This window comes from Vibrio sp. CB1-5, assembly GCF_059412285.1.
In genome coordinates, this window is the sequence record NZ_JBJHPB010000011.1 from 57,672 (window position 1) to 115,342 (window position 57,671).

Consider the following 57,671-nt stretch of genomic DNA (forward strand, 5'->3'; position numbering starts at 1 on the left):
TTGCGCCGCCAAGGTTGTCAAAGTTTAGACCTGCACCTTTTTTAGCGATGAATTTGTTCGGGATTTGAGCGTATTTGCCAGTGAAGTCAACTTTCTTCTTACGCTCTTCAGTGATAGACATCGCAGCAATGATTGCGTCGTATTTACGAGCAAGTAGTGACGGGATAATGCCGTCCCAATCTTGAGGAACGATAACACACTTAGCTTTTAGCTCTTCACACAGCGCATTAGCCATATCAACGTCGAAACCTTTTAGAGAACCATCGGCTTCAGTCCAGCTAAATGGAGGGTAAGCACCTTCGATACCAAAGCGCACAGTTTTCCATTCCTTAGCTTGTGCTACTCCAGTTGCAGCAGTTGCAGCCAGTGCTGCTACCATTAACCACTTTTTCATTTCCATACTCCTGTGATTGAAATTTTTGTTTTTGTGTTGTGTTTTTATCGAGTTTTCTGAGTCTTAGCCCAGAAGATCATCTTCTATATTAGTAGATAGATGAAATAAATTGTTGTAGACGTTCCGATTCTGGGTTGGTGAACAGTTTTGCTGGGTCACCCTGCTCTTCTACTCGGCCTTGATGCAAGAACATCACGTGGTTAGATACGTCACGAGCAAACGCCATTTCGTGTGTCACCACGAGCATGGTTCTACCTTCTTCAGCCAAATCTTGCATAACGCCCAATACTTCGCCAACCAACTCAGGATCAAGAGCCGATGTTGGTTCATCGAACAGCATAACTTCTGGCTCTACTGCCAATGCACGCGCAATGGCTGCACGTTGTTGCTGTCCGCCTGAAAGGTGCCCTGGATAGTAATCCCGGCGCTCATACAGACCCACTTTCTTTAGAAGTAGCTCGGCATTTTCGATAGCTTGCGCTTTCGGTACACCCAAAACGTGAATTGGCGCTTCAATGATGTTTTCAAGAACGGTCATGTGTGACCAAAGATTGAAACCCTGAAAAACCATCGCCAAGCGAGAACGGATTCGCTGAACTTGTTTTTCATTAGCAGGAAGTGACTCACCCTGACGGTTTTTCTTCATTTGGATCAATTCACCATTAACCCAAATCTCACCCTCTGTCGGCGTTTCCAGTAGGTTGATACAACGTAGAAAGGTGCTCTTCCCGGAGCCTGATGAGCCAATAATTGAGATGACATCACCTTTATGTGCAGCAAGGGAAATCCCTTTTAAAACTTCATTTTGACCAAAGGTCTTGTGCAGTTCTTTTATGTCCAGCGCGGGTACTTCATTCATGCGCTTGTGCTCCCTGTATATTATTGACTGCTAAGCCTATTTGATAGGCAAAGGTACTCCGACCTTTTATTTGTTCGATACAAGCTAGCACTAGAAAGCATAGGTTGCAACAAACTATTAACCTGTAATCTTTGACTACGCAGGCATTGTATCTGACAGATTATGCAAATTAAAGTATTTACCACTGCTTTTTGTGAATATTATTTGCTGAATGCTGAACTTTTAGTCAGCGGTCACTTTTTATACCGAACGTACCTTTATTGCAATTTTGTTACACAACAGCCTAGAGATTTGGGATCTATATCTAAAAATTAGTACTAATTTAGTGGATAAGATCTACTTATTGGCCATAAGGCAACATTATGGTCTAGTTGACAGATTTGATAGTCAGATCAAAAAAGCTCCATTCTTGGAGGAATAGAGCTTTTAAAATCAGAAGACGATTGCCTGAAGCGACATGGGCTACTTGCGAGTTTGAAGCAACGAAGTATCTGCTCCCATCATCGTCATGTACTGTGTTGCACTTACTGAATTAAGAGGGAGTACACCTACGTAGTCTAGATATTTATGGGTATCGTAATCATACAATTCTGTTAGATTTTGATAATCGGTATGCTGAGAAAGGAAGAAATAGCCAGATGCTGCCGTGTCATTGCTACTTGCAAATAATGACGTCTCCAAAACATCACGCGCAGGATCAAAGTCGATTTCTACGCCACTTCTTGAAGCTTGCATCAATGGCTGATTTCTATTTGGCTTGCCATAGATACTTTGACTTACTGAGCGATCATACGTCGTTCTGGTTCTCACGTTGTAGCGTACACCGTCAATCGTTGAGTCAAACGAACCTTGTGAGAAACAGTAGCCCGTACCCGTGTCGCTGCAGTTAGTTATAGAAATAGAACTGCTGTTTGATGTGCTTGGAACATTAATAGACTTTACACTTCCGTTGACGTTAAACAAACCCTGGTAGTCCCAACCACTAGTTGATTTACCTTCGATGTTCATTGCCCATTTAGCGAAAACTGAATCCGATGTGTAAGCATATGACATTGAATCGGAGAACAATGGCTGCCAGTGGTATACTTTGTTGTTATTCACCACAGTAACCACGCCCGCTTCCATAGAACTCAAACCAGATACATTGTAGTTAACTATAGGATCTTCGATTGCTTTTAGTTTAACTACATCCGTGCGACTGTTGTCTCCGTCGAAATAAACAGTATCTTTTGTAGCAAACGCATAGCCGTTTGGATTAGTAAGTTTCTCAGACTTTAAAGGATCTTCAGATGATGCGGTGCTGTTAGTGTACGCAGTTACCAAAATATCTCGATCATTTGGTTTTTTAGATAGGACAGCGATACCACTCGATGCTGACGTATGTGCCGTTTCTAACCCTAATGCTGCACTACTTGTCATGTAACCTTGAGTAGCGGCTACTGTCGCAGTATCAATCGCAGCCGTCTCATCCAATGTGGCAGTCTTGTCCACATCAGAACCTGAGCCAGATACACACTTGTTCGAAGAGGCTTGGAAAGTACGAACTGCGACTGTCATATTTTGTAGGTATTGCTTTTGAATTGACAGGGAGTGTATCTGGACATCTTGCGTAGTACTACCTTGCTCTTCTTCTATCGTCAAATAACCATTCGTTGGGATCTTCGACATATCTACACGTATTTGCCCGTTCGAGTTCGGAATGAAAGTGGTACCGTTAGCAAGCTTGCCTTTATCATCATGGACAACAACGTTAAATCCACGATCAGCCACTTGCCCGTATACGTACATTTTTTCTTGCGGTGCATTCATAGCATTGATTAGGTTGGATACGACCGCTGGTTGTTCATATTCGCCATAAATAGCACAACCACTTTTAAGTTCACTTTCTTTTGCTACTTCTAGTTTTACAAAAGAAATAGTGTAAACCGTAGGGGCAGGCGCTGAACTACCACCGCCACCACCGCCACCACAGCCAACCATGGCTCCTGAAATCGCTGCGACGAGTGGCAACATTACTGCTTTTTTCATAGTTACATTCCTAATTCATATCCTGGCGGCAAAGTGTTGCCACTCTCTCTCATATGCTGTCAGTGTCGCAAACTCTGTGCCAAGTTTTTCTAGCGGCGATAAAACGTGCAATTCACTTTATGAATGTAATTGGAATGTAGGGAAAGTTACTGAAAGTCAGTTACGGAGATTGTTAATAAAGTGCGCCAATTCAAACAACTGTTGTAGTTTTCTTTCACATTTTTTCTTAAAGTGATCAAGATCAATCAAGGCGTTAGTGTTGCTTGTTAGACTCGGCAGCATTGATATAGCACGAATTATTCACCCGACTTTTAGAATGTTGTCTATCCTTAGCACGTTAACCACGTGTACCTCCTAGCCGAGGCGAACGGTGAATTGAGTTCGCATATCAAGCCAAACGACTAACTTTATATATAAATGAGGAATCTATGTCAGACGCAGTTAACAAAGCGCATTCTGATTCGGATATCGAGACTAAGAGCTATCAAGAGCTTCACCGTCCAGCATCTGAGTTTGCCAGCCGCTCTGAATACCTAGACCACGAACTTCAAATCATGAAACCGCGCCGCTTTGGTCTTAACCTACCAGGCCGCGACTTCCGCTTTGAACTCGAAGATTTGGTACCTGCTCTAGCTGGTACTATCGGCATTATCGCAATGTACTCAGCGGTAATGATGTCATGGGCAGACGGTCTAACCGCCGCTTGGGATCACGTAAACCTTGGCAAAGAATTTGCCATCGAGGTAGCTCGTGTTGAAATGCTAATCCCAGCGTTATTGTTCTGTATTCTCGCATCAGGTTTCATCAACCCACGTGCCAACCTTGCAGGTAACCATGGCCCGATGATTCCGCTTATCGGTTCTATCGCGCTTGCCGGTGCTCACCCTCTTGCTCTTGCTATTCTTCTTGGTGTGTTCGGTCTGCTACTTAGCTACTTTAAAGGTGGTTCTAAGCTGGTTAACCTCACCTCTCAAGGTACTGCAGGTGGCCTCTTAATCTTCCTAGGCTTTACCGGTACTATGAGCCAAATCGGTTCAATCCAAGAGTGGGCGGTAAGTCTTCAGTCTGCGGACATTGAAGCTGGCAGCATGGGTTACATTGGTCTAATCGTATTAGGCATCAACATTGCTGTTTACGCATACCTTGCAAAAATCAACATGCGTTGGTTGGCAATTCCAGTATGTGCGGTAACGGGTCTACTTCTTGCGCTTGGTCTAGGTGCAGGCTTCGACTTAACGTTTGAAACGGAAATGGGCCTACCTAACCTTAACCCAGTTTACTGGTGGGGCAGCACAGAAGAGGGTTGGATGCTAGGTCTTCCTAACCTACAACACTTCATTGCCTCTCTACCGTTTGCGATTCTTGCTGTAGCGATGTGGTCTCCTGACTTCCTAGGTCACCGTATCTTCCAAGAGCTGAACTACCCACGTAAAACTGAAAAAGTTCTTATGGACGTTGATGACACTATGACTATGTGTTCTGTGCGTCAGATGGTTGGTACGGCAGTGGGTGGTGGTAACATCACGTCTTCTTGGGGTACTTACATGATCCCAGCTGCTATCGCTAAGCGTCCTATTCCAGGCGGTGCGATCCTTCTTGGTTCACTATGTATCATCGTGGCAATCCTTGGTTTCCCAATGGACGTTGCGGTATGGCCACCAGTAATGCGTATTGCTCTTCTGGTAGGTGTATTCCTTCCGCTACTAGAAGCGGGCATGCAGATGGTTAAAGAGACTAAAGATTCACAAGCTGCAGGTATCTGTATCTTTGCATCAGTAGTGGCAAACCCAGTACTAGCATGGGCTCTGACCATGTTCCTAGATAATAATGGCCTGATCGGTGACAAAGAGCGTGCTTCTCGTCTATCTTTTGTAGATAAGATTGTCATCCCAGTCGGTGTATTTGTAATCTGTCTAGTAGCAATGCTTGCTGTAGGTATGCTAGAAGGCCAGTACGGTATTCCAGCTTTCCTATAATATCTAGTTGATTATTTGGGCAGTGACATTCACTGCCCAAATTTTTATCACAGTTTTTTAAGATTTATTGATTTAGTTTAAGTTTTACAATTTATTTTTAGTGTAGGCTTGATTTTAGCGTCAGGAATGACAATATCTATAACCATACTAACCATAAGTGGTTATACGATATTTTTATTCAATGGTACTGGCTCTTCCTCTGAAGGGCATGCGTATAAAACGCACAGTACGTGTTTTTTCTACTAAAAAGGTAGGTATGTCATGGCAGAGCAATTTGCTAAAGCTTGGGAAGGTTTTGCTGCAGGTGACTGGCAAAACGAAGTAAACGTACGTGACTTCATTCAGAAGAACTACGCTCCTTATGAAGGCGACGAGTCTTTCCTAGTTTCTGAAGGTACTGAAGCGACTAACACGCTTTGGGCTAAAGTAATGGAAGGTATCAAGCAGGAAAACAGCACTCACGCTCCTGTTGATTTTGATACTTCTGTTATCTCTACCATCACTTCACATGATGCGGGCTACATCAGCAAAGACCTAGAAACAATCGTTGGTCTACAAACTGAAGCGCCTCTTAAGCGTGCAATCATGCCTAACGGCGGCGTGCGCATGATCGAAGGTTCTTGTAAAGCATACGGTCGTACGCTTGACCCACAAGTATCTAAAATCTACTCAGAGTACCGTAAAACACACAACCAAGGTGTTTTCGATGTTTACTCTCCTGACATCCTAAAATGTCGTAAGTCTGGTGTTTTGACTGGTCTTCCAGATGCATACGGCCGTGGTCGTATCATCGGTGACTACCGTCGTGTAGCACTGTACGGCGTAGACTTCCTAATGAAGGACAAAGTTGCTCAGTTCCACTCTACTCAAGAGAAACTAGAAGCTGGCGACGATCTACAAATGACTATGCAGTTGCGTGAAGAGCTTCAAGAGCAACACCGCGCGCTAGGTCAACTAAAAGAAATGGCAGCTTCTTACGGCTTCGACATTTCTGGTCCTGCGACGACTGCACAAGAAGCAATCCAGTGGACTTACTTCGGTTACCTAGCTGCTGTTAAATCTCAAAACGGCGCGGCAATGTCTTTAGGTCGTACTTCGACTTTCCTAGACGTTTACGTTGAGCGTGATATCGCTGCAGGTCTTATCACTGAAGAACAAGCTCAGGAAATGATCGACCACTTCGTAATGAAGCTACGTATGGTCCGCTTCCTGCGTACTCCTGAGTACGATGAGCTATTCTCTGGCGACCCAATCTGGGCAACAGAATCTATGGGTGGTATGGGTGTTGACGGTCGTACGCTTGTTACGCGTACAAACTTCCGTTTCCTAAACACGCTATACACTATGGGTCCTTCTCCAGAGCCAAACATCACTGTACTTTGGTCTGAGCAGCTGCCTGTTGGCTTCAAGAAGTTCTGTGCGAAGGTATCTATCGATACTTCTTCTATCCAGTACGAGAACGATGACCTAATGCGTCCAGATTTCGACAACGATGACTACGCTATCGCTTGTTGTGTATCGCCAATGGTTATCGGTAAGCACATGCAGTTCTTCGGCGCTCGTGCAAACCTAGCTAAAACTCTTCTATACGTTATCAACGGCGGTGTAGATGAGAAGCTTAAGATCCAAGTTGGTCCTAAGACTGAAGCAATGACTGACGAAGTTCTAGACTTCGACAAAGTTTGGGCTGGTCTAGACAACTTCATGGATTGGCTAGCAACACAATACGTGACTGCGCTGAACGCTATCCACTACTCACACGACAAGTACAGCTACGAAGCAGCTCTAATGGCACTTCATGACCGTGACGTACGTCGTACTATGGCATGTGGTATTGCTGGTCTATCTGTTGCAGCTGACTCTCTATCTGCTATCAAATACGGCCAAGTTAAGCCTATCCGTGACGAAGACGGTATCGCAATCGACTTCGACATCTCTGGCGACTACCCTAAATTTGGTAACAACGACGCACGTGTTGATGACATGGCTTGTGAGCTAGTAACTAGCTTCATGAACAAGATCCGTAAGCTTAAGACTTACCGTGACGCAGTACCTACACAGTCTATCCTTACTATCACTTCAAACGTGGTTTATGGTAAGAAAACTGGTACTACTCCAGACGGTCGTAAAGCAGGCGCTCCATTCGCTCCAGGTGCAAACCCAATGCACGGTCGCGACGAGAAAGGTGCTGTAGCTTCTCTTACTTCTGTAGGTAAACTACCGTTTGCTGACGCTAAAGATGGTATCTCGTACACCTTCTCTATCGTTCCAAACGCACTAGGTAAAGAAGAAGATTCACAACGTTCTAACCTTGCTGGTCTAATGGATGGTTACTTCCACCACGAAACTGGCGTTGAAGGTGGTCAACACCTAAACGTGAACGTTCTTAACCGTGAAACTCTAGAAGACGCAGTTAAGCACCCTGAGAAGTACCCTCAGCTAACAATCCGTGTATCTGGTTACGCTGTACGCTTTAACTCTCTAACTGCAGAGCAGCAAGCTGACGTAATCGCACGTACGTTCACTGAATCTCTATAATCTTCGATTATACTGGTTGAGATAAAAACCTCGCTTCGGCGAGGTTTTTTTATGCCCCTCGTATATCATTTACATCCATTCTTACCCACTAAGAATTAGTTACAAATAATCGACGTTGTTAGACCTTTATGACTCATAGATCACTGACGTCTCATTTCTAAACGTGTCACAATTACTTTACATAACTACATCTCTACTAGCCGTATTTGAAGAGAGTCGACACATCATGAAAATCTTAATCGCTTTGCCTGTGCTTCTCGCCAGCAGCTGTGTGCTTGCTTCTGAGCGCTCTACCCTTTCATTTTCTCTAGACAACGATGGAATTTGGGGTACCGACGAAGACTACACCAACGGAATTTTCCTATCGTATACCAGCGGAGCGATCACGCCTTGGGCAATTTTTAAACCACTGAGCCTTTCATATTGGGGAACATCGTCTCTTGATAAGGTTGAGTTCCAGCTTGGCCACAAAATGTGGACACCTTCCGATATTGAAGCCGATGTCCCAATTGCGAACGACCGCCCTTACGCCGGCTATTTTCATGGTGAGTTAAATTACATTAGTTTGCACCCACAACAGGCACAGCGCTTTAACGTAACTTTGGGCAGCACTGGCGAAGGTTCTTTTGCAGATAAAGCTCAGCAGTTGGTCCATTCCCTTGTTGGCTCGAAAGAGCCGAAAGGTTGGGCGTATCAAATTGAAGACAGAGTCGTTGGCAGTGTTGGCTATCTAACACACCTAAACTTAAAGCGAGAGCCCTTGTCCGGAAATAACGGCTGGGAAATCTCTAATGTGACAGAAGCTAACTTAGGCAATTTTAGAAGCGATGTTTCAACCGGGATGATGCTCCGATTTGGCTCAGAGCTAGGTGGCAACTTCGGGGCGGCCAACATAGGTACTGAGAATCCATTTAAAGCCGGTATGATTGGTGCGTCAAATCAGGGCTGGTTTACTTATTTCGGTGTGAAAGCCCGTTATCGATTTAACGATATTACCATCGAGGGCGAGCGCCCTGGAATACCAGAGCCAAGTGATGCTTATGATGTAACACTACAACCGATTCAAGGTGAGGCTGTATTGGGCGCGACTTGGTACAACGCCTACGTTGGCGTGAATATTTTTGCCGGAACCAAATCGGCAGAATACAAGGAGGCATCAAAGTCGATCTATGGCAATGGTGGAATTTCACTGTTTGCCTTCTTCTAGCTCCTGTAAGGTCTGTGATAGTCACTTCCATCAGCTGAAACAAAGCATTTACAATCACTGTATACAGTCATAATTAGTGTCAATATAACCCTACTTTTCCTGTCTAGATGGTGCGATTTGTAATAAAATAACGGGTAAAAATAAGTTAGTAGAGAAGAGCATATGTCAACAACAGGTCGCATTCACTCATTCGAATCTTGTGGTACCGTCGATGGACCAGGAATTCGTTTTATTGTCTTTATGCAAGGCTGTCTTATGCGCTGCAAGTATTGCCACAACCGCGATACTTGGGATACGCATGATGGCAAAGAAATCACTGTCGATGAACTAATTGCAGAGGCGAAATCTTACCGCCACTTCATGAATGCATCCGGTGGTGGTGTGACTTGCTCTGGTGGTGAGGCCATGCTTCAACCAGAATTTGTTCGTGACTTCTTTAGAGCAGCGCAAGCAGAAGGTATTCATACCTGTCTCGATACTAACGGCTATATCCGCAAACACACCGACGTCGTAGACGAAGTCCTTGAAGCGACCGATCTTGTGATGCTCGACCTAAAACACATGAAAGATGAAATCCACCAAGATTTTATTGGCGTATCAAACCGCCGCGTGTTGGACTTTGCTCGCTACCTTCACAAAATTGGACAAAAGACGTGGATTCGTTATGTGGTTGTTCCTGGCTACACCGATGACCCAGAAGCAGCACACATGCTAGGTGAGTTCATTAAAGACATGGACAACATCGAAAAAGTTGAGCTTTTGCCGTACCACAAACTGGGTGCGCACAAATGGGAAGCGCTTGGTTTTGACTACCCATTAGAAGGTGTTGAACCACCGAAAAAAGAAGTGATGGATGAAATTCAAAGCATCCTGCTTCAGTACACAGACACCGTCAAATACTAATCTGAGCCCAAACGCGCCATGCGTTTACCTTCAAATCTTTGACACGGAAAAAACGCGCTAGAAGGCGCGTTTTTTGTCATAAATATGTGTTGAGATCATGTTATAAGTCATACATATACTGTTAATCTGTCGATAATTCGTATTCATACATAAACTTATTAGAAAGTATTTAGTGAGGCTCTCAACATGGAAATGACAAACGCTCAACGTCTAATCCTATCTAACCAATACTACTTGATGGCGAAACTAACGCCGGAGAATGCGGCGAAGTACCAACGTCTTCAAACCATCGTCGAACGTGGCTACGAGCTGCAAATGCGCGAGATGAACAAAGAGTTCGGCTGCCTTGTAGAAGATGAGTGTCGCGAAGTTATCGACATCATGGAAATGTACCATGCGATGCAAGAATCAAACAAAATGCTGTCTGAAGAAGACCGTAAAGACGTCGATCAGCGTCGTCTGCAGTTCTTGGGCTTCGATATCGCTACAGAAGCACAGCTCGTAAACTATGCTCGCTTCTTAGTGGACTCTGAAGGTCTGTACCCACAATTCGACAAGGGTGACCACCACTTTAACAGTCATGTACCTATGCTGGACAAATATCGTCGCATGTTGGTTACGTGGAGAAACTGCCCACGCCAATACCACTTATCAAGTGCGGAGTTCCGTCAGATTTTTAACGCTTAAGACGTTTTTGAAGCAACTTAAGTCGTATTTTATGAAGAATACCCGCCATTATGAGCGGGTATTTTTTTGAGATTTTTTTTCTAATCACACGGTCATCTCCCATAGTTAGGACTTACGTACTATTAGTGAGACTAAGGTGATTTTTCCTGCGATCACAAAGGGATTTTGTAAATAAATGCATAATTGTTAAGCATTAATCTGAAAACCCTACTAGTCTTTAAATTGACATGGAGTCGCATTGTACATGTGTTGACAGTCAGCTTTGCAGGTTAAGGGGAATCAGCTATGAGTATTTTCGATCATTATCAAACGCGTTATGAAGCCGCAAAAGATGAAGAGTTATCAATTCAGGAATTCTTAGCTCTGTGTAAAGACGATAAAAGTGCTTATGCCAACGCTGCCGAACGTCTTCTACTCGCTATCGGCGAGCCTGAAGTCATCGACACGGCACAAGATCCACGCTTAAGTCGTATCTTCTCAAATCGTATTATCTCTCGTTACAAAACCTTTGAAGACTTTTATGGCATGGAAGACGCCATTGAGCAAATTGTGTCGTATCTAAAACACGCTGCGCAAGGTCTTGAAGAACGCAAACAAATTCTATACTTACTCGGCCCTGTAGGTGGTGGTAAATCATCACTTGCCGAGAAACTTAAAGCGTTAATGCAGAAAATGCCAATTTATGTGCTTTCTGCAAACGGCGAACGCAGTCCAGTCAGTGACCACCCATTCTGTCTCTTCGACGTCAATGAAGATGGTGACCTACTGAAAAGTGAATATGGCATCGAAAAGCGCTATTTGCGTTCTATCATGTCGCCGTGGGCAGCGAAACGTCTACACGAGTTCGGTGGTGACATCACTAAATTCAAAGTCGTCAAAGTACGACCATCTATCCTAGATCAAGTTGCTATCGCCAAAACTGAGCCGGGTGATGAAAACAACCAAGACATCTCAGCATTGGTTGGTAAAGTCGATATTCGCCAATTAGAGCATTACTCTCAAGACGATCCAGATGCCTACAGCTATTCAGGTGCACTTTGTCGTGCCAACCAAGGCTTGATGGAATTCGTTGAGATGTTCAAAGCACCAATCAAAGTGCTACACCCGCTGTTAACGGCGACTCAGGAAGGCAACTACAACGGTACTGAAGGTCTATCAGCGCTACCTTTCGATGGTATGATCCTTGCCCACTCAAATGAATCTGAGTGGCAAACCTTCCGCAACAATAAAAACAACGAGGCATTCTTAGACCGTGTCTACATCGTTAAAGTGCCTTACTGCTTGCGCGTGTCTGAAGAAGTTAAGATCTACCAAAAACTTCTTGAAAACAGTGAGCTATCAAAAGCGCCATGTTCACCAAGTACTCTTGAGTTACTTGGCCAGTTCAGTGTGCTTTCTCGCTTGAAAGAGCCAGAAAATTCATCACTGTTCTCGAAAATGCGCGTCTATGATGGTGAAACGCTCAAAGATACCGATCCAAAGGCGAAGAGCTACCAAGAGTACCGCGACTATGCCGGTGTTGATGAAGGTATGTCCGGTCTTTCTACCCGTTTCGCATTTAAGATCTTGTCTCGCGTATTCAACTTTGATCAAACCGAAGTTGCCGCAAACCCGGTTCATCTGTTTTACGTCATTGAACAACAGATCGAGCGCGAGCAGTTCCCACAAGAAGTCGGTGAGAAGTACCTTGAGTTCTTAAAAGGCTATCTAGTTCCTCGCTATGTAGAGTTCATTGGTAAAGAAATCCAGACCGCGTACTTAGAGTCTTACTCAGAATACGGCCAAAACATCTTTGACCGTTACGTCACCTACGCTGACTTCTGGATCCAAGACCAAGAGTATCGTGACCCAGAAACAGGCCAGCTATTTGATCGTGCTTCTCTTAACGAAGAACTAGAGAAGATCGAGAAAACAGCTGGGATCAGTAACCCGAAAGACTTCCGTAATGAGATTGTGAACTTCGTATTGCGTGCTCGTGCGAATAACAATGGCTCGAATCCGGTTTGGACTAGCTATGAGAAGCTACGCACCGTTATCGAGAAGAAAATGTTCTCGAACACCGAGGAGCTACTGCCTGTTATTTCATTCAACGCGAAAACGTCTTCAGAAGACCAGCGCAAGCATGATGATTTCGTTAATCGCATGATGGAAAAAGGCTACACCGAGAAACAAGTCAGATTGCTGTCTGAGTGGTACTTGAGAGTTCGTAAATCCTCATAGACCTACCTGACTGATTAGTTGCAGCCCCGAGCGAGCGCTCGGGTGCTGTATGGTGAGGGGAAGACAGGGAGTTACTCATGGCACAATTTATTGATAGACGCTTAAACGGCAAGAACAAAAGTGCCGTTAACAGACAGCGTTTTCTGCGCAGACATAAGCAGAAAATCAAAGAGTCCGTGACCGATGCAGTCAATCGCCGCTCGATCACGAACACGGAAACGGGTGAAGACGTTTCTATTCCAAGCAAAGACCTCAGCGAGCCTATCTTTCATCAAGGGCAAGGGGGCGTAAAAGAGCGCGTCCATCCAGGTAACGACCAGTTTATTACCGGTGATAAAATTGAACGTCCACCTAAAGGCGGTCAAGGCGGCGGTGCAGGTCAAGGCGAGGCCAGTCCTGATGGGGAAGGTGAAGACGAATTTGTATTCCAGATCTCGAAAGACGAATATCTCGACATCTTATTCGAAGATCTCGCTCTACCTAATTTAAAGAAAAACCAAATCAACAAAATCAAAGAGTGGAAAACTCATCGTGCTGGTTACCAAACGGCGGGTATGCCCTCTAATATTGCTATTGTGCGCTCACTTCAGCAGTCGCTTGCACGTCGCACCGCGATGACTGCCGGCAAACGTAAGATGCTCGATGAGCTTAATAAGCAGCTTGATGAGATTAAAATCAGCGAGCCTGCTCAACCTTTGGAAGAGAAGCGACTCAAAGAAGAGATCGCGTCGCTTCGCAAGAAAATCGACAGCGTGCCGTTTATAGACACCTTCGACCTTCGATTTAAAAACTACGAAAAACGTCCAGTCCCTTCCAGCCAAGCGGTTATGTTCTGCTTGATGGATGTCTCTGGCTCTATGGATCAAGCCACAAAAGACATTGCTAAACGCTTCTATGTCTTGTTGTACTTGTTCTTAACACGAACCTATGAAAACGTCGAAGTAGTATTTATTCGCCACCATACTCAGGCCAAAGAAGTCGACGAGCATGAGTTTTTCTATTCTCAAGAAACCGGTGGCACCATCGTATCTAGTGCATTGAAACTCATGAAAGAGATCGTAGAAGACCGCTACCCAACCGGAGAGTGGAATATCTATGCTGCGCAGGCATCCGATGGCGATAACTGGGCCGACGACTCACCGCGTTGTCGTGACTTACTGGTCAACAAATTGCTGCCAGCTTGTCAGTATTACTCATACATCGAGATCACTCGTCGAACTCATCAAACGTTATGGCATGAGTACGAGAAACTCGAAAATGACTTTGACAACTTTGCGATGAAGAATATTCGTTCGGTAGACGACATATTCCCTGTGTTTAGGGAGTTGTTTCAAAAAGAGACAGCATAGGGAGACGTGCTATGACCACAGAGACTAAGACAAATTCTAAGGTGCTGCCAGATGGCCCCGATTGGACCTTTGATATGCTTGAACGCTATCACGTTGAGATAAAGCGTGTTGCGAAGCACTATAGATTAGACACTTACCCAAACCAAATCGAGGTTATCACCTCGGAGCAGATGATGGATGCCTATTCGAGCATAGGCATGCCGATCAACTACAACCATTGGTCGTTTGGTAAGAAGTTTATTCAAACCGAACAAGGCTACAAACACGGACAAATGGGGTTGGCGTACGAAATCGTGATTAACTCCGACCCATGTATTGCCTACCTAATGGAAGAGAACTCGGTCACCATGCAAGCGCTCGTCATGGCGCATGCATGTTATGGCCATAACTCATTCTTTAAAGGCAATTACTTGTTCCAAACCTGGACAGATGCCAGCTCGATCATCGACTACTTGCTGTTTGCCAAAAAGTACATTGCAGATTGTGAGCAAAAGTATGGTGTTGAAGAGGTAGAGCAAACTCTCGATTCTTGTCACGCTCTGATGAACTACGGGGTAGATAGGTACAAACGACCTGAGAAAATATCGATTGCAGAAGAGAAAGCCCGTCAAGAAGAGCGCGAATCTTACTTGCAATCACAGGTCAATGAGCTTTGGAAAACCGTACCTAAAAATCGCACCAAAGAGGAAACGCAGAAGGTACGCTTCCCTTCAGAGCCACAAGAGAACATTCTCTATTTCATTGAGAAAAATGCACCGCTGCTGGAGCCTTGGCAACGAGAAATCGTACGCATTGTGCGTAAGGTAAGCCAATACTTCTATCCGCAAAAACAAACCCAGGTGATGAACGAAGGCTGGGCGACATTCTGGCATTACACCATTTTGAATCATCTCTACGATGAAGGTTTGGTGTCGGATAAGTTCATCCTAGAGTTTCTGCATAGCCACACAAGCGTTGTCGCGCAACCTGCGTACAACAGTCCATACTTTAGCGGTATCAACCCTTATGCGCTTGGCTTTGCCATGTTTCAGGACATTAAACGTATTTGTGAAGATCCCACTGACGAAGACAAAGAGTGGTTCCCTGAGCTCGCGGGAAGCGACTGGTTAGAGGCGGTGCACTTTGCCATGCACAACTTCAAAGACGAGAGTTTTATTAGCCAGTACTTGTCACCTCGCTTGATGCGAGAGTTCAAGTTCTTCTCGATACTCGATGATGACCGTAAAAACTTCGTTGAAGTGTCCGCGATTCATGACGAAATGGGTTATCGACAAATCCGAGAAAAACTCGCTGCACAATACAACTTAAGTAACTTAGAGCCGAACATCCAAGTTTACAACGTTGATGTTCGAGGCGACCGTTCTCTCACTCTACAGCACGTTCCACACAACCGCATTCCTCTTGATAAGGGGCACGAAGAGGTGTTGAAACATTTATACCGTTTGTGGGGCTTTGACGTGATTTTGGAAGAAGTGAAAGAGTCAGGCCGACGAGAAATACTGGGGACATGCCCTAAACGGGAGCCATATAACGCCAGTATTTAACGAATCAGGTAACCCCTTATTCCCCTTAGGACGTGACCTGAGCCTAAGCGGATTACTGCTTTGCAGTAATCCGCTTAATTTTTTCGGCCTGACCTTCAGTATACGTGATATAAAGGCGAAGGTAACAACTAGGTTCACTCATTTACGATTAGTATGAAGAAAATATTATTATCTGTGACAGCGCTACTCGCTGCTCTTATCGCCCTACTCGCCTGGGTTTTCATTCCCAACCATGAGCGTCTTGGTCCTCAAACCAATATCGTAACACTCAATGATGAGTTTACGGTCCAGGCATACCGTGTGTTATCCACCGATCCTGATGCCAACAGCAAGTTCGCCTACTTCATTGTCGCCGGAGAGCACCCTTTAGATGAGAAAGCGCCATTCTTAGTCACGTCAGATCAATTTGCTAAAGTCACAGTCACTGGCTATCAAACCGTTCAGGTATCACTGCGTGGTCGTGTTTATCAGTTTCATAACGATGTTTGGGCAGATAAAGGTACCGGACAGATTGCTCGCTGGTTTATCAGCTTAGAAGCCAATTACACGCGATAACCGCGCTAAACTGAATAGCTTTAGAAAACAAACAAAAACAGCGACGTCATCGTCGCTGTTTTTCATTCTCGCTTTCATTGAGCAGCCAAGATAACCTTGGTTAAGCATTCACCTTGGTTAAGCATTCACCTTGATTAAACAATCGGACGTTGGCCTCGGTTGATAAGCTTCATCAGTACGTTATCAGCCGCATCACCCGCGACGCCAGACAGCTTATCGGTCAGCTTTTTCTTTTGAACATAAGAAATCGCCAATACCGTTTTGTCTTTGCACGCTTCGATAACGATATCATCAGAGGCTTTGATCTCATCAACCAAGCCAAGCTCTTTAGCTTGAGTCCCGAACCAATGTTCGCCTGTCGCTACTTTATCAAGATCGAGTTCAGGTCTGTGCTCACGAATGAAATCTTTAAACAGACCGTGAGTCTCTTCCAGCTCTTGCTTAAACTTATCGCGCGCCTTATCGGTGTTTTCACCAAACATGGTTAGTGTACGTTTGTACTCACCTGCGGTTAGCTGCTCAAATTCAATATCATTCTTTTTCAAAAGCTTATTAAAGTTTGGCAGTTGAGCAATCACACCAATCGAACCAACAACCGCAAACGGTGCTGAGACAATTTTATCGGCGATGCAAGCCATCATATAGCCGCCACTCGCCGCCACTTTATCTACCGCAATAGTCAGTGGCAGGTTCGCCGCTTTGATGCGATCGAGCTGAGAAGATGCTAAACCGTAGGCATGAACCATGCCGCCACCAGACTCAAGGCGTACCAGTACTTCATCACCTTCTTTCGCGACCGCCAAAATAGCACTCACTTCTTCACGTAGCGAGGCTACTTCTTTGGCATCAATGCTGCCAACAAAGTCCAGTACAAACAGGTGCGGTTCGCGTTGGCTTTCAAGCGCACCATCTTTAGCCGCTTTCTTCACCTCTTTCTCACGCTGCTTGTCTTTCTCTTTTTGCGCTTTCTTTTCCGCTTTGTTGCGTGCTTTAAGGAACGCGTCATCGTGAAGGTGATGCTCTAGATGCTCAACGGTGTGTTTGCGCTGCTCAGTAAGGTTAGTGACCTCAAGCTCGCCCTTCGCGCCGCCTGAACGTCCACCCACTGATTTGGCAACAATGATTAACGCCACAATCGCGACGACCACTGTCACGATCTTGGCTAAAAATAATCCGTAGTCTAATAAAAATTCCAATGTCTTATCCCCTGTACGACGAATTAGTGTATTGTAACTAACTTGTCACGATTACCAACAAGAATTATACCCAAGGAAGTGTCACGTGGAATATTCAACCGCTCCTAACGCTTTGCAAGGCAAAGTGATTTTGGTTACCGGCGCGGGTGCCGGTATTGGTCGCCAGGCCGCATTAAGCTATGCAGAACATGGCGCCACGGTAATTTTGCTAGGCCGTAATGTTAACAACCTAGAGTTGGTTTACGATGAGATCGAGAAGCGTGGTTATCCTCAACCGGCTATCATCCCGCTCGATTTAAAAGGCGCAACCAAACAAAACTATGTCGATATGGCAGAAACGATTGAAAGTCAATTTGGTCAACTCGATGGCGTTTTGCACAATGCTGGCGTACTTGGCACGCTAAGCCCATTCGACCAAATCGATGAAGAGACGTTTGATGACGTGATGCAAATCAACGTCAAAGCGGAGTTTTTGATGACGCAAGCTTTGCTGCCAATCATGAAGAAAGCAGACGCTGCTCGCATCGTCTTTACCTCTTCAACCGTTGGTCACTCAGGCCGTGCGTTCTGGGGAACCTATGCAATCTCCAAGTTCGCGGTAGAAGGCATGATGCAAATTCTGGCTGATGAGCTAAGCGATACCGCAGTTCGTGTCAATGCGATTAACCCTGGCGCGACACGTACTCGTATGCGTGAAAAAGCCTACCCTGGTGAAGATGCCAACACACTAAAAACGCCACTGGATATCATGCCGCTTTATCTGCACCTTATGGATCCAAGCGTAACGGATGTCAACGGTCAGTGTATTGACGCGCAGCCTAAGCGCTAACTCTTAATAACCCAGACCAATATAAACTGAAAAAGCGGTATACCTCATTGGGTGTGCCGCTTTTTATATGTTCGCCCCCATTACCGTGCAACTGTTTCTCCACCAGCGTTGCTAACGAGTGAAATGATGCTGTGCGAGAAAATCGGCAGCGACAGCACTGCCGTGTTCGTAGTCTTCCAATATTTGGTCTTTTTGGCTCAACAAGCCCTTCGAAGAGAGTTCGTGTTTCGGTTGAATGTGCCAAAGATTGACATCTTCTGGCGGCGATAATAGAAACTGCTCAACTTCAGCATGGTTAGCGTAATGTGAAACCAACATATCAAGGTGGCTTGTGCTACTGCGGCTAAACGGAGTACGTTTGTTCTGAATATCGATCAACTTAGCCAACTTTTCGTTATCTTGGATCCACTGCTTTAGGTTCAGTTTCTCTCCTGCCATCAACTGATATTGCTCTCGGTAAGACGCAAGGCGAGAATCGGTTAGACGCTGATAATCGGCCTTCATATTGGCGACCTTTTCCTGAAACTGCTTTTGGAACTCAGTCAGCTTCTCCTTAGTGCCAGACACTTTAAGGTGGCGAATGTGCGTCTCTAGACCTGCTTCCAGTTCTTTCTTCCACTTTTCCACTGATTCGCGCACTGGTGACATGGATGTGACGGGCTGTTTTGGCTCTGGAATGGTGCTGATCACGACCATGTTATTGATGCCACGACGATAGGACTCTTCTACTGGAATCGTCGCCGATACGCCGCCATCTACCCACTTTTTACCATCAAATTCAATATCATGATAATAAAGCATTGGGATCGCACAGGTTGCTCGCAGCACATCAAACCAATTGTCCGCAAAAATGGGATAGTAGTAATCTTTGAGCTCTTCCACATCAGTAATACAAGCAAGTGCAACACGCTCATCACCAAGGTTTTGCTTTCCTCTTTCTAGATCGAGCGGAAACTCACCGCTATTGACGAAATCAAACGCCCAATCCAAATCCATCGGCTGCTGCTTTTGCAAGAACTTGTTCATATCGAAAAAGCGCTCACGGGTGGTGTAGTTGAGTATAAAATCCAGCCCTATTCCTCGCTGTTTCGCAACAAACGAAGAGACATTCAACGCCCCTGCTGATGTACCAATGTAGAGCGAGAATGGGTCGAAATCGGCATCAATAAACTTATCTAGCACGCCAGAAGCAAATGCGCCTTTTTGCCCTCCACCTTGCACGATCAGCGAGTATTTTTTTTGTTGTTGATTGAACACGCTAGCTTTCTCCACGTCTTGTTTCTCCGCTACATTCAGCCATAAACGATAGCCATAGGTTGAGATTAAAATATTTGCTCTACTGTTTACACTGTTTTTTTGTTAGCTCTGATGCCGCAGTGTTTCAAGATTGTTGCCACTAACCTTTTGTTTCTGCTCGCTCTGTAATCAAACAGCCTCATTACGTCATTATCAAGTCTTGCGGCGGCGATGATTTCTTATATACTGTATGTATATACAGGTGTCTTATTATGCATGAATTGATTAGTGATTTACAAAGCAAGCAACTGATTTGGAAAGGAAATCGAGTCGACTCTCCCGGCGAGTATCAAGCGACCGGTTTTCCCGAGCTCGACCAACGCCTTGGTGGGGGTTTTCCGACTTCTGGCGTTATTGATATCCAATCACAACAAGGTATTGGCGAGCTTAGATTATTGATGCCCTACGTACAAAAACACGCGGCACAACGACTGTTCGTACTGATTAATCCACCGGGATATTTGTGTGCCGAGTATCTCTATGCTCAGGGCATCGCTCCGTCGCAAGTACTTTTGATCTATCCAGACTCTCCTCAACACGCACTTTGGGCTGCAGAGCAATGCTTAAAAAGTGGCGCATGTTGCGGCGTCTGTCTATGGCATAGCGGAATTGAAATCCATCAGGCGAAGCGCCTTCAAGTAGCGAGTGACATTGGTCACTGCCTACAGTTTCTGTTTAAGCCTGAACTCAGCCAAGGTGATTCACTGGTCTTTTCTTTGCCTGTCTCACTCAGTTTGACTCTGGCACCTCACGATATGGGGTTATCGGTCTCCATTACTAAACGTAAAGGCGGATTTGTACGCGACCAGTTCGTGATTAATATGCACGACCGATGGCCAGAGCTTACTCGCACTCACCAAACTCGCCCTTCAACCGTGGTTGCGTTTCCAATGCGCCAGGAAGGATAGTCGATGTTGTTGTGGTTATACCTACATTTTCCAACCTTGCAGCTCGATACTTTGTTCGCATCATTTAAGCAGGCGCAACCTAACGCGACGGATAAGCAACAAGAAGCGCTCGCCATTGCTATTGTTGATGGTCGTCGACATACCGTTGTACAAGCCAATATGTACGCATTGGAGCAAGGCGTTACATTAGGCATGGGGCTTGGCAGCGCCGCTGCGCTTTGCCAAGATCTACAAGTGCACCCTTATGACAGCGATGTTGAAACGCGTCGCCTGCAAGACATTGCGCAGTGGCTCTATATGATCACCTCGGATATCTGTCTGTGTCCTCCTAATGGCCTGCTGCTTAAAGTCACCAATATGCTGTCGCTTTACGACGGTATCGGAAACTATTGGAACGCTTTACAGGCGCACTTAGCGCATTTAGAGGTACAGACGTACTACTCAACCGGCGTTTCACCTTATGCGGCGATGCTCATGGCAAAACAAGGCCGCAACTGGATTGAACCCAATCGCGACAAACTTAATCAGGCGCTCGCACGCTATCCACTGACCTGCTCCGAGCTGCCAACCAAGCAAGTCGAAAAATTGCAGCGCGTAGGGATCCAAACGATTCAAGATCTACTTGGGCTACCGCTCCCTGACATTGCTAAGCGCTTTGATATCGACTTAGTCAATTATACCGGCAGGCTTACTGGGCAATTTAAACACCCGGTTGATTTCTATCATCCACCAGAACATTTCCGCCAGTACTTAGAGCTACTGTTTGATATCGAGAACATCGACTGGCTACAGAAGCCCTTAACGCGCTTGTTCCGACAATTAGAAGTGTTTCTTAAGCTAAGGGATAAGGTCGCATTTGAACTGTCATTGACGCTGCATCAACGTGATCACGGTGATAAATCGGTGAGCTTCCACTCGGCCCAAGGGGATTATCTGGCAGAGAAATGGCAAGCCTTATCAGCCCTCACTTTGGAAAGCATTCAATTGGACGGTGCGGTGAGTGGGTTAACTCTGAGCATAGTCCGTGCCGATGAAGTGCAAGTGCATGAACACGATCTGTTTAGCGGGGTAAAAGGTCGTCAAACGGCGCTAGAGCTTATCTCCACACTGCAAGCCAAGCTTGGGCAACACAGTGTCACCTCATTAACGCTCACCGACGATCCAAGACCGGAATACGCCACCCAACCGAGCCCCCCTGCCGCGACAGAATCACCCAAGGTAAATGCTCACTTACCTATTAAGCTGCGTCCAAGCCTGCTGTTTAGCTCACCAATGCCACTGGAGCAAAAAGTCAGTGTTGTTGTTGGGCCCGAGCGTATTGTCAGCGGCTGGTGGGATGGTAACCCGGTAAAGCGTGATTACTATGTAGCACGCAGCGAACACGGCCAATGGCTTTGGGTGTTTCGCACCGAAGACAAACAGTGGTTCACCCACGGACAATTTAGTTAACCCTTAATTCGTTGATCAGTAGACCGTTAACCATGAAGTACGCTGAGCTTTTTTGTCAGAGCAATTTTTCCTTCCTTACCGGCGCCTCCCATGCGGAGGAGCTGGTGCTGCAGGCCGATTTTTTACAATACAGCGCCATCGCGATAACCGATGAATGCTCAGTTGCTGGAGTGGTACGCGCTCACACTGCCATTAAGCAGCATGACTTATCGGTTAAGCAGATTGTTGGCAGCATGTTTTGGCTCAACAGTGAGTGTCAATTTCTATTGTTATGTCCAAGCCGCGAAGCTTACGCGGAGCTGTGCCGCATCATTACTAACGCGAGGCGTCGCTGTGAGAAAGGCGAGTATCAACTCTCGGAATGGGACGTGATGTCGCTGCGTCACTGTCTAGTCATTTGGCTGCCTTGTGGCGATGAACGCGATCTCAGATGGGGACGTTGGCTTGAGCAATATCACGCCCATAGGCTTTGGATTGGTGTGCAGCGTCACCTTAATTCTCATGAGCATAAATACCTTGCTCATTGTGAATCACTGGCTGTAGAACTGCAGCGCCCTATTACTGCTTGTGGTGGTGTATTGATGCACACCGCGACACGCTTGCCACTGCAGCACACCTTAACCGCTATTAAACTCAACACGTCTATCGATAAAGTGTGTGGTCACTTACTGGCAAATACTGAGCGCAGCTTACGTCCTAAGGCCAAGCTGACGAAGCTGTATCGTGAAGAGTGGCTAGAGGAAAGTATCTACATTGCCAGCCTATGTACGTTCAAGTTAAAAGAGCTCCAATATGAGTACCCTAGCGAGCTGATCCCCAATGGTAAGACACCTATGAGCTATTTAAGGGAGTTGGTCGAACACGGTAAACGACTACGCTTTCCTGAAGGGGTGCCTGCGGAGGTTGAGCAAACAATCGAAAAAGAGTTATTTCTTATTGAGGATCTTAAGTACCCTTTCTATTTTTTGACCATTCATGACATCGTCATGTTTGCGAAGCGAAAAGGGATCCTTTATCAAGGTCGTGGCTCTGCGGCTAACTCAGTGGTCTGCTATTGCCTCGAAATTACCTCCGTCGACCCAAGACAGATCTCGGTACTTTTTGAGCGCTTTATCAGTAAAGAGCGCAATGAGCCGCCTGATATTGATGTCGACTTTGAGCACGAACGTCGCGAAGAAGTGATTCAATACATCTATCAAAAATATGGCCGTGAGCGGGCAGCGCTTGCAGCGGCAGTGATCTCTTACCGATTTAAAAGTGCGGTACGCGATGTGGGCAAAGCGCTAGGCGTTAGCGAAACCCAGCTTGATTACTTTATTAAAAACATCAACCGCCGCGACCGCTCACAAGGGTGGCAGGCGCAATTGGTCGAGCTTGGCCTAAAACCAGACTCTCTCAAAGGACAGCAATTTATTGAGCTCGTCAACGACATCACAGGCTTCCCTAGACACTTATCTCAACATGTCGGTGGCTTTGTGATTGCATCCGGACCTTTATACGAACTCGTGCCGGTAGAGAACGCCGCGATGGCTGAGCGCACCGTCATTCAGTGGGATAAAGATGACCTAGAAAGCTTAGGGCTTCTTAAAGTCGATGTGCTCGCCTTAGGCATGCTCACCGCTATTCGTAAATGCTTCCAATTGGTTGAGAAGCATTATGGCCGCAAGCTGAGCATCGCCGCTATTACGCGGCTTCAAGATGACCCCAATGTCTACGGCATGCTTCAACGTGCCGATACTGTTGGCGTGTTTCAGATTGAATCTCGCGCGCAAATGAGCATGTTGCCACGCCTAAAGCCAGCAACCTATTACGATCTCGTGATTCAAATTGCCATCGTCAGACCTGGACCTATACAGGGCGATATGGTGCATCCATTTCTTAAACGTCGCAACGGTGAAGAGCCCGTCTCTTATCCCTCAGAGGAGGTCAAAGCCGTACTCTCACGCACATTAGGTGTACCAATCTTCCAAGAGCAAGTCATCAAACTGGCGATGGTGGCAGCAGGGTTTACTGGTGGTGAGGCCGATAAGCTGCGCCGCGCAATGGCAGCTTGGAAGAAGAACGGCAACTTGGCCAAGTTTCGTCATAAGTTGATCGATGGCATGCAGCAAAACGGCTATCAAATTGACTTTGCCGAGCGGTTGTTTGATCAGATCTGTGGCTTTGGTGAATATGGCTTTCCAGAAAGTCACTCAGCGTCATTTGCAGTGCTGGCCTATTGCAGTGCTTGGCTGAAGTATTACTATCCTGAAGCCTTTTACACCTCACTACTGAATAGCCTTCCTATGGGCTTCTATAGCGCTTCACAATTGATTCAAGACGCTAAACGACATCGAGTCGATATCGCGCCTGTCTGTGTCAATCGCTCGACGTATCATCACTATCTGCGACAGAGTGCCAAAGGGTTAACACTTCATCTGGGGTTTAGGCAGGTCAATGGATTAAGTGAGCAGAGTATTCAAAAGCTTCTACAGCATAGGCCACCAGAGGGCTTTCGAACCCCAACGCAAATCAAACAACTCGGGCTCAATCGACGTGAATTGGAAATTCTGGCCTCAGCCAATGCTCTCCAATGTATTTCGGGGGATCGCTACGCCACACGCTGGGCCATGATGGACAGCTTAGATGACTTACCCCTATTCCAGAACGGTGCTCCATCGCCATCAGCAGATCCGTTACCTTACAAGCCTTCAGCCATTGAAGATATGCTTGAAGATTTTTCATCGATGAATGTATCACTGAGCAAACACCCTATCACCTTGCTCGGCGAAGCGGGCAAACTAGGCCGTTTCACCCGAATGACAGAGTTAATAAACAAAGAACATCAATCTCTGGTCACAGTAGTGGGTATGGTCACTGGTAAGCAGTCTCCGGGAACGGCAGCTGGAGTCACCTTCTTCACATTAGAAGACGACACTGGGAACATTAACGTCGTAGTATGGCAAGCCACTGCTAGAGCACAAAAGCAAGCCTATCTCACCTCAAAGATCCTCAAGGTGAAAGGCATATTAGAACGTGAGGGCGAGGTAACACATGTTATTGCGGGCCGGCTTATTGACATGACAGAGCAGTTAAGTGAGCTGAAAGTACAGTCTCGTGAGTTTCACTGATCCAGCGCTTTTTACTGAAAGTAAAAAACAAAAGCGGGAACCAACGTTCCCGCTTTTTTTAAATCGCATGGATTAAACATCCACTTTTACTGCCGCTTCCGTACGTCTTTTCTTCCATTCCCTGTAGATGAGTAAACTCAAAGTCATTAAGACCTTCGAAGTTAACCATATCATTCTGATGGAACAACCTTTAGCTGGTAGTAAATTGTATTGCGCGTATCTACGAGTTCACACCAATAAATACAGCTTAATTATAGAACAACTTTTACCGTATATCGTGATTTATTTTGCGGTGCAAAATTTTAAAGATCTTGACGAATACGCTGCTGAACGACATCCACCAGCAAGTCAGGCTGGAACTTAGAAATAAATCTGTTACATCCAACTTTCTCCACCATCGCATCATTGAAGCTACCGCTGAGTGACGTATTAAGGGTGATAAACAGATCTTTCATACGCGGATCGGTGCGTACCTCATGAGTCAGTTTGTAGCCATCCATCTCAGGCATTTCAGCATCGGTGATCATCATTAGAAGCTCGCTGCAGACATCAATGCCCTCATCACACCACTGCTTGAGCAGGTTCAGTGCCATCAAGCCATCAAAACACTCGATGATTTCCACACCAAGCTGAGCAAGCGTCGCTTTCACTTGATGACGAGCTGTTGATGAATCATCAACTATCAAGATTTTCTTACCTGCTAGGTGAGGCAATAAAGCACGATCTAAAGTTTCTTCTGAAATGGCAATGTCGTAGTCGATGATCTCAGCCAATACTTTTTCAACATCAATGATTTCGACCAAGCTCACACCATCCGCTTCTTCAACTTTAGTGATAGCGGTAAGGTAATTTGAGCGTCCTACAGTGCGCGGTGGCGGTTGGATCTCAGTCCAGGCGGTATTAACGATATTCTTCACTTCACCAACGAGGAAACCCTGAACAGTACGGTTGTATTCGGTGATAATAAGGTTTTGTACGGCTTCTTCCTGCAAAGTAGGAAAACCAATCGCACGGCGCAGATCAATGACCGGCAATGATTCACCACGAAGAGAGGCGACACCACGGATACTTGGGTGCGAGCCCGGAAGCTGAGTCAAAGGAGGCAGTTTAAGCACCTCCTTAACTTTAAAAACATTAATAGCAAAAGTTTGACGACTGTTCAGCGTGAACATCAACAGCTCAAGTCTATTCTCACCCACTAACTGGGTACGCTGGTCAACAGAACTCAATACACTCGACATGAGGCTTCCTTGGCAAAAACTATAACGATTTCTTATCTCATGTTATCGGCAGGAAGCACAAGAAGTTTACTGTCTAAACAAGAAAAAAGATGACCGCTAGCAAAGAGTGTGAAAAGCGTTATCCTTCAATGACTTTCATTAATAGCAAGCCATCATACAGTGCTTGCTTCACCAAAGCGGCACCGGGCATCGTTGCTTGCTTGTAGAAGCGTGACTCAACCAGTTGCAAGTCTTCGGTATAAACCGGCAAGCTTTGTTTGGCAATGCAGCGTTCAATTGCGGGGTAAAGGATATCTTTAGCTTGGTTGATGACACCACCAATTAGGACTTTCTCAGGGTTGAACAGGTTAATCACTATCGCAATTGCACTGCCGAGATGGTCACCTAACTTTTCAACGACATTGATAGCAAGCGCATCACCTTTTACTGCGGCTTCACAAATCGCTTCTACCGATATTTCTTCGCATTCGGATAGTATCGATGCTTCGCCTTTTGCCAACCGCTGAGTGACTTCGTCGCGGATCGCTTGAGAGCTCGCAACCGTCTCAAGGCATCCTGTATTGCCACAATGACAATCTTTACCTTGGCGGTTGATCTGGATATGACCAAGCTCACCAATATTACCATGACGCCCTTGAAGTACTCGGCCGTCTAATACAATGCCTGCTCCGAGACCATGGTGAATCGAAATCAATACTGAGTTATCACAGTCCTGAGAGTGACCAAATAAGTTCTCAGCCAGCGCCCAAGCTCGGGTGTCATTTGCCACAAAGACTGGCAATCCAGTTACTTTGAATATCTCTTCGGCCACGTTGAGGTTCTTAACGTTGTAATGCGGCATCTGCAGAACGATGCCCTTGTCAGAGTTCACTAGCCCCGGAAGCGTAAGCGCGATACTGGTGACACGATCGAGCTGCTCGCTGTAGCTTTCGAAAAAGTCTTCAATCTCAAACAACAAACGTGCAAGCACATCTTCTTGATCCACCTCATGAATTTCAATTTTGGTATCAATAAGAACATCGCCACCAAGCTCATGCAGTGCAATAGATAGGTAACCACGACCTAAACGCATAGAAAGAAATTGCCAACCTTGGTTGTTGGTCTGTAGACCAACCGCAGGCCGTCCTCTACTGGTGGCTTCTTGAACCGCCGTTTCGTGGATAAGATGTGCTTGAATGAGTTCTCGCGTAATTTTTGTGATACTGGCAGGTGCTAAAGCACTTAATTTAGATAGGTCGATACGCGAAATAGGCCCAAATTGGTCTATCAGTTTATACACACGACCAGCATTGATCTGCTTGATATGATCAATGTGCCCGGGTTGAGCCATGTACATTTTGAACTCCAAAAAACAACAACCTGTTAATTTTTTTACTTTGCGAAGTAATTGTGAAGCAGTTTATAAGATTGCCGTGACAAATATCACGCATATCGATGGAACTTTGGGGCACGTATCAAGTTACGCTCGTAGGGTCTGTCACAGTTTGCGGCATGACTGTTCAATTATTAACCAATCATTTTTAATGGCTTGTTACGTTACATTGCACTTATTTAGCACCAATTAATAACTTATGGATTTGTCAATACCCAAAGGGGTTAGCTAGCTTGGTGAGGTTGCCAAAGATCATTATTGCTACTGGTGAGTGCTTTGTGTTGCTTTGCAAAATTATAGCTTTCTACAAAACGGAAACCGGCCTCTAAACCGACTTGATAGTCGTGTAAAATATCATCGACATCACTAAGTAACGACGAGGTCTTTAATGGCTGATCGGGTGCTATTTGCCAAATGAAACAGTCATCCGGCGGGGTCTTTAAAAACTCGCTGGTCAGCGAATACGTCTGGTAGTGCACCATTAACATGTCCGCAAGTCCAGAATCAAAATGTTCACCAAATAAGTGACTGAGGCGGTAGATATCTCCAGCGCCAAACAACCAACGGCCACCATTGATAAGCTTTAGGTGCTCGGCTTGCTTAAATGTATCGGCTTTTGCCTTACGACTTTCAAAAAAAGATCCCCAGTCATTTGACCATTGATCGACTTTATCTTGCCATTGCAGTTGCAAGTTGTTTAACGAGTCTCTTAGCCAAGTGGGCGATTCTGTCGCGACAGGTTCGTCCTCCACCAGCTTAGGTTCTTCGGTGACATATTGTTCGGTTCGAATAACAATGATACTGCGGCATTCTTGTCGCCATGCTTGCTGAACAGGGATGGAAGCCGAGACTCCCCCATCAATAAACTCATTTCCTTGGTGAGCGACAGTGCCTTCAAACAAAGTAGGAATGGCGCTGGTGGCCATCAAAACTTGATACCAATCCTCTTGAAGCATAGGCAGATAGTGATCTTTTAACGTATTCACGTCGGTGGTCGCTGCAAAAGCGCGCCGATGACCTACTACTCGTCGCCCCATATCGATATCTAGCTTGTAGGGATAATCACAAATCTTATCCAGTGCCCATTTCAGGTTGAGATATTGCTTACGACGCATAAAACGGAATAAATGAAAAAACTCAGGGGCGGTTGTTAAGTCGAGGATGAATGACTTGCCAAGTTCGGCCTGACGGGAAAGGAATGCACAGATGTTTAGCGCCCCTGCTGATGTGCCGTAAAACTCATCAAAAGGGTCGAAATTAGATAACAAAAAGGCGTCGAGCACACCTGAGGTGAAGATGCCACGTTGACCTCCACCTTGTGCCACTAACGCCGTTTTCCCGTCTACATATTTACCAAATTGTTGATAGTCGATAACGGTGCGGGTATTGGTTACTAAGCCTACGTTCGCCATATCGTTGTCTAAACTGACAAGATAGCGATAGCACCAAAAGCGATAATCGTACTAAACGCAATAGTTGTGATTGTGAGTGCTAACTTTAGATCGTACTCCATAACCCCTCCTTTTGTAACATTTCACTTACCATTGTGACACGCATTTACAATCTTAAAATAACCATCCAAAAATTATGGCGTTAGAGTCACACTATGATTAAAACTAGTAGAAGAAATGTGATTTGAAAAACAGATATTCTGTTTAGGAGCAAGAAATGCGTTCATACCCTACCACTGGAGTCACTAAAACACTGACTCGTGTGATTACCATCACCACTGCGGTTTTTATTAGCTTTCACTGCAATGCAACCGTCATAGTGACCCCATTCATTGGTTACTCTTTGGGTGGCGGAGCTGAGACCGCAGACGGTACCAACTATGATATTTCTCCATCCGCAAATTTGGCATTGGCTATCGAATTCCCGTTTCGAAATGGAAGAATGGGTGCTTTTTATTCAAGACAAGACTCCTCTCTCGATAACCTAAACCTTGATACCACAATCCAATACCTTCAGTTTCAGAGCAGTGCCGAGTATCAAATCGGAGAAAGTACTCAGACTTATATCGGTGCAGGATTAGGCGCCTCTCATACGTCAGGCCAGTGGACGAAATCTCACACCGGCTTTGCCGCCAGCATTTTTGGCGGGGTTGAATATTACCTAACCAAGAATCTTGCAATCAACGGACAGCTCCGCTGGCAAGGTACCGTTGTAAGTAACGATTCCGTTTCCATCTGTAATCTTCCTACTGAAGATCAGAGCTGCTTCATTGCTTTTAATACGAATTGGATGAATCAGGTGCAAACGAATCTCGGTTTAAGTGTCAAATTTTGACAAATCTTAATAAAAATAAAGCCCGCTTGATGAGCTTAACCAAGCGGGCTTTATTAGATAAGTCGTTACTTATGACGCTCTTTAAGCTTGTTCACTACATCATTCATCGATAAACCTTGGTCTTGCAACAGCACCATCAAGTGATAAATAAGATCGGCAGATTCACACACTAGTTCATCCTTGTCACCCGACGTTGCCGCAAGCGCGACCTCAACGCCTTCTTCGCCCACTTTTTGCGATATACGCTTGGTGCCGCGGGCATACAGGCTCGCGGTATAAGAAGATTCCGGATCCGCATCTTTTCGAGCGGCAAGAAGTTGCTCAAGCTGATGAAGCCACACCATTTGCGACTCCTCTTGAGGATCGCCATCAAAACACGTTGTTGTACCGGTGTGGCACGTAGGACCGATTGGATCGACCTTGACTAGCAAAGTGTCATTATCACAATCCAAAGAAATGTTCTTTAACTGAAGGACATTTCCTGACGTTTCACCCTTAGTCCAAAGGCGAGATTTGGTACGTGAAAAGAAAGTGACTTGTTCGGTATCTAACGTTTTTTCAAGCGCGGCAGGGTTCATGTAACCCATCATCAATACTTGGCTAGATTGAAAGTCTTGGACGATCGCTGGAACCATACCGTCTACTTTTTCCCAGTCGATACGCTGTGTTAAATCTGCGGCTGTTTGGCTCATAATCTGATCTCCACACCTTGTTGTTTCAAATACTGCTTTAGCTCACCAATATTGATGATCTGCTTGTGGAATACCGATGCCGCAAGTGCACCATCAACGTTAGTTTTCTTGTAGGCTTCTGCAAAATGCTCCATAGCACCCGCACCACCTGATGCGATAAGCGGCACGTTACACACTTCGCGTACCATATTGAGCTGTTCAATATCGTAGCCGTTGCGAACGCCATCTTGGTTCATCATATTCAATACGATTTCACCCGCACCGCGCTTTTGTACTTCCTGAACCCAATCACGAGTTTCCCATTTGGTTGCCTTAGTGCGCGCTTCATCGCCGGTAAACTGGTAAACCTGATATTTACCCGTCTCTTTGTCAAAGTAAGAGTCAATACCCACAACGATACACTGCACGCCAAACTTATCCGCCAGATCAGTAATAAGCTCTGGGTTGGCAAGCGCAGGTGAGTTGATGGACACTTTGTCTGCGCCAAACTCAAGAATGCGCGCTGCGTCTTCTGCTGATTTAATACCACCAGCAACACAGAAAGGGATATCAATCACTTCTGCAACACGCGCGACCCAGCTTTTATCAACAACACGGCCATCACTAGATGCGGTGATGTCATAAAAGACCAGCTCATCCGCTCCCTCTTCCGCGTAGCGAGCAGCTAACGGTACGATGTCACCAATGATCTCGTGGTTGCGAAACTGGACGCCTTTAACCACTTGCCCGTCACGGACATCCAAACAAGGAATTATTCGCTTAGCCAGCATTGGAATGCCTCCTCTGCGGTGAACTTACCGTCCAATAATGCCCGGCCGACAATCACACCCGATACGCCAGTACCTTTCAGCGCTTCAATATCCGCTAGGCTGCCAATGCCGCCTGATGACTGGAATTGAACCTGTGGGTATTGCTTACATAGGTCAACGTATAACTCAACATTGCTGCCTGCTAGCGTGCCATCACGAGAAATATCCGTGCACAATACGTGCTTGAGCCCCACTATTAGATAGTCATCAATCAGTGCTTCAATAGTGACGCCTGAGTCTTCTTGCCAGCCAGAAATCGCCACTTTTCGAGTGCCGTTCTCATCAATATTAATATCCAGCGCGAGCACAATACGCTCAGCGCCGTATTTTTCCATCCAGCCTTTGACTAGTTCAGGCTGTTTAACGGCCGTAGAACCAACCACAACACGCTGTGCACCCGCTTCTAGCAGGTCAACAACATCTTGCTCACTGCGAACGCCGCCGCCAATTTGAATGTTAGCTGGCGTACCCGCGAGCAATTTCGCAATAAGATCGAGCTGGCGAGCCGTCGTATCTTTAGCCCCTGTCAGATCAACAAGGTGTAGCCAGTTCGCACCGGCTTGGTGATACAAGTTGAACTGCTCAATAGGATCAACTTTGTACTCGGTCACTTGGCCATAGTCGCCTTGGTAAAGACGCACTACTTGTCCTTCAATAAGGTCTAATGCAGGAATAATCACGTTTCAATCCTTTAGCCTCACTGCCTTGTGAGGCGTCATATGTCTGTTCTATTTAGTGCCAAGCTTTTGCTTTTAGTTTGCTTAGCAAAGTGGCAAAGGCAGCGGTTATACCAGCTCTAAAAAGTTCTGAATCAGCCTTGAACCCGCTTTCGAAGAGCGCTCTGGGTGGAACTGCACGCCATAGTAGTTACCGCTTTGAATCGCTGCGCTAAACGGGTTCCCGTAATCACACTCCGCGATGGTGTAGTCGCCCACTGGCATACCAAAGCTGTGTACAAAATAGAAATACTCGCCCTCTTCAATGCCAGCAAAAAGTGGATTGCCAGGGGCGGCTTTCACGGTATTCCAGCCCATGTGCGGTAGTGGCAAATCACCCGTTTCTAAACGTCTTACTTCACCTTCACATAGACCTAGGCACTCAACAAGCTCATCAGCCTTTTGGCCTTTCTCTTGAGAAAGCTTACCAAGCAGCTGCATGCCAAGACAGATCCCAAGCACGGGCTTTTCAACCTGTTTTACTAGCTCGATGAGGTTACGCTCTTCGAGGTTTTTCATTGCTTCACTAGCCGTGCCAACGCCTGGCAAAAACAGTTTATCTGCAGCTAAAACCACTTGGGGCTCTTTAGAGATAACGACTTGGTAACCAAGACGCTCAATCGCAAACTTAACCGAAGAAACGTTAGCGCAGCCAGTATCGATAATGACAACATTTTGGGTGGTCATTACAAGACTCCTTTACTGCTTGGTAGCTCATTGCCTTCCACTTTAATCGCTTGTCGAAGTGTGCGGCCGAACGCCTTAAAAAGACTCTCAATAATGTGATGATCATTGTCACCAGAAGAAGATAGGTGCAGCGTACACGCTAGCGTATCTGTCAGTGAACGGAAGAAGTGCACGACCATTTCTGTCGACAGGTCACCCACTTGCTCGCGAGAGAACTGCGCATCAAACTTAAGATAAGGGCGACCAGACAGGTCCAAACCACACTGCGCTAGACACTCATCCATTGGCAGACTGAAACCAAAACGGCCAATACCACGTTTATCACCAAGCGCCTCTTTTAATGCTTGGCCTAATGCCAATGCCGTATCTTCAATGGTGTGGTGATCATCAATGTGCAAATCACCTTTCACAAGACACTTCATCTGGAAGCCGCCGTGCGTAGCGATTTGATCCAGCATGTGGTCGAAGAAACCCATACCCGTTGAAATTTCGTTGCCGCCTGCTTCATCGAGGTTAACAAACACTTTGATGTCGGTTTCTTTCGTGGTGCGTACCACTTCAGCCGTGCGAGCTTTCACGGTGAGATCTTGTAGGATCTGCTTCCAACCCATGGTTTCAGGGTTGTACTGGATACCGCGAATCGCCATGTTCTCCGCAAGTTGAAGGTCAGTCTGACGATCGCCAATCACTGCTGAGGTTTTGAAGTCTACCTTGCCGCTTTGTAGATACTCTTTAACAAGCCCTAGCTTAGGCTTGCGGCACGAGCAGTTGTCTTCGTCGAAGTGCGGGCAAATCAGCACGTCATCAAACTTAACGCCTTGAGACTCAAAGATCTCCATCATCATATTATGCGGAGCATCGAAGTCAGCTTGTGGGTAGCTATCAGTACCCAGACCATCTTGGTTGGTCACCATCACTAAACGATAGCCTGCATCTTGCAGTGCTAGTAGGCTTGGGATGACGAATGGCTCAAGCTTCAACTTGTCTAGACGGTCAACTTGAAAGTCCACTGGCGGCTCGACAATTAACGTGCCATCGCGGTCAATAAATAAAATTTTCTGTTGGTTGCTCACTCTATAAATCCTTTTTCTATTGCACCAGTGCTTAAGCGGCACTTTGTTCTAATTGGTTGCGGATGAATGCCAACGTTTTTTCACACTCGTCGCGATTCCCTACACTGATACGCACACAATTTTCGATGGGCGAATTACGCAAAATAATGCCGGTGTCCCATGCTGCTTTAAATAGCGCATCACCCTTTTCAAACTTGACCAGCAAATAGTTGCCCCAGCCCTCAAATACCGTCACACCCGGAATCGTTGATAGACCGGCCTGCAAATACGCGCGATTGGCGTTGAGATCCAACACTTGGAACTTAGCGCGAGCTAGGCCTTGCTCAGACAGTGCCTGCTGCGCAATTTCCGCGACAGGAATTGGCACAGGGTAAGGTGCAATCACTTTAAGCAGCACGTTGATGAGCTCTTCATTCGCCAATGTGAAACCACAGCGAAGGCCCGCTAGTGCGAACGCTTTAGACAGTGTGCGCAAAATCGCGAGGTTTGGGTATTGAGCCAGAAGATCAACCGTTGAAGCTTCAGGACAGAAGTCGATATACGCTTCGTCCATAACCACGATGGCTTTGTCTTTTGTCATCTCAAGAAGAGAGACAATGTCTTCTCGGTTAACCAAATTGCCCGTCGGGTTATTTGGACTACAAACGAACACCAGCTTAACGCCATCTAGGTTGGCTTCGATCTCTGGTAGATTAAGCTGCCAATCTGCAGTTAACGGCACGGTTTTGCGCTCTACACCAATGGTTTCTGCACTAATGGCATACATGCCATAGGTTGGTGGACAGTAGAGAATGCTGTCTTCGCCTGGCTCGCAGAAAGCGCGAATCAGCAGTTCAATGCCTTCATCAGCACCACGTGATGTTAACGTTTGTTCTGGCTTAACACCTGCATAATTGGCGTAGGCTTCAATGAGCTGCTTTGGCTGACATTCGCTGTAGCGATTAAGGCGAGCAAAGTCAGTTTTGTATTCATTGTTGAACGGAGATTCATTGGCATTAAGCCAAATATCACCGCTACCCCCAATTCGACGCGCAGACAAATAAGGCGTCAGTTGTTGAACTTGCTTACGAGCTAATTTTTCCATCATTCACTCTCCGGTCTACGCTTTTTGTGCGTTGAGCTTCTCTACACGTATCGTCACGGCACGTTTGTGGGCGTCTAGGCCTTCAGCTTCAGCCATAGTTACAACGGTAGGTGCCAAACCTAGTAAGCCATCAGCACTTAACTCTTGAACCGTCATGCGCTTTGAAAAATCCGCCAAACCAAGACTTGAGTATGTGCGAGTGTAACCATAGGTCGGCAAAACGTGGTTGGTCCCTGATGCGTAATCACCCGCAGACTCAGGTGACCAGTCACCCAAGAAAATAGAACCTGCATTATCCAGCAGAGGCAAAAGCTCACGTGGACTCTTAGTCTGAACAATAAGGTGTTCTGGGCCATAGTAGTTGGAAATCGAAACACATTGCGTCAGAGACTCTGCAATAATGATTAAGCTAGAGCCCAATGCTTTTTCAGCGATATCAGCTCGAGATAGTTGCTTCAGTTGTCGCTTCACCGCTTCTGTTACTTGATCAGCAATGATTGGTGAAGGTGTCACAAGTACAACTTGAGAATCTGGACCATGCTCAGCTTGGCTCAATAGATCTGATGCAACAAAATCTGCATCCGCCGTTTCATCGGCAATCACAAGGACTTCGGAAGGGCCCGCTGGCATGTCAATCGCCGCACCACGGAAGTCGTTGCTCACTTGGCGCTTCGCTTCCGTCACGTATGCGTTACCAGGACCAAAGATCTTATCGACTTTAGACACGGTCTCGGTACCGTACGCCATTGCTGCAACAGCTTGGCCACCACCGACGTTGTACACTTCGTCGATTTTACACAGCTTAGCAACGTACAAAATCTCATCCGCGATTGGCGGTGGTGAACATAAAACCACCTTGCGACATCCTGCAATTTGCGCGGGTACGCCAAGCATCAAAACGGTCGATGGAAGCGGTGCACTGCCACCTGGAATGTACAGACCGACTTTATTGATAGGTCGCGTCACCTGCTCACAAACCACACCAGGTTGTGTTTCCACACGCAGAGCTTCTGGACGCTGCGCTTTGTGAAATTTAGCAATATTGGAATACGCTTGTTCAAGTGCTTGCTTCATCTTCTCAGACAAGCGGCCAGACGCCGCTTCAATCTCATCAGCAGAAACACGAATCGATTCAGGACGCACGCGATCAAACTTCTCAGTAAGATCAAGCAGCGCTTTGTCACCTTCACTACGAACTTGATTAATGACTTCAGTCACGGCGGCCGTAATGTTTGCACCTTCAGTAATTGCCGGGCGCTCAAGTACGGATTCTTGCTGAGATTGACTTAAGTGTTGCCAAACTACCGTTCTCATCGATTACCCCATCATCTTCTCAATTGGAAGGACAAGAATAGAGCTTGCACCCAGTTCTTTAAGCTGTTCCATGGTTTCCCAGAACAAGTTCTCTGTGCTCACTAGGTGAACCGCTACGCGCTCTTTGTCTGTCGAGAGTGGCAATACAGTTGGGTCTTCAGCACCAGGAAGCAATGATTTAATTTGCTCTAGTTTCTCAACTGGCGCGTGCAGCATGATGTATTTAGACTCTTTCGCCTGTTGAACACCTTGCATGCGAGTAAGCAGCTTGTCGATAAGTGCAAGTTTGTCAGCATCAAATTCACCCATACGCTGAATAAGTGTCGCTTTCGAGCGGAAGATTACTTCAGCTTCTTTTAGGCCATTCGCTTCAAGCGTCGCACCTGTTGAAACCAAATCTGCGATCGCGTCAGCAAGACCTGCACGCGGCGCAACCTCAACAGAGCCGGTTAGCATACATGCGCTAAAGTCGACACCTTGCTCATCCATGTACGCTTTAAGAAGTTGTGGGTAGGTGGTGGCGATACGTTTACCAGCAAGATCTTGAGGACCGTTGTATGTTTCGTCTTTATCAATGGCGATAGATAGACGGCAACCACCAAAATCTAGACGGCGAAGCGTTTTGAACTCGTTTGCCTCACCCAGAGCTTTACGGTCAAGGCGCACTTCTTCCAATTCGTTCTCACCGATGAAACCAAGATCCACCACGCCATCCATAATTAAGCCAGGGATGTCATCATCTCGAACAAGCAGAAGATCGATTGGCATATTTAGTGAGTGTACAACAAGACGCTCACCCATTACGTTGAACTTAACACCACACTTTTTCAGTAGGTCTTGGCTCTCTTTACTTAGGCGACCCTTTTTTTGAATCGCAATTCTTAGGCGTTGTGTTTGCATTGCTGTATCCCTGTGCAAATTATTGATTTTTAAATTATAAAACGAAAAAACCCTCGGGAGCTTTGGTCTCCCGAGGGTTTCATTCTTAAATCTTAAATCGAACCTCCGAGAGTTTTACCTAGCTCTCGGGTATGCAGACATCTCCCGAAAGACTAAGCTGGGTGATGGTAATGATGATGAATATTCATATCAAAGTTTTGCATACTTATTACTGGGTTCCTTTGTATCTGTACCCTCACACTAACTAAGCTCATGCCGATTTTCAACCCCTATTTTCCAGATCGGGCTAATTTTTTTTTGTACTCGCTAATTAGTATGGAAATAACTGCAGTTACAGGGTGTCCCTAGGCAATAAATAAATAAAAAAAAGGAGCCCAATTCTTGGACTCCTTGAGAAATCAAATGATTTGCTTACACGTTTGCTTCTTTCGCCATTCTTGCCTTAGAAAGTGCAGACAGCACGAAACATACGCCAATAAAGGTCACTGTAGCTGCCGCAAAAGAGATAACGACTGACGTTGTCATGCCAAGCGTAATAAAGCCAACACAAGAGACCAACGCAACAGAAAGCGCGTATGGCAACTGCGTAGATACGTGGTCGATGTGATTACAACGTGCACCTGTTGAAGAGAGAATCGTCGTATCTGAAATTGGCGAACAGTGGTCACCGAAAACCGAACCCGCTAGCACCGCACCTAACATAGGCAGCATCATTGCAATATCCGTTGCGCCAGCCATGTCACCGGCGATTGGTAGCATAATGCCAAACGTACCCCAAGATGTACCTGTAGAGAACGCCATTAGACCCGACAGCAGGAACAGAATGACTGGTAGCCAATGTACATTGATATTGCCTTGAACCGTTGAAGAAAGGTACGCACCCGTCTTCATGTCACCGATAACAGAACCGATAGACCATGCAAAGAATAGAATAAGAATGGCGCCGAACATGGATTTTGCACCAATCCACATTGTCGTTGCGATATCAGCAGCAGACAGCTTCTGTTTAACAACAGTAAATACCGCCGTTAGGAGACCTGCAGAACCACCGTAAATAAGCGAAGTGCCTACATCGGTATTTTCAAATGCACCAAGTAAGTTAAATGCAATATCATCCGCAGCCAGAGCTTGGCCACCGGTGTAAATCATCGCAGCAATCATAGCGCCGATTAAAACTAAGATTGGCAGGACTAGGTCAGAAACAGAACCAAAATCGCTTTCCTTAATATCCAGCTCTTCATTCAGTTCATGCGCTTCTTCTGCGTCGTTCTCTTTATCCTTATCGAAACCTAGGCCTTGTTTCGCGTTCAACTCATGCTTGCGCATTGGGCCCACATCAAGTTGGAACCAGGCAACGGCAAATACCATCAAGAGTGCAAATACAGCGTAGAAGTTCATAGGAATAAGGCGAACGTAAGCACCAATTGCAGAATATTCTGTAATGCCATGAGCAACCAAGATACCGCTAACGATAGTCATGATGTATGCGCCCCAGCTAGATGCTGGCATAAGCACACACATTGGCGCAGCGGTTGAGTCAAGAATGTAGGCTAGCTTAGCGCGCGATACATAGAAACGGTCAGTAACAGGACGAGAGATCGCACCAACAGCTAGGCTATTAAAGTAATCATCAACGAAGATAAATACGCCCAAGAATGCAGCTAGAAGCTTTGAACCACGCTTGCTTTTTACTCGAGCCTGTGCCCATTCAGCAAAAGCTTTCGTACCACCAGACAGCGTCAACAACGCAGTCATCATACCCAATAGCAACAAGAAGCCAACAATACTCATGTTCCAAGTATTCAGACCACCATCTTCAATAACCACACCAGAAACGGTGTCGAACACGTAGCCTGCGGCGTTGACTGCAGAATAGTCATTAAGTAAGAAGGCACCCAAAACGATACCAACACCCAGCGAGAGTAAAACGCGACGGGTAATAATAGCCAAACTCAATGCTACGATCGGCGGTAGCAGTGATAATGGTGATGTAGCAAAATCGATTAAATTCATGATCTTCAAAAACCAGTTTTTATTATGGTCAGAGATCTACTGCAGACATGCGTCAATAGACGAGAAGTCCAGACGCAAACGTTGAACTAAGCGAAAGGGAAGCGAACACTTCACCCAACCCTACAGTAGCGCTCCATAGTTTAACAATATAATAGACTATGGCAGTGTTGTTCCTTTCGAAGACAACCCCAGCGAGGCAGATTGATGGTCTTTTCTCACTTCGGCGACAATGCCTTTCATCACCGTTCATTGGTATCACCCCAACGATGGTTACTGATCATTATCGCGCCTCTACATCAAGAGAAATCATTCACTACTCAGACTGACTAGAGTGAAAGAATGTGCTTTCTCTTGCATTAGGTGCAAGCCATTGTACTTATGAAATCGTCAATTGCAACATGAATGATGTTGCAACTTGGTAAAGAATTGACTCTATTTGTGAACATCGTAGTATCAAAGCTATCTCAATGCATTTTAGCAAACTCAATCACACTACTAGCGATTTATGCGACGTAATCCATATTGTTTTATAAACTTTTTAATAACATTGCGGTTATAAATACATCAGTAGTAAGTTGAATAATTACTTTATCTCTATTGATGCACTCTACAAATCAAGCTTCTAGTACAATATGCAACAAAGTCCAAAAATTTAATGACTTTTATGAAGGAAGATTCAAAATTGAATCAATATTGCACTAATCTTTCCTGAACGTCAGGTTTTGAGCACGTTAATCATCATCAATTATCAAATTTCTGTAAGAATTCTTATTTTTATTGTTTTGATACTATGAAAATATTGTCAATTTTAAATTTGATGTTTATTATTAATCGAAACCAAATAAATAACTCATGGGAATGTCATGTCTGAATTAACTAAAACTCTACTTAATATTCGTAGCCTGCGTGCATTTGCTCGTGAACTTACTATTGAGCAACTGGAAGAAGCACTAGAAAAACTAACCACTGTTGTTGGTGAAAGACAAGAAGCGGAAGCAGAAGAGCGTGCAGCAAAACAAGCTCGTGAAGCTAAGCTAACTGAATATGCGCAAATGATCGCTCAAGACGGTATCGACGTTGAAGATCTTATTGCGGCGCTTTCTGGTGAGTCTAAAGGCAAAACAAAAGCTAAACGCGCTCCACGCCCAGCAAAATACAAGTATGTAGACGCAACGGGTGCAGAAAAAACTTGGACAGGTCAAGGTCGTACACCTTCTGTTATCCAAGCAGCACTAGACGCAGGCAAATCTCTAGAAGACTTTGAAATTTAATTCAAAGCCCTTTAGTCATTTATAAAAAAGCGCCAATAATTGGCGCTTTTTTTATCTTTCCCAATAAGCCTCTTCAAGGCTATCTTCTCTTTCTGGTAAACCTCTAGAAAGGCGTGGTGAGTGCTGAACCAATACTTCGTAGCTTGCACGATTTGAGTACTTGCACACTTGTGAGAACGATGAATACGTCAAGAAAGTATGCTGGTGCTTACTTGAGTTAGGCACATTTTCTTTATGGTATTTATTGGCCGCCATATCATGTAGCAACGCAGACAACGCAGCATCACCCGCACCATTAGTATTCTTAATCTTTTCTGGGCCGCCCATATAAGGCGCAATATGTGAATAAACTTTAATAGGATTATCACAGGCATCTTTTACCGCTGGTCGACTAAATTCAAAACGATTGAATTCAGCAATACAGCCAGGTAATAGAGGTAAACTCGTTTCACGTTTAGATGCATCTTCTGTATAACCTGCCATGTACAAGCCGACAGGGCCCGCAGTACAAAGCACTAAATCAACCCAATCAAGCGCTTTATCTGAAGCAGCTAGTGGGTCTTTTTCGCCGGTGAGCGCTTCCGCTTCATCTTCATTCATGGCAACAACAGAAACATGTTGCTTCAAGAAATCACGCCAATATTCAGGATCGTCCTGAATAACAAAGCGTGTACCAAGCGTTAATACAACTGGGACATTATATTTCTTGGCGTACTCAATTGCTTGCATTGTTGCCTCTGGCATTGGGTCGCCATCTTTACAACGCACCAAATACGCGGTTAAAACCAAAGCCGACGCTTTTTTGAAGATTTTTTCAGGAATACTGTCTGCGCGAAGTTGGTTCATCTGTCCTTCACTAATTGCGAAAGTACGTTCGCCATCTTCAGTGATCAAGGTAAAGCAGCGACCAATTGCCCCTTCCACACCTTGAAGATAATTAAGGTCCATTCGGCTCGACGTATTACACAGATAGCGGTAACCATAGCTACCAATCTTAATATCAGCACTCATAACGCCAAGCAGCACCGATTTATCATCTGCTAATACAGAATAATTGTGCAAGGTATTACCAATGGTTCCGCCAGCGTATTCATTGGTGATCAGTTCTTTATCCTTCAACTCGTTATATAAATCTTCCGCCGCTTGGTCATCAATAACCAACGAGTGCCCTTTACTTAGGCCAAACTTATCGATCACACTGCTGTCGACTTTTGCTTCAATATCCACCAAGGTTTGGTCAATACCAATGATGTGCGTACGTGACATCTTCTTGCTGATCTGCGATTGGCTAACAAGCAGATCTCGCTCGTGGACAGGGAAGTAGTGCTTTGACTTTCTTTGGCCTGGGAATTTCATACGGTTGTCTTCGTCATAAGTAAATAAGAAGGGTTAAGGGCGGCGATTCTACCTCTGTATAGATTACCTCGGCAACATACGCAATTTTAGCAAACGTTTACGTATCAATTTTTTTGTTATAAACCTTGTTTTTCTCCCTATTAGGACGCATTTGAGGGGTTTATAAAAGTGTGATTCAACTCGCGGAACTGTATTGCTAGTTTGGTTTCTGCTAGAATCGGCGTCCAATTTAATTAGGTGGTATTTATACATGTCTGATAACAGCCAAAAGAAAGTGATTGTCGGGATGTCCGGCGGTGTAGACTCCTCTGTTTCTGCCTATCTTCTGAAACAGCAAGGCTACCAAGTAGAAGGCCTGTTCATGAAGAACTGGGAAGAAGATGATAACGAGGAATACTGCACAGCAGCGGAAGATCTTGCCGACGCACAAGCGGTTTGTGACAAGCTAGGCATCCACCTGCACACGATCAACTTTGCGGCTGAGTACTGGGACAATGTTTTCGAATACTTCCTTGCCGAATACAAAGCGGGTCGTACGCCAAACCCAGACATTCTTTGTAACAAAGAAATCAAGTTTAAAGCGTTCTTAGAGTTTGCAGATGAAGTGCTAGATGCTGATTATATTGCCATGGGGCACTATGTAAGCCGCACTTTCCCTGAGAACGGTGAAGCGCCACAAATGTTACGTGGCCTAGACAGCAATAAAGACCAAAGCTACTTTCTTTATACGTTAAGCCACGACCAAGTCGCGCGCAGCTTGTTCCCTGTGGGTGAACTTGAGAAGCCAGAAGTACGACGCATTGCTGAAGAGCAAGGTCTGATTACGGCCAAGAAAAAAGACTCTACAGGTATTTGTTTTATCGGTGAGCGCAAATTTACAGACTTCTTGTCTCGCTATTTGCCAGCACAACCGGGTAAAATTGAGACGCCTGAAGGCAAAGAAATCGGTGAACACCAAGGTCTTATGTACCACACGCTTGGTCAACGTAAAGGTCTGCATATTGGCGGCCAAAAAGGCGGCGGTGGCAACGAAGAGCCTTGGTACGTTGCAGAGAAAGATCTGAAACGTAATGTCCTTATCGCGGTACAAGGTGCTGATCACCCGCTGCTAAAATCTAATGGACTTCGCGCTTCGCAACTGCACTGGGTCGATCGCCAAGTGATCACGCAGCCGTTACAATGCACAGTAAAAACCCGTTATCGTCAACAGGATATTCCTTGTACTATCATTCCGATCGACGATGAAAACATTAAAGTGATCTTTGATGAGCCACAAGTCGCAGTAACCCCAGGTCAATCTGCGGTATTCTACAGTGGCAATGTTTGTCTTGGTGGCGGCATCATCGAAGAGCGCATCTAAACACAATTCGCAGATTATTTTCTTAGGAGAACTACGTGGCTAATACACTTTATGACCGTACTATAGCGTTTGCAGGGATTTGCCAAGCCGTTGCCCTCGTTCAACGCGTTGCTAAAGACGGTTACTGTGATTCAGACGCGTTTGAAACCTCAATCAAAGCGATCACTAATATGACCCCGTCGAGTACACTCGACGTGTTCGGTATCGAGTCTGATCTAAAAATTGGACTCGAGTGCCTAGTGAATGGGATCGACAGCACCCCTACGGGCAGCGAAATCACCCGCTATATCATTAGCTTGATGGCTCTAGAACGCAAACTAAACTCTCGCAACGATGCTATGGCGCAGCTTGGTGATCGCTTGCAAATGGTTGAGCGTCAACTTGATCACTATGAGCTACTCGATGAGCAAATGATCAGCAACCTTGCTAGCGTTTACTTAGACGTCATTAGCCCAATTGGACCACGCATTCAAGTAACAGGGACTCCAGCGGTACTTCAACAAACTTCGACTCAACAGAAAGTACGCGCTCTGCTGCTGTCTGGTATTCGTAGTGCTGTTTTATGGCGCCAAGTAGGTGGTAAGCGCAGACACTTAGTGTTCGGGCGCAAGAAAATGATTGAACAAGCACAGATTCTGCTTGCTCGCATGTAATAGATATCGGTATAGCAACTCGAGTCACTATTACTCATACGAATCACTGTAAACTCGCACCCTGTGCGAGTTTACTTTTTCTACCAAAATACATTTAACGCAAACGTTTGCGCAATGTTCGTGACAAATGCCGCAGTTATTGGTATAAAGCTCACGAAATTTAGAAACCCAATTCAGGAGAACATCATGGAACTGTCAGCATTGACTGCTGTTTCACCAGTAGACGGCCGTTACGGTAGTAAGACAACTGCACTTCGCAGCATCTTTAGTGAGTTTGGCCTACTAAAGTACCGCTCTATCGTTGAAATTCGTTGGTTGCAAAAACTAGCAGCAACGGATGCAATCAAAGAAGTTCCAGCATTCAGTGCAGAAGCGAACCAGTTTCTTGATGAACTAGCGGCTAACTTCAGCGAAGAAGACGCAGCTCGCATTAAAGAAATCGAACGTACCACTAACCACGACGTTAAAGCGGTTGAGTACTTCCTAAAAGAAAAAGTAGCGGGTGTACCAGAGCTTCACGCTGTAAACGAGTTTATCCACTTTGCTTGTACTTCTGAGGACATCAACAACACTTCTCACGCGTTAATGCTTAAAGAAGCTCGTGACACAGTTGTTCTTCCTGAAATCCGTAACATCATCGACGCTATCAGCAAACTGGCTGAAGAGTACCGTGATATTCCACTGCTTTCTCGTACGCACGGCCAGCCAGCTTCACCTACTACAATGGGTAAAGAAATGGCGAACGTTGCTTACCGTATGGAACGTCAATACAAGCAAATCGAATCTGTAGAAATCCTAGGTAAGATCAATGGCGCAGTAGGTAACTACAACGCTCACCTATCTGCATACCCTGAGCTAGACTGGCACAAGTTCAGCGAAGAGTTCATCACTGAGTCTCTTGGCGTGACTTGGAACCCATACACAACTCAGATCGAACCACACGACTACATCGCAGAGCTATTCGATGCGATTGCACGTTTCAACACGATTCTGATCGATTTCGACCGTGACGTTTGGGGTTACATCGCTCTTGGTCACTTCAAGCAGAAGACAATCGCAGGCGAAATCGGTTCTTCAACGATGCCGCACAAAGTTAACCCAATCGACTTTGAAAACTCAGAAGGTAACCTAGGTCTAGCAAACGCAGTATTCGCTCACCTAGCGCAAAAACTGCCTGTTTCTCGCTGGCAGCGTGACCTTACTGACTCAACAGTACTTCGTAACCTAGGTGTTGGCTGTGGCTACGCGATCATCGCTTACACGTCTACGCTTAAAGGCATTAGCAAACTAGAAGTAAACCGTGAAGCGCTTCTTGCTGAACTAGACAAAAACTGGGAAGTATTGGCAGAGCCTGTACAAACAGTGATGCGTCGCTACGGCATCGAGAAGCCATACGAGAAGCTAAAAGAGCTGACTCGTGGTAAGCGTGTTGACGGTGAAGCGATGCGTAACTTCATCGACGGCCTAGAGCTTCCAGAAGATGAAAAAGAGCGTCTAAAACAGATGACGCCAGCGAACTACATCGGTCAAGCTATCGAGCTAACTGACAAGCTGTAAGGCTGAATGACTCTACTTAGCGATAGCGCGAGTTAGAGTGCAAAATAGAACGGCGGCGATAGTGATATCGCCGCCGTTTTTACATCTGTGCGCAAGGTACTTGCAGCGACAGAGCTGCTGGTTTGGAAGCCCCTACTGCTTTTGAAAAAACAGGGTAATTGTTCCCACTTCCATACCGAACTTTCGGATGCTAGTTAGATTGAATAGATGCTTTTCATCCTGCCGGTACATCCAATCATCAAACGCTACCGTGTACGTTGAACCATCAACTTCCAATTCAAAATCGTACTGCCAGCGAAGCGCGTTACCAACCACCTCTCCTTTAGCTTCGCCGATAATATCGTCCGCTCGGCCTTTGTAAGTTCCGTCAGCCAATCTGTCTATCGTCCAAATACGCTGGTCCAGCTCTCCATCGTCGAACACAAAATCCTCAACCAGAGTGATTTGGTCTCCCTGAATGGTTCCAACAATCACAACTTCAAAACGGCGAGTTTGCTTGTCGGTGTAATCTTGTACCATACCCCAAGCTTTGGTTTCACCTTCAAAATACTCAAACAAATTAAACTCAGGTGTAGAACCTTGGTAGTCCTTTAAATCCGCACTGCAAGCACTGAGCAGCAGGATAAAAGGGAGCACAAAGGATGAAGCCATCCACCGCATACGTTTCATTATTGTTCCTTATTATCGGTTCATACCTATCAGCTGAGCGCGCAGCTTAGGATATTGAGTATTATTCCCTAGCCAAATAGACAGAAAGCCATCATTGAGTGATTCGTCCTCAATACGCCCTACTTTCTGCATCGGTTTGTCGCTGTTTAAATAGTAGAAGTTGCCCGCAGCACCATCGGTCACGTAAATGAGCTGATGTCCGTTGGCAACGCTAGGGAATATGTCATATAGCTTGGCAATCCAGCTGCTTCGCGTCTCTTTGTCTATGCCCATTTTCTCCCATTGGTCGAGAGTCGCTTCTAACAGTTGCTCTCGGCTAATGTCACGCTGGTACTCAATGCGTAGCGCGATAGGATGAGGAGAGACATCGTTGCCAAGCGCATACGTGCCTTGGGGAGCAAGCAGCTGTGAGCGGTATATATCAAAGAAAAGCCATGACAGCTGCGCCTCGCCGACGACTTTCCACTGTCCCCAACCTTCATAACTTACGGGTCTGTCGCTGGTTGCAGAGGCGTTGCCTACGGCCAACGCTAAACATAATCCAAGTAATCCTTTAGCTTTCATGACTCACCTTCCGCTCCGAGTATGTGCTCAATCGAAGAACAACGAACACGATGGCAACCCATTGCAAGAAAAGTAGCGCCATCATCGTAAAAATAGAAAGGTGTGTATCCACAGCGCCGAGTTTGAACCCTGCGAAGTAGCTGAGCGCTCCGGCCACACCACCCACTATTACTACGATGAAAATCGGATAAGAAGTCAGAAAACTAGCAAGAAAGTACGCATACCAAGCAAAAATAAGCCATAGAGCCACTAGCCAGATTGGAAGCAGCGCCGAATCAAAGACCAAAACGCCAGTCAGTGCATTCGCACTATCAATGATTAAGCCGAGTCCAACAATGGCGCCCCAGATGGGCAGTGACAAGTTGAGCCTGTTGAAGGTGGTCACAACAGTAATCGCTGCGAGGGCAAGTGCGAGCCATTGAAAGCGCTCCTGACCTAATACGGATAGCGCCCACATCAGCTCGAACCAAGTACTCACTATTAACAGCTTCCATCCACGACTCATGACCACTCTACTCCATTTAGCCACTACTACTGGCCGCGCTGAAACGTGATATGGACAGTACTAATACTCTTCGCTCTAAAGCCACCTTCACAGTAGCAAAAGTAGTAACGCCACATACGGATAAAGCGCTCATCGTAACCGAGCTCACGCACCCGTGTTAACGCGGCTTCGAAACGAAGGCGCCAATCCACTAGGGTTTTCGCGTAATCTTGACCAATGTCGAATAAGTCGCGGACGATCAAATCCGTGTGCTTGGTGGTGTTTGATGTTAGTGCGGTAATGGAAGGCAAGAAGCCTCCAGGGAAAATGTATTTCTGGATAAAGTCGACGTTGTCAGAATAATAATCGTAGCGCTGGTCTGCGATGGTAATCGCTTGTATCGCCATCAAACCTTTTGGTTTTAGGAGCGATTGACACTTTTTGAGGTAGGAAACTAAAAACTGTTTACCCACTGCCTCAATCATTTCGATGGACACTAGCTTATCGAATTGGCCCTCAAGCAAGCGGTAATCTTGTTTAAGCAGGATAATTTTATCCGTCAACCCCTCTTCGGCCACTCTCTGCTGTGCATACGCATACTGCTCTTCCGAGATAGTGGTCGTCGTGACACGGCATCCATAATGTTTCGCCATATAGATCGCCATACCGCCCCAACCAGTGCCAATTTCAATGACGTGGTCGCTGGGCTGCAGTTTCAATTGCTGACACAAACGATCCATCTTATTGATCTGCGCTTGCTCTAGGGTGTCTGTATCTTTCTGGTAGACCCCTGAAGAGTAAAGCATGCGCTCGTCAAGGAAGGTTTCATAAAGGCTGTTTCCTAAGTCGTAGTGCGCCTCAATGTTCTCTTTCGATTTAGAGACCGTATTTCGGTTCACCCAGTGACCCAGTTTGTACATGATTCGGGTCAGCAGGCTCGATTTATCTTCTATCGAGTCTAACGCAGCAAGATTGAGCGCCATCAACTCCATTAACACAGAAAGATCTGGGCTATCCCACCAATCATCCATGTACGCCTCACCAGCGGCGATACTCCCGCCTTGAAGCAAGCGACGGTAAAATTCAGGATGCTTCACCTCTATTACGGCCGCTGGCTTATTTGATCTCGGCGAGCCAAAGCGCTCTTCCACTTGACGTGTACTCGCACCGTCGCTAGAAAAGCTCTCGATGATGGTTAACGTACCAATTTCCAGTTTCTGCAAACACCCAAAGGCAACACCTTTCGCGGTTTTCTGTAAGCCAGTGAGTGTCTTTGGTACGTCTAGGGACGTAGTTTGTAACATTGGAATTCTCCCTAATTCTTAGAATTCGATTGCTGCGAAAATTCTTTATTGTTCTTTCCTGGATGGTCGTATATTGGTACCCCCTTTCGCCATAGCTTAAAGGCATGCCAATATATTCCAGCCACAACTTTTACGGCCATTATTGGTGTTTTGACCAATTGTTTTAGTAAAGAAGATGATGTGAACGGCTGCGCTTTCATTTGAAGTGTCGCGTCGAAGACTTTATGGGGTTTGTGACACTCCAAATGGACAAATAACCTTTCACTCAAAGGTTTAAGCTTCCAGTGGTAACGTTGGTCTACCGGATTAAACGGTGAGACGTGAAACGCTTTGTCATGCTGCCAATTGACGTTTTCATCGCCAGATTCGGCAGCAATGGCGTAATAGTGCCTTTCGTTCCAAGGTGTATTACTTACCTCTGCCAACAAATAGCGCCACTGGTTCAGTTCATCATATAAATAGTAGAAATTGACCGGACTGAAATACAAACCCAGATAGCGAAGGTGACAAACCGCAATAACTTTGCCGTTAAACCTCTCTCCAGTCAGTTCAAACACTTTGTCTTGAACCGCTAACTTTAAATCCCCTTCACCAACATAATCCTCACGCTTAAACCGAGCCCAATGCCACCAACGACGTCCAAAGCCCCATACCCGTCGCTGAAGGGAATCGATCTCACCGAGATCGATAGCGGGCATAAACAGCGGATAAGAGAGGTGGTGCTTAGTCGGGGTAAACCGGCGATGCCCGACCTCACCGATCATCAAGCGGCTTGAAACAGACATTACGCCGCTCCTCGTGCCAACGTTTCTGCAACAGGCGCTGTTTGCGAAGTTTCTTGCTCGATTCCTTTCACCACATCTAGTGCGCTGCGAACGCCATCCTCATGGAAGCCGTTGTACCAGTAGGCTCCACAGAACCAAGTATTGCGCTTGCCCCATAACTCTTCACGCCGCTGCTGAGCGGCGATACTCTCTGTAGTAAAAACAGGATGACTGTAGTTGAAGGTACGCAGTATTTTATCTTGCTGGATCTTGTCTGCTGAGTTCAGTGACACACAGAAGGTGGTTTCTGATTCGATGTGCTGCAAGATATTCATGTTGTAAGTTAGCGTTGGTAAGCGTTGCTGCTCGTCTTCTCCGCCATCCAAGGCGTAATTCCATGAAGCCCAAGCCGCGTGGCGCTTCGGCAATACACTAGTGTCTCGATGCAGAACGACTTCATTATCTTGATATGCCATTGCGCCGAGAATATCGCGTTCCTCATCTGAAACATCCTCTATCATCGCCAAAGCCTGATCGCTATGACAGGCAAAGATGACTCTGTCAAAACGTTCGGTCTCGCCGTTTGATGTGACACTGACGCCGTTATCATGACGTTCAACACGACTGACTGGTGAGTTCAATCGTATGCATTCGGAGAAACCACGAGTTAAAGGATCGATGTATGCACGCGAGCCACCCTCAATCACATACCACTGCGGGCGATCCACCACATCAAGTAAGCCGTGGTTCAAGAAAAAGCGCAGGAAGAAGCGTAGCGGGAACGCTCGCATATCTGCCAACGTCGACGACCAAATCGCTGCTCCCATTGGCAAGATATAGTTTTGAGTAAAGTAATCTGAAAAGCCGTTCGATTGTAAAAACTCACCCAGAGTTTGCTCTACCAAGCTGTCGTCATCGGCAGACGCTTTAGCCAGTTTGTTAAACCTTAAAATCTCGAAGATGAAGCGGTAGAAGGTTGGGTTGAGTAGATTGCGTTTTTGAGCAAATAGAGTAGGAATAGTATGGCCGTTATATTCGAGCCCATTTGCCGCATTCTTTACACTAAAACTCATTTGAGTTGGGTTACCTTTCACCCCAACTTCGTTCATCATTTTGATGAAATTTGGATAAGTACGGTCGTTGTAGACGATAAAGCCAGTGTCGATGGCGTACTGCTTAGCATTGTGCTCAATATCGATGGTCGCCGTGTGACCCCCTATATAGTCGTTGGCCTCGTATAACGTTACTTCGTGGTCTTTATGTAGATAATAGCCACACGTTAAGCCTGATATTCCGGTTCCTACAATTGCAATCTTCATTATTATCCTTAATCTCTTTTATAGAAGCTTAGCCACTATTTTGGTTTGCCAACGATAGGGCAAAGCTGCAATTGCCCTGAGAATAGAGGTAAACTTTTTCGGGAAATAAATCGTCGCTCGGCGCTTCTCAATGCCTGCACGTATTGCCACAGATGCCTCTTCTGCAGAGACTATCATTGGCATATCAAAATCGTTCTTATCGGTAAGAGGCGTTTTTACAAAGCCAGGAAACACACAACTCACCAATACGCCCTTATGTTGCCAATCAAGCTGTAATGTTCTGGTTAAATAGGTAATCGCTGCTTTTGATGCGCCATACGCTTCGGCGCGTGGCAGAGCCAGTTCACCTGCAATAGAGCTGACCACAACAACGTGATGACGTTCATCAAGTCTGTCTTGGATTGCCGCTAACACATTCACACTGCCGTTGACGTTGACGTTCATCACTCGCGCTATCAGCGCAGCATCGAGATCACCATTATCAGTGTATTCACAGTCCCCGGCGTTCACTATCCAAAGCGTCGGTGGCTCTGTTAAAGCGCTAATGGCTTGGTTTACCTGCTCCATGTCAGTCACGTCGAAACTCAAGGTAGTAATGTTATCTCGGCCTGCTTTCACTTCTTCTAGCTTCATTTCCGAGCGCCCACACGCGTAGACATGTATACCCGTTGCGGCATAGTCTTCAGCCAATTGACGTCCTATGCCCGAGGAAGCGCCTGTGATAAATGCCGACTGATGCTCCATAGCGCTACTTCCCTAACCTTTGCTTAATATTTCTGATGACCACACCAAGCAGCGGTATGTTCTCATACAGCATTTCGCCCAAATCGAAATAATCGCGATGGTAAATCACACGATCACCACTAAAGCGGATCTGACTGACCCCGTTAACCTCTACAGGCTCCCCGCCGTTGAGTTTTGGGTGCTTAAGCTTCATCGTCCAAGTCAAGAAACCTGTGTCTTCAACTTGCTGATGATGACGGATATGGAAGTCACATTGAATGACGTTAGTATAAAGAGAGTCGAAATACGCAGAGAGTTGTTCCCAGCCTTCGAAACGGTGAGCCGAATCCTCAAACACCACGTCCTTGTGATAAATGTCTTCGAGCAAATACAGGTTGTCTTTGCTCAGTTTTCCGTAAACCTCACTAACGGCTTCGATATTCATAACAACCCTTTGTTAGTTATACATTTGTTCCTACTGTACACGTTAGTACACCCTAAAACTTATACAAGTTTTTGCGTTTCCAATTTTTTGTATAACTATTACGGGTCGCAATTTTGAAAGGATCAAAAAAAAGCTTGGAAAATTTTCCAAGCTTTTTAATAGGTTCGAGTTGTTTGGGGTTCAGTACTAGTACTGTTCGCTACGTAGTGCGTTAATACGTTTTTCTAGCGGTGGGTGGCTCATCAGTAGTTCTGTGATAGAACGCTTACCATTGATACCAAATGCCATCATTGAGCCCTCAAGCTGAGATTCTTGGCTCATTTTCAGACGCTCAAGCGCCGCAATCATCTTCTGCTTACCAACCAGGCTTGCCGCGCCAGCATCAGCATGGAACTCACGATGACGGCTGTACCACATGGTAATAAAGCTTGCTAGGAAGCCAAATACCATTTCAAGGACAAACGAGACGCCGAAGTAAACCATCATGTTACTGCCACCCTCGCCTTCTTCATCGGAGTTGTTTGATGCCACGATATTGGCAATAAAACGCGACAAGAAGATAACAAAGGTATTCACCACGCCTTGCATCAGTGTCATGGTGACCATGTCGCCATTGGCAATATGGCTCACCTCGTGCGCTAGAACCGCTTCTGCTTCATCACGAGTCATGTTGTGCAGCAAACCTGAAGATACCGCAACTAGCGAATCATCACGCTTTGCACCGGTCGCAAATGCGTTGATGTCAGGCGAGTCATAGATAGCAACCGTTGGCATACCAATACCTGCTTGCTGTGATTGACGGCTCACTGTTTCTAATAGCCAGTGCTCTGTCTCGTTGCGTGGGCTTTCAATCACCATTCCGCCAACCGAGCGCAGCGCCATGCTCTTTGACATCATCAAAGAGATAAACGAGCCACCAAAGCCAAATACTGCCGCCATAATGAGTAACCCTGATAGGCTGCCAGGCTGCATACCTGTCACCGCGTAGACGATATTGAGGACAATACTCAATACCAAAACTACAGCAAGGTTAGTCGCTAAAAAGAGTGCTACTCGCTTCATTTACATTTCTCCAGATTAAGAAGCTATTTTTCTATCTACTCAATGTTACTTGAGTATCATGCCTTTGTGTTTTTCTCTTGGTAATTGTTATCTTGCTCGCAGTATCAACACTACTTTGAGATCCAAGTGGCATTTTTCACATTCAATATATACATAGTGTCGTGGATTTGAAATTCAAGGTTAAGCTTTAAATTGCAACAAAGCATTAATCTTTTGACTACTTTATAAAGAATAACGTATTGAAATATTGAAGCTATTATAGGCACATCAGCTGCGTGCTGCACAAGTCGCTTAATGCGGGAATTGTTGTGTGAGGAGATACTTGGGAAAAGTCTTAGACTTTCGTCTTATTGTGACTCTAGCACTGACGAGATAAAGTCCCAATCAGTCCAAAAGCCCATAGGAAAAGGAAACCACCATGGTAGAGAACAACAACTTTCAGATGGCCATCGATTTGCTGTGCTGCCACTTGGGAATCAGTGAAGATGAGGCTCGCGAGCAACTAGGTATCAGCGATACTAGCGATATCGATGCTCATATTATGGAAACTCAGTCGGCGCTTGTTGGTTTGTCAGAAGACAAGTAACTCCGCTCGAAAGACAAGCGAAAAACATTTAAGAGCCGCAGTGATGCGGCTCTTTTGCTTTTTGTGTTTTGTTGTAAATAGCAGGATGTTTTCAAACCAATAAAAAACCTGATGTCTCAAACGACACATCAGGTTTTATTCTCACTCTAGGGTCACTAAGCGCTGTTACGCTTTCGACTCTTTAGGCTTCTTGCGTTTATCAGTGATTTCCCACTTACCGTCAACATAGAGGCCTGTCCAACCAGATGGCTTGCCATCAATCTCTGAACGAATGTAGTTCTCTTTGGTCTTACGACTGAAGCGAACGACCGTTGGACGACCATCAGGGTCTTCTGTCGGCGCGTCAGCTAAGTAAACAAATTTAGGTGATAAGCGCTCTTTAAAGCGAGCAAGCTCACTAACCAATGGCGCACGTGTTTCACGTGATTTCGGGAAGTTACTTGCAGCCATAAACAGGCCAGAAGCACCGTCACGCAATACAAAGTATGCGTCTGAGTTTTCACAAGGTAACTCAGGGAAATGCACAGGATCTTCTTTAGGCGGTGCGATTTCACCGTTCTTAAGGATCTTACGCGTGTTCTTACAAGTTTCGCTGGTGCAATCCATGTACTTACCAAAACGGCCGTTTTTCAACACCATCTCAGAACCACATTTATCACATTCAACGGTTGGGCCATCATAGCCTTTCACCTTAAACTCGCCGTGCTCAACCACATAACCTTCACAGTTCGGGTTGTTACCACACACATGAAGCTTACGCTTGTCGTCAATCAAGTACGCGTCCATCGCCGTTTCACAGATTGGACAACGCTTCTTAGCGCGAAGTGCAGCGGTTTCAACGTCTTCTTCTAGAACATTGATAATGCCTTCTTCGTCACCAAGGTTGATGGTCGTTTTGCAACGCTCTTTCGGCGGCAGCGCATAACCAGAACAACCCAGGAATACACCTGTTGATGCTGTGCGGATGCCCATTGGGCGACCACATGTTGGACACTCGATGTCAGTTTCAACGATATGATTTGGCTTCATACCGCCATGATCTTCATCAAGCTCCGCTTTACCAAGATCGGTGGTGAACTCGGCAAAGAAGTCATTCAGAACTTGCTTCCAGTTGGTCTCACCTTCTGCGATTTGGTCTAGCTTCTGCTCCATACGAGCAGTGAAGTCATAGTTCATCAAATCGGTAAAGCTGTCATCCAGGCGGTCTGTGACGATCTCACCCATCTTCTCTGCGTAGAAACGACGCTGCTCCACTTTCACGTAGCCGCGGTCTTGGATCGTAGAGATGATAGAAGCATAGGTCGACGGACGGCCAATACCACGTTTCTCAAGCTCTTTAACCAATGCAGCTTCAGTAAAGCGTGCTGGCGGCTTAGTGAAGTGCTGTTTTGGATCCAGCGCGACTAAGTCGAGCTTGTCACCTAACTGAACGGCTGGAAGAATCGCATCTTCATTTTTGCCCATTGGACGCTGTACGCGAGTCCAACCATCAAATTTAAGAATACGGCCTTTCGCTTTTAGCGTGTAGTCATCCGCTTTTACACTGATGGTCGTCGAATCGTATTTCGCTGGCGTCATTTGACACGCAACAAATTGATTCCAAATCAACGCATACAGTTTGTGAGCGTCCGCTTCCATCCCTTTCAGATCGTCAACTTTAACATTCACGTCTGATGGACGGATCGCTTCGTGCGCTTCTTGCGCCCCTTCTTTGCTACCGTAGAAGTTTGGCTTAGTCGGTAGGTAAGCGTCACCGAATTCACTATCAATAAAGCCACGTACCGCATCCACAGCTTCTGCACTGAGGTTAGTCGAGTCAGTACGCATATACGTGATGTAACCCGCCTCATAGAGCCTTTGAGCGAGCATCATGGTCTTTTTCACACCATAGCCTAGACGCGTACTTGCCGCCTGCTGCAGTGTTGATGTGATATATGGCGCCGACGGTTTGCTCTGTGTTGGTCTATCTTCACGTTTGCAAACTTCGTATACGGCCTTATCGAGTGTTGCTACCGCTGCTTTCGCTTCCGCCTCGTTAACAGGCTTAAACGCTTTGCCTTGCTTCTGAGCTACAAGTAAACGGAAGTCAGTTTTGTCTGTTGTTTTGGTGTCTGCATGAATATCCCAGAACTCTTCTGGAATAAATGCATTGATTTCACGCTCACGCTCTACCAGCAGCTTTACTGCAACCGACTGTACGCGGCCGGCAGACAAGCCCCTAGCAACTTTTTTCCAAAGTAACGGAGACACCATAAAGCCCACAACTCGGTCGAGGAAACGACGCGCTTGCTGAGCATTAACACCATCCATATTCAGCTCACCAGGATCCTGGAACGCTTGTTGGATAGCATTTTTAGTAATTTCATTAAAGACCACACGCTTGTATCGCTCTTCATCGCCGCCGATGATCTCACGAAGGTGCCATGCGATAGCTTCTCCTTCGCGGTCCAAATCGGTTGCGAGATAAACGTGGTCAGCGTCTTTGGCAAGCTTTTGCAGCTCTGCCACTACCTTTTCTTTGCCAGGTAGCACTTGATAGTTTGCCGCCCAGTCGTCGAATGGGTTGATACCCATCTTTTTGATGAGTGCCTTACGGTCTTTTTCTTTTTTAATTCGTGCTTTTTCTTCAGCACTTAAGCCTTTGGTAGACACCGCAGCCGCTTTTTTACCTGTACTCTGACCGGCAGTTGGCAAATCACGCACGTGACCCACACTCGACTTAACAATAAAGTCTTTACCGAGGTACTTATTAATGGTTTTAGCTTTAGCAGGTGACTCCACTATAACTAGTGACTTTCCCATAATGACACTAACGTCCTATATCACATTGCGACATTTAATCGCACGATGTTCGAAATGTATGCTTCTTTTTTACTATTGAGCGAGAACAAAAGAAGATCAACCTGTTTTTTTACAATCAGAAGCTAATTGGTCGACAAATGTCCGATCGATACAGGCTCGCTATTTGAAAAATGGCGCAATATTAAACGCCATTTACCCAGCTTGACCAGCAACATTAAGCAAAGTTTGTCGCAAATCACAAATTGCTGCTAACTATAGCTGAGATATTTATCCTTGCAAAATGTGGTGTCGCTCATACACTACGGCAAAGCCATATATATATAGAGGACATCAATATGTCACAAAAAACGCCTATCTCACCATTCGACCTATTGTTAATTGCTAACCAAGTCATCCAAGAGCATGACGACTACCTAGATGGCATGCGCGCTGATAGCGTAGAAGAGAAAGACGGAGTATTGGTCTTTAAAGGCAACTATTTTTTGGATGACAATGGTTTACCGACTGAGAAAACGACGGCAGTTTTCAATATGTTTAAATACCTAGCTCACCATCTTTCTAAAGAGTTCACGCTCAAATAATTGTTGGCATCTGTTAAAACGAATTCTTCAAAAACTAGATCTTTAAAAAACAAAGCGCCCTATCTTTTGATAAGGCGCTTTAAAAATTACTGGCTAAGTCCGGCTAGTTTGTCAAAGTAATCTGGGAAGGTTTTTGACGTACATTTAGGATCATTGATCGTCACTGGAGTATCGCTCAATGCGACCAGCGAGAAACACATCGCCATACGGTGATCATCATAAGTATCAATGGCTGCGTGTTTAAGATCCGATGTCGGTTCGACAATAATGTAGTCTTCCCCTTCTTCGACTTTCGCACCTACTTTACGTAGTTCTGTCGCCATTGCAGCAAGTCGATCGGTTTCTTTTACACGCCAATTGTAAACATTGCGAATTGCCGTGGTGCCTTTTGCAAATAGCGCCGTTGTCGCGATAGTCATCGCAGCATCTGGGATATGGTTGTAGTCCATATCAATGCCGACTAACTCACCTTTACGGCACAAAATATAATCATCACCCCATTCAATATCTGCGCCCATTTTTTCCAGCGCATCAGCGAAATGAATGTCACCTTGGATACTGTTTTTACCAATACCTGTGACTTTAATTTCACCACCTTTGATTGCCGCAGCCGCAAGAAAGTAAGATGCCGATGATGCATCACCTTCCACCAAGAATTGACCCGGTGAGCGGTATTGTTGACCACTTTTCACAACAAATTGCTGATAGTTTTGGTTTTCAACTTCAACGCCAAACTGCTTCATGATGTGCAGAGTAATATCGATGTATGGCTTAGATACTAAGTCACCAACAATCTCAATCGTCACATCCGCTTTCGCAAGAGGCGCCGACATCAAAAAGGCTGTCAGAAACTGGCTTGAGATAGAACCATCGATTTTAACGTGGCCGCCTTTTAAGCCAGTGCCGTTAATTTTTAACGGAGGGTAATGCTCGTTC

The 57,671-nt window shown here is 45.8% G+C and carries 50 protein-coding genes, 1 riboswitch and 1 other annotated feature (2 of these 52 cut by a window edge); of the genes, 20 read left to right on the forward strand and 30 right to left on the reverse strand.

Features of this window, described 5'->3' with window-relative positions; genetic code table 11:
* From ACJB0T_RS10250 to ACJB0T_RS10260, 3 genes are all read right to left on the reverse strand, one after another.
* Positions 1-394, reverse strand: the 5' portion of a protein-coding gene (locus ACJB0T_RS10250) for an ABC transporter substrate-binding protein (RefSeq protein ID WP_479290688.1). It extends 377 nt beyond the left edge of the window; only the first 394 of its 771 coding nucleotides appear in the window; the start codon lies at positions 392-394; its stop codon lies off the left edge, out of view.
* Between the two features lie 88 nt (positions 395-482).
* Positions 483-1,253 carry an ABC transporter ATP-binding protein gene (locus ACJB0T_RS10255; protein WP_042501899.1) on the reverse strand — a complete coding sequence of 257 codons (771 nt, stop codon included), beginning with the start codon at positions 1,251-1,253 and terminating at the stop codon, positions 483-485.
* A 462-nt stretch (positions 1,254-1,715) separates the two neighbouring features.
* A complete protein-coding gene (locus ACJB0T_RS10260; protein WP_479290689.1) occupies positions 1,716-3,281 on the reverse strand; it encodes a hypothetical protein in 1,566 nt (521 codons plus the stop codon).
* Between the two features lie 428 nt (positions 3,282-3,709).
* Between ACJB0T_RS10260 and ACJB0T_RS10265 the strand changes: the two genes are divergently transcribed.
* The 9 genes from ACJB0T_RS10265 to ACJB0T_RS10305 all read left to right on the forward strand — a co-directional run bounded on the left by ACJB0T_RS10265 (position 3,710) and on the right by ACJB0T_RS10305 (position 16,260).
* The gene (locus ACJB0T_RS10265; RefSeq protein WP_353496568.1) at positions 3,710-5,257 is read left to right on the forward strand and encodes a DUF3360 family protein; all 1,548 of its coding nucleotides are present in this window, start codon (positions 3,710-3,712) and stop codon (positions 5,255-5,257) included.
* Positions 5,258-5,518: 261 nt separating this feature from the next.
* On the forward strand, positions 5,519-7,795 hold the full coding sequence (pflB, locus tag ACJB0T_RS10270; RefSeq protein ID WP_353496569.1) for a formate C-acetyltransferase: 2,277 nt from the start codon (positions 5,519-5,521) through the stop codon (positions 7,793-7,795).
* Between the two features lie 226 nt (positions 7,796-8,021).
* The gene (locus tag ACJB0T_RS10275; RefSeq protein ID WP_479290690.1) at positions 8,022-9,002 is read left to right on the forward strand and encodes a lipid A deacylase LpxR family protein; all 981 of its coding nucleotides are present in this window, start codon (positions 8,022-8,024) and stop codon (positions 9,000-9,002) included.
* Between the two features lie 162 nt (positions 9,003-9,164).
* Positions 9,165-9,905, forward strand: coding sequence for a pyruvate formate lyase 1-activating protein (gene pflA / locus ACJB0T_RS10280; protein WP_112478099.1), 741 nt, complete (start codon positions 9,165-9,167; stop codon positions 9,903-9,905).
* 186 nt (positions 9,906-10,091) lie between these two features.
* The gene (locus ACJB0T_RS10285) at positions 10,092-10,592 is read left to right on the forward strand and encodes a YfbU family protein (RefSeq protein WP_479290691.1); all 501 of its coding nucleotides are present in this window, start codon (positions 10,092-10,094) and stop codon (positions 10,590-10,592) included.
* A gap of 285 nt (positions 10,593-10,877) precedes the next feature.
* The gene (locus ACJB0T_RS10290; RefSeq protein WP_042501888.1) at positions 10,878-12,812 is read left to right on the forward strand and encodes a PrkA family serine protein kinase; all 1,935 of its coding nucleotides are present in this window, start codon (positions 10,878-10,880) and stop codon (positions 12,810-12,812) included.
* Between the two features lie 77 nt (positions 12,813-12,889).
* Entirely contained in the window at positions 12,890-14,161 is a 1,272-nt protein-coding gene (locus ACJB0T_RS10295; protein ID WP_479290692.1) for a YeaH/YhbH family protein, read from the forward strand.
* A gap of 11 nt (positions 14,162-14,172) precedes the next feature.
* Positions 14,173-15,705, forward strand: coding sequence for a SpoVR family protein (locus tag ACJB0T_RS10300; protein ID WP_479290693.1), 1,533 nt, complete (start codon positions 14,173-14,175; stop codon positions 15,703-15,705).
* A 153-nt stretch (positions 15,706-15,858) separates the two neighbouring features.
* Positions 15,859-16,260: a hypothetical protein gene (locus tag ACJB0T_RS10305; RefSeq protein ID WP_479290694.1), complete on the forward strand. Its 402-nt coding sequence runs from the start codon at positions 15,859-15,861 to the stop codon at positions 16,258-16,260.
* A gap of 134 nt (positions 16,261-16,394) precedes the next feature.
* Here ACJB0T_RS10305 and sohB read toward each other — a convergent pair whose 3' ends face one another.
* Positions 16,395-17,456: a protease SohB gene (gene sohB, locus ACJB0T_RS10310; RefSeq protein WP_479290695.1), complete on the reverse strand. Its 1,062-nt coding sequence runs from the start codon at positions 17,454-17,456 to the stop codon at positions 16,395-16,397.
* Between the two features lie 85 nt (positions 17,457-17,541).
* Here sohB and ACJB0T_RS10315 point away from each other — a divergent pair, with 85 nt between their 5' ends.
* Positions 17,542-18,285, forward strand: a complete 744-nt coding sequence (locus tag ACJB0T_RS10315) for a YciK family oxidoreductase (RefSeq protein ID WP_479290696.1) — start codon at positions 17,542-17,544, stop codon at positions 18,283-18,285.
* A gap of 111 nt (positions 18,286-18,396) precedes the next feature.
* Here ACJB0T_RS10315 and ACJB0T_RS10320 read toward each other — a convergent pair whose 3' ends face one another.
* Positions 18,397-19,557 carry a patatin-like phospholipase family protein gene (locus ACJB0T_RS10320; RefSeq protein WP_479290697.1) on the reverse strand — a complete coding sequence of 387 codons (1,161 nt, stop codon included), beginning with the start codon at positions 19,555-19,557 and terminating at the stop codon, positions 18,397-18,399.
* Positions 19,558-19,793: 236 nt separating this feature from the next.
* On the opposite strand from ACJB0T_RS10320, the gene imuA reads away from it, so the two are divergent.
* From imuA to ACJB0T_RS10335, 3 genes are read left to right on the forward strand one after another with little or no spacing between them, the layout of a single operon-like run.
* Entirely contained in the window at positions 19,794-20,489 is a 696-nt protein-coding gene (gene imuA, locus ACJB0T_RS10325) for a translesion DNA synthesis-associated protein ImuA (protein ID WP_479290698.1), read from the forward strand.
* Between the two features lie 6 nt (positions 20,490-20,495).
* Positions 20,496-21,938: a Y-family DNA polymerase gene (locus ACJB0T_RS10330; RefSeq protein WP_479292284.1), complete on the forward strand. Its 1,443-nt coding sequence runs from the start codon at positions 20,496-20,498 to the stop codon at positions 21,936-21,938.
* A 32-nt stretch (positions 21,939-21,970) separates the two neighbouring features.
* The gene (locus tag ACJB0T_RS10335; protein ID WP_479290699.1) at positions 21,971-25,048 is read left to right on the forward strand and encodes an error-prone DNA polymerase; all 3,078 of its coding nucleotides are present in this window, start codon (positions 21,971-21,973) and stop codon (positions 25,046-25,048) included.
* Between the two features lie 302 nt (positions 25,049-25,350).
* Here the strand turns inward: ACJB0T_RS10335 and ACJB0T_RS10340 are convergent, their stop codons facing one another.
* The 4 genes from ACJB0T_RS10340 to cydH all read right to left on the reverse strand — a co-directional run bounded on the left by ACJB0T_RS10340 (position 25,351) and on the right by cydH (position 29,174).
* A complete protein-coding gene (locus ACJB0T_RS10340) occupies positions 25,351-26,289 on the reverse strand; it encodes a chemotaxis protein CheV (protein WP_479290700.1) in 939 nt (312 codons plus the stop codon).
* Positions 26,290-26,407: 118 nt separating this feature from the next.
* Complete coding sequence (mlc, locus tag ACJB0T_RS10345) at positions 26,408-27,625, reverse strand: sugar metabolism global transcriptional regulator Mlc (RefSeq protein WP_479290701.1); 1,218 nt, start codon at positions 27,623-27,625, stop codon at positions 26,408-26,410.
* Positions 27,626-27,885: 260 nt separating this feature from the next.
* Positions 27,886-29,073, reverse strand: a complete 1,188-nt coding sequence (locus tag ACJB0T_RS10350) for a patatin-like phospholipase family protein (RefSeq protein ID WP_479290702.1) — start codon at positions 29,071-29,073, stop codon at positions 27,886-27,888.
* 8 nt (positions 29,074-29,081) lie between these two features.
* Positions 29,082-29,174: a cytochrome bd-I oxidase subunit CydH gene (gene cydH / locus ACJB0T_RS10355; protein WP_112460475.1), complete on the reverse strand. Its 93-nt coding sequence runs from the start codon at positions 29,172-29,174 to the stop codon at positions 29,082-29,084.
* A 155-nt stretch (positions 29,175-29,329) separates the two neighbouring features.
* Between cydH and ACJB0T_RS10360 the strand changes: the two genes are divergently transcribed.
* Positions 29,330-29,947 (forward strand): outer membrane protein, encoded by a 618-nt coding sequence (locus ACJB0T_RS10360; RefSeq protein ID WP_479290703.1) that lies wholly within the window; start codon positions 29,330-29,332, stop codon positions 29,945-29,947.
* Between the two features lie 65 nt (positions 29,948-30,012).
* Here the strand turns inward: ACJB0T_RS10360 and hisIE are convergent, their stop codons facing one another.
* The 9 genes from hisIE to ACJB0T_RS10405 form a co-directional block, all read right to left on the reverse strand.
* Entirely contained in the window at positions 30,013-30,639 is a 627-nt protein-coding gene (gene hisIE / locus ACJB0T_RS10365; RefSeq protein ID WP_353496589.1) for a bifunctional phosphoribosyl-AMP cyclohydrolase/phosphoribosyl-ATP diphosphatase HisIE, read from the reverse strand.
* Positions 30,636-31,409, reverse strand: coding sequence for an imidazole glycerol phosphate synthase subunit HisF (gene hisF, locus ACJB0T_RS10370; RefSeq protein WP_112460471.1), 774 nt, complete (start codon positions 31,407-31,409; stop codon positions 30,636-30,638). Before hisF ends, hisIE begins: the two co-directional genes overlap by 4 nt.
* Positions 31,391-32,128, reverse strand: coding sequence for a 1-(5-phosphoribosyl)-5-[(5-phosphoribosylamino)methylideneamino]imidazole-4-carboxamide isomerase (gene hisA / locus ACJB0T_RS10375; protein ID WP_479290704.1), 738 nt, complete (start codon positions 32,126-32,128; stop codon positions 31,391-31,393). Before hisA ends, hisF begins: the two co-directional genes overlap by 19 nt.
* Before the next feature lie 105 nt (positions 32,129-32,233).
* Positions 32,234-32,851, reverse strand: coding sequence for an imidazole glycerol phosphate synthase subunit HisH (hisH, locus tag ACJB0T_RS10380; RefSeq protein WP_479290705.1), 618 nt, complete (start codon positions 32,849-32,851; stop codon positions 32,234-32,236).
* Positions 32,851-33,924, reverse strand: a complete 1,074-nt coding sequence (gene hisB / locus ACJB0T_RS10385) for a bifunctional histidinol-phosphatase/imidazoleglycerol-phosphate dehydratase HisB (protein WP_479290706.1) — start codon at positions 33,922-33,924, stop codon at positions 32,851-32,853. The genes hisH and hisB overlap by 1 nt, the downstream gene beginning before the upstream one ends.
* Before the next feature lie 31 nt (positions 33,925-33,955).
* On the reverse strand, positions 33,956-35,008 hold the full coding sequence (hisC, locus tag ACJB0T_RS10390) for a histidinol-phosphate transaminase (RefSeq protein WP_479292285.1): 1,053 nt from the start codon (positions 35,006-35,008) through the stop codon (positions 33,956-33,958).
* A gap of 15 nt (positions 35,009-35,023) precedes the next feature.
* Positions 35,024-36,322 carry a histidinol dehydrogenase gene (gene hisD, locus ACJB0T_RS10395; protein WP_479290707.1) on the reverse strand — a complete coding sequence of 433 codons (1,299 nt, stop codon included), beginning with the start codon at positions 36,320-36,322 and terminating at the stop codon, positions 35,024-35,026.
* Positions 36,323-36,325: 3 nt separating this feature from the next.
* On the reverse strand, positions 36,326-37,222 hold the full coding sequence (gene hisG, locus ACJB0T_RS10400; protein ID WP_112477863.1) for an ATP phosphoribosyltransferase: 897 nt from the start codon (positions 37,220-37,222) through the stop codon (positions 36,326-36,328).
* A 41-nt stretch (positions 37,223-37,263) separates the two neighbouring features.
* Positions 37,264-37,399: a sequence feature (His leader region), on the reverse strand.
* 234 nt (positions 37,400-37,633) lie between these two features.
* A complete protein-coding gene (locus tag ACJB0T_RS10405) occupies positions 37,634-39,235 on the reverse strand; it encodes a Na+/H+ antiporter NhaC family protein (RefSeq protein ID WP_479290708.1) in 1,602 nt (533 codons plus the stop codon).
* A 118-nt stretch (positions 39,236-39,353) separates the two neighbouring features.
* Positions 39,354-39,537, reverse strand: a riboswitch (Lysine riboswitch).
* Between the two features lie 561 nt (positions 39,538-40,098).
* On the opposite strand from ACJB0T_RS10405, the gene ACJB0T_RS10410 reads away from it, so the two are divergent.
* On the forward strand, positions 40,099-40,506 hold the full coding sequence (locus ACJB0T_RS10410; protein ID WP_479290709.1) for an H-NS family histone-like protein: 408 nt from the start codon (positions 40,099-40,101) through the stop codon (positions 40,504-40,506).
* Positions 40,507-40,557: 51 nt separating this feature from the next.
* Here ACJB0T_RS10410 and ACJB0T_RS10415 read toward each other — a convergent pair whose 3' ends face one another.
* Positions 40,558-41,862, reverse strand: a complete 1,305-nt coding sequence (locus ACJB0T_RS10415; protein ID WP_479290710.1) for an inosine/guanosine kinase — start codon at positions 41,860-41,862, stop codon at positions 40,558-40,560.
* 250 nt (positions 41,863-42,112) lie between these two features.
* Here ACJB0T_RS10415 and mnmA point away from each other — a divergent pair, with 250 nt between their 5' ends.
* From mnmA to purB, 3 genes are all read left to right on the forward strand, one after another.
* Positions 42,113-43,222, forward strand: a complete 1,110-nt coding sequence (gene mnmA / locus ACJB0T_RS10420) for a tRNA 2-thiouridine(34) synthase MnmA (RefSeq protein WP_479290711.1) — start codon at positions 42,113-42,115, stop codon at positions 43,220-43,222.
* 35 nt (positions 43,223-43,257) lie between these two features.
* Positions 43,258-43,875 (forward strand): high frequency lysogenization protein HflD, encoded by a 618-nt coding sequence (hflD, locus tag ACJB0T_RS10425; RefSeq protein WP_479290712.1) that lies wholly within the window; start codon positions 43,258-43,260, stop codon positions 43,873-43,875.
* Between the two features lie 186 nt (positions 43,876-44,061).
* Positions 44,062-45,432: an adenylosuccinate lyase gene (purB, locus tag ACJB0T_RS10430; RefSeq protein ID WP_042501845.1), complete on the forward strand. Its 1,371-nt coding sequence runs from the start codon at positions 44,062-44,064 to the stop codon at positions 45,430-45,432.
* Between the two features lie 132 nt (positions 45,433-45,564).
* Here purB and ACJB0T_RS10435 read toward each other — a convergent pair whose 3' ends face one another.
* The 9 genes from ACJB0T_RS10435 to htpX form a co-directional block, all read right to left on the reverse strand.
* On the reverse strand, positions 45,565-46,101 hold the full coding sequence (locus ACJB0T_RS10435; RefSeq protein WP_479290713.1) for a DUF3833 domain-containing protein: 537 nt from the start codon (positions 46,099-46,101) through the stop codon (positions 45,565-45,567).
* 12 nt (positions 46,102-46,113) lie between these two features.
* A complete protein-coding gene (locus ACJB0T_RS10440) occupies positions 46,114-46,665 on the reverse strand; it encodes a chalcone isomerase family protein (RefSeq protein ID WP_479290714.1) in 552 nt (183 codons plus the stop codon).
* Complete coding sequence (locus ACJB0T_RS10445) at positions 46,655-47,170, reverse strand: DUF2878 domain-containing protein (RefSeq protein WP_479290715.1); 516 nt, start codon at positions 47,168-47,170, stop codon at positions 46,655-46,657. Before ACJB0T_RS10445 ends, ACJB0T_RS10440 begins: the two co-directional genes overlap by 11 nt.
* A 26-nt stretch (positions 47,171-47,196) precedes the next feature.
* Positions 47,197-48,453, reverse strand: a complete 1,257-nt coding sequence (locus ACJB0T_RS10450; protein WP_479290716.1) for a class I SAM-dependent methyltransferase — start codon at positions 48,451-48,453, stop codon at positions 47,197-47,199.
* An 11-nt stretch (positions 48,454-48,464) separates the two neighbouring features.
* Positions 48,465-49,238 (reverse strand): DUF1365 domain-containing protein, encoded by a 774-nt coding sequence (locus ACJB0T_RS10455; RefSeq protein WP_479290717.1) that lies wholly within the window; start codon positions 49,236-49,238, stop codon positions 48,465-48,467.
* Positions 49,238-50,536, reverse strand: a complete 1,299-nt coding sequence (locus ACJB0T_RS10460) for an NAD(P)/FAD-dependent oxidoreductase (protein WP_479290718.1) — start codon at positions 50,534-50,536, stop codon at positions 49,238-49,240. The genes ACJB0T_RS10455 and ACJB0T_RS10460 overlap by 1 nt, the downstream gene beginning before the upstream one ends.
* A gap of 18 nt (positions 50,537-50,554) precedes the next feature.
* Entirely contained in the window at positions 50,555-51,280 is a 726-nt protein-coding gene (locus ACJB0T_RS10465) for an SDR family NAD(P)-dependent oxidoreductase (RefSeq protein WP_479290719.1), read from the reverse strand.
* 4 nt (positions 51,281-51,284) lie between these two features.
* Positions 51,285-51,704, reverse strand: a complete 420-nt coding sequence (locus ACJB0T_RS10470) for a nuclear transport factor 2 family protein (RefSeq protein ID WP_479290720.1) — start codon at positions 51,702-51,704, stop codon at positions 51,285-51,287.
* 186 nt (positions 51,705-51,890) lie between these two features.
* Positions 51,891-52,766 carry a protease HtpX gene (htpX, locus tag ACJB0T_RS10475; RefSeq protein ID WP_112477852.1) on the reverse strand — a complete coding sequence of 292 codons (876 nt, stop codon included), beginning with the start codon at positions 52,764-52,766 and terminating at the stop codon, positions 51,891-51,893.
* 418 nt (positions 52,767-53,184) lie between these two features.
* Between htpX and ACJB0T_RS10480 the strand changes: the two genes are divergently transcribed.
* On the forward strand, positions 53,185-53,352 hold the full coding sequence (locus ACJB0T_RS10480; RefSeq protein ID WP_197059232.1) for a hypothetical protein: 168 nt from the start codon (positions 53,185-53,187) through the stop codon (positions 53,350-53,352).
* A gap of 165 nt (positions 53,353-53,517) precedes the next feature.
* Here ACJB0T_RS10480 and topA read toward each other — a convergent pair whose 3' ends face one another.
* Positions 53,518-56,154 (reverse strand): type I DNA topoisomerase, encoded by a 2,637-nt coding sequence (gene topA, locus ACJB0T_RS10485; RefSeq protein WP_479290721.1) that lies wholly within the window; start codon positions 56,152-56,154, stop codon positions 53,518-53,520.
* Positions 56,155-56,489: 335 nt separating this feature from the next.
* Between topA and ACJB0T_RS10490 the strand changes: the two genes are divergently transcribed.
* Entirely contained in the window at positions 56,490-56,735 is a 246-nt protein-coding gene (locus ACJB0T_RS10490; protein ID WP_112460458.1) for a YciN family protein, read from the forward strand.
* A gap of 86 nt (positions 56,736-56,821) precedes the next feature.
* Here ACJB0T_RS10490 and aroA read toward each other — a convergent pair whose 3' ends face one another.
* On the reverse strand, positions 56,822-57,671 hold the 3' portion of the coding sequence (aroA, locus tag ACJB0T_RS10495; protein ID WP_479290722.1) for a 3-phosphoshikimate 1-carboxyvinyltransferase. The gene runs 431 nt beyond the window's last position; the window shows 850 of its 1,281 coding nt (coding positions 432-1,281); its start codon lies off the right edge, out of view — the gene reads right to left on this strand; it ends in the stop codon at positions 56,822-56,824.

Coding starts and splice junctions, on each gene's coding strand:
- ACJB0T_RS10255 (WP_042501899.1), bottom strand. CDS start 1,253: ATGAATGAAGTACCCGCGCTGGACATAAAAGAACTGCACAAGACCTTT.
- ACJB0T_RS10260 (WP_479290689.1), bottom strand. CDS start 3,281: ATGAAAAAAGCAGTAATGTTGCCACTCGTCGCAGCGATTTCAGGAGCC.
- ACJB0T_RS10265 (WP_353496568.1), top strand. CDS start 3,710: ATGTCAGACGCAGTTAACAAAGCGCATTCTGATTCGGATATCGAGACT.
- pflB (WP_353496569.1), top strand. CDS start 5,519: ATGGCAGAGCAATTTGCTAAAGCTTGGGAAGGTTTTGCTGCAGGTGAC.
- ACJB0T_RS10275 (WP_479290690.1), top strand. CDS start 8,022: ATGAAAATCTTAATCGCTTTGCCTGTGCTTCTCGCCAGCAGCTGTGTG.
- pflA (WP_112478099.1), top strand. CDS start 9,165: ATGTCAACAACAGGTCGCATTCACTCATTCGAATCTTGTGGTACCGTC.
- ACJB0T_RS10285 (WP_479290691.1), top strand. CDS start 10,092: ATGGAAATGACAAACGCTCAACGTCTAATCCTATCTAACCAATACTAC.
- ACJB0T_RS10290 (WP_042501888.1), top strand. CDS start 10,878: ATGAGTATTTTCGATCATTATCAAACGCGTTATGAAGCCGCAAAAGAT.
- ACJB0T_RS10295 (WP_479290692.1), top strand. CDS start 12,890: ATGGCACAATTTATTGATAGACGCTTAAACGGCAAGAACAAAAGTGCC.
- ACJB0T_RS10300 (WP_479290693.1), top strand. CDS start 14,173: ATGACCACAGAGACTAAGACAAATTCTAAGGTGCTGCCAGATGGCCCC.
- ACJB0T_RS10305 (WP_479290694.1), top strand. CDS start 15,859: ATGAAGAAAATATTATTATCTGTGACAGCGCTACTCGCTGCTCTTATC.
- imuA (WP_479290698.1), top strand. CDS start 19,794: ATGCATGAATTGATTAGTGATTTACAAAGCAAGCAACTGATTTGGAAA.
- ACJB0T_RS10335 (WP_479290699.1), top strand. CDS start 21,971: ATGAAGTACGCTGAGCTTTTTTGTCAGAGCAATTTTTCCTTCCTTACC.
- ACJB0T_RS10340 (WP_479290700.1), bottom strand. CDS start 26,289: ATGTCGAGTGTATTGAGTTCTGTTGACCAGCGTACCCAGTTAGTGGGT.
- mlc (WP_479290701.1), bottom strand. CDS start 27,625: ATGTACATGGCTCAACCCGGGCACATTGATCATATCAAGCAGATCAAT.
- ACJB0T_RS10350 (WP_479290702.1), bottom strand. CDS start 29,073: ATGGCGAACGTAGGCTTAGTAACCAATACCCGCACCGTTATCGACTAT.
- cydH (WP_112460475.1), bottom strand. CDS start 29,174: ATGGAGTACGATCTAAAGTTAGCACTCACAATCACAACTATTGCGTTT.
- ACJB0T_RS10360 (WP_479290703.1), top strand. CDS start 29,330: ATGCGTTCATACCCTACCACTGGAGTCACTAAAACACTGACTCGTGTG.
- hisIE (WP_353496589.1), bottom strand. CDS start 30,639: ATGAGCCAAACAGCCGCAGATTTAACACAGCGTATCGACTGGGAAAAA.
- hisF (WP_112460471.1), bottom strand. CDS start 31,409: ATGCTGGCTAAGCGAATAATTCCTTGTTTGGATGTCCGTGACGGGCAA.
- hisH (WP_479290705.1), bottom strand. CDS start 32,851: ATGACCACCCAAAATGTTGTCATTATCGATACTGGCTGCGCTAACGTT.
- hisC (WP_479292285.1), bottom strand. CDS start 35,008: ATGGAAAAATTAGCTCGTAAGCAAGTTCAACAACTGACGCCTTATTTG.
- hisD (WP_479290707.1), bottom strand. CDS start 36,322: ATGAGAACGGTAGTTTGGCAACACTTAAGTCAATCTCAGCAAGAATCC.
- hisG (WP_112477863.1), bottom strand. CDS start 37,222: ATGCAAACACAACGCCTAAGAATTGCGATTCAAAAAAAGGGTCGCCTA.
- ACJB0T_RS10405 (WP_479290708.1), bottom strand. CDS start 39,235: ATGAATTTAATCGATTTTGCTACATCACCATTATCACTGCTACCGCCG.
- ACJB0T_RS10410 (WP_479290709.1), top strand. CDS start 40,099: ATGTCTGAATTAACTAAAACTCTACTTAATATTCGTAGCCTGCGTGCA.
- ACJB0T_RS10415 (WP_479290710.1), bottom strand. CDS start 41,862: ATGAAATTCCCAGGCCAAAGAAAGTCAAAGCACTACTTCCCTGTCCAC.
- mnmA (WP_479290711.1), top strand. CDS start 42,113: ATGTCTGATAACAGCCAAAAGAAAGTGATTGTCGGGATGTCCGGCGGT.
- purB (WP_042501845.1), top strand. CDS start 44,062: ATGGAACTGTCAGCATTGACTGCTGTTTCACCAGTAGACGGCCGTTAC.
- ACJB0T_RS10435 (WP_479290713.1), bottom strand. CDS start 46,101: ATGAAACGTATGCGGTGGATGGCTTCATCCTTTGTGCTCCCTTTTATC.
- ACJB0T_RS10440 (WP_479290714.1), bottom strand. CDS start 46,665: ATGAAAGCTAAAGGATTACTTGGATTATGTTTAGCGTTGGCCGTAGGC.
- ACJB0T_RS10445 (WP_479290715.1), bottom strand. CDS start 47,170: ATGAGTCGTGGATGGAAGCTGTTAATAGTGAGTACTTGGTTCGAGCTG.
- ACJB0T_RS10450 (WP_479290716.1), bottom strand. CDS start 48,453: ATGTTACAAACTACGTCCCTAGACGTACCAAAGACACTCACTGGCTTA.
- ACJB0T_RS10455 (WP_479290717.1), bottom strand. CDS start 49,238: ATGTCTGTTTCAAGCCGCTTGATGATCGGTGAGGTCGGGCATCGCCGG.
- ACJB0T_RS10460 (WP_479290718.1), bottom strand. CDS start 50,536: ATGAAGATTGCAATTGTAGGAACCGGAATATCAGGCTTAACGTGTGGC.
- ACJB0T_RS10465 (WP_479290719.1), bottom strand. CDS start 51,280: ATGGAGCATCAGTCGGCATTTATCACAGGCGCTTCCTCGGGCATAGGA.
- ACJB0T_RS10470 (WP_479290720.1), bottom strand. CDS start 51,704: ATGAATATCGAAGCCGTTAGTGAGGTTTACGGAAAACTGAGCAAAGAC.
- htpX (WP_112477852.1), bottom strand. CDS start 52,766: ATGAAGCGAGTAGCACTCTTTTTAGCGACTAACCTTGCTGTAGTTTTG.
- ACJB0T_RS10480 (WP_197059232.1), top strand. CDS start 53,185: ATGGTAGAGAACAACAACTTTCAGATGGCCATCGATTTGCTGTGCTGC.
- topA (WP_479290721.1), bottom strand. CDS start 56,154: ATGGGAAAGTCACTAGTTATAGTGGAGTCACCTGCTAAAGCTAAAACC.
- ACJB0T_RS10490 (WP_112460458.1), top strand. CDS start 56,490: ATGTCACAAAAAACGCCTATCTCACCATTCGACCTATTGTTAATTGCT.